Here is a 56,306-nt window from a genome sequence, read left to right as displayed (position 1 = left end):
AAGGGTGGCTGCACGGTGATGGCAGAAGGAGGATATAACGCGGTCCTCCGGACCGATGATACCCTCAGCGGCCATCTTGAAGATACCCTCAAAGGCGGGGCGTATCTCAATGACCCGGTATTGGCTGAGGTTCTTGTCAATGAAGCGCCGGATCGTATCAATGACCTCCTCCGCTTCGGTGCTGTCTTTGATGCAGATACCACCTGCACAATTGCTCAGCGCCCGTTTGGTGGCCAGCGGTACCCGAGAACCTGTTATGCAGGTGATCGGACCGGCCATGAGATTGTGATGACCCTCCTCGAACGACTCCGTTCATCCGATGTCGTCATACGAAATGAGGTCGCTGCCCTTGAGCTTGCAAAGGATGGCGATCATGTATCCGGAGCGATCACATCCACGAGGGATGGCGAGATCGGTGCCATTGCAGCCGATGCGGTTATTCTGGCAACCGGTGGTGCCGGACAGATATACGACATCTCCACAAACTCGACCGCCGGGACCGGGGACGGATATGCACTCGGTTATCGTGCCGGTGCTGAGCTGATCGATATGGAGATGGTCCAGTTTCATCCGACAGGTGCGGTCCATCCCTATGATGCACGCGGCCGGCTCATCACCGAGGCGGTGAGGGGAGAAGGGGGCATCCTGAAAAATGCCCTTGGAGAGCGGTTCATGGCACGCTATGATCCCGAAAGGATGGAACTCTCGACACGGGATGTCGTTGCCCGATCCATCGCAACCGAAGTCCTCGAAGGCAGGGGGACTGAACGGGGGGGTGTCTGGCTCGATGTGACACACCTTCCGGCAGAACAGATTGAAGAGCGCCTCCCCCTCATGCTTGAGCAGTTCCTTAAGTTCGGGGTTGATATCCGGACCAGGCCGATGGAGGTTGCACCAACCGCCCACCATATGATGGGTGGCCTCCGGATCAGACCTGATTGCCGGACGACCCTCCCGGGCCTCTTCGCATGCGGTGAGGTTGCCGGTGGGGTGCATGGAGCCAATCGGCTTGGAGGCAATGCCCTTGCCGAGACGCAGGTCTTCGGGCGGCGTGCCGGAGAGGCGGCAGGCCGATCAGAGAAGGAGAGCCGACGGATTGATCCTGATCAGATCGAAGCTGTCGAAGGGCGGATTGCGGCGTACGCAGAGGGGAGTCTTCGCCCCTCAGAGGCGGTGGCGAGGCTGAAGCGGGTGATGTGGGATGGTGCCGGGATCTACCGGGATGCCGCCTCCCTGACAACAACCCGTGAGGTGGTCCTTGATCTCCTCTCCACACCCCTCTTTGCCGCGTCCGGTCCGGAGATCCTGGATGCCTGGACGGCAGGAAACATGATGCTTGTTGCCGGGATGATCCTGGACGGTGCACTGCTGCGGGAGGAGTCGAGGGGTGCGCATGTCAGGAGAGATTGTGCAGTCCGCTGGGAGGTATCTGCCTCCCCGTACGGCCATACCTTCATCTCCCCGTCAAGTCGGGGAATTGAGGTTCTCCGGAGGTTCCCATGAAAGAGATGACGTTTACAATCCAGAGGTTCGATCCAGCGAAGGAATCCGCACCACATCGTGAGAGTTATACGGTCAGCGTCAATGATGGTGCCCGTGTTCTCGATGCACTAGAGGTGGTCCGGCGTGACCATGACCCCTCACTTGCGATCCGGTCATGCTGCCGGGCAGGGCAGTGCGGCTCATGCGCCGTCCGGATGAACGGCAGCCCGGTCCTCGCCTGCATGGAGGAGGCGGCCGATGGTATGATCATCGAACCCCTTGAACTACCGGTGATCCGGGATCTCGTCACCGATATCGCCCCGGTTCTACAACGGCTGGCGACCATCCTCCCCTCAGAGGTGGCAGCTGGTCTTTCGCGTGAAGAGGTCGAGCTGATCAAGCCGCTCCGTGAATGTATCGAATGTCTCAGCTGTGTCTCAGTCTGCCCGGCACTGAAGGTCACCGACTTTGCAGGACCGACCGCTATGCGTCAGGAGATGCGGTGTGCCCTGGATCCCCGGGATACACAGGATCGGATCACGGAGGCGATTGAAAAGGGCCTCTTTGCATGCACGACCTGCCACCGTTGTGTCGAGGTCTGTCCAAAAGAGATTGAGATCCCGGGAAAGGCCATCGAGAAACTCCGGGAGCGGGCAAACCGGGCCGGACTCACCCTCCCCCGCCATCGTGCGGTTGCAGAGCTGATCGAGCGGACCGGGAGGAGTGTGGAGCGATCCGCCGCAACCTTCCTCGAGCAGGTTCCTGAGGTGATTGAACCGGACGGTCCAGTGAAGATGACGATCGGTTTCTTTGTGGGCTGCATGTTCAACGGCAGGGTCACAAAGCCGGCGCTCGATGCGATGGAAGTGATGAAGCGTAACGGTATCCGAGTCGTCATCCCGCATGAGCAGGTCTGCTGCGGCTCCCCCCTCATCAGGACGGGACAGACTGCAATCGTCTCAGAACTAAAGAGGAAGAATATCGAGGCATTCACCTCACGCGGGATTGATACCGTCATGACGATCTGTGCCGGATGCGGTGCGACCCTGAAGAAGGATTATGATACCCCGTTTACCGTGATGGATATCACCGAGATCCTGTTGAAGGCAGGCTATGAACTCCCGGCGAAGCTTCCGATCACAGCGACCTATCATGACCCCTGTCATCTCCTCAGGGGACAGGGGATCGCTGATCCCCCACGAAAAATTCTTGAGCAGGTGGTGGAACGTTATATCCCGATGCCCGCCCAGTGCTGCGGTGCCGGTGGCGGTGTCCGTTCCGGCCAGCCTGAGGAGGCGGCAGCTCTCGGAAAGCTCAGGGGGGAGGCGATAGCCGCGACAGGAGCCGATATCGTCGTCACCATCTGTCCGTTCTGTGAGTTCCATATCCAGGAGCAGACCGATAAGCCGGTGAAGAATCTCGCATCGCTGATGCTTGAGGGGTATAAGAAGAAGGATCAGGCGAAGGGCGGGGATTGATCCCGGCTCTCAGGCACTGGGATCTCCCGATGCCGATCAGGGTACGTACTCATGCGTACGATACTTTGGAGTGTACTATTCTGGATTGTGGTGAGGAAACGTCAGGAGATTTCTCCGGTTGAGAGAGGAGAAAGGCCTGATCTCATTCTACACTGTATGGATCTTCTCTTCCCATAAGAGTGTATACCCGATGATCTCCCCGGCAATCCTGAGCAGCCTGCTCTCTTCCATCATCCATAACGATGGATCTGCCGGATTATGAACTTCAATAAATCCGCTGATGCCGGCGGGTGACCTGATCGGGAAGGCGATGAGCGATCGTGCCCCCACCTTCTCAAGATGCGCCCGTTCACCCGATGCATTCTCTGGGAGGAGATGGATATCCGGGATCGTCACAATCCGTCCGGAGGAGATCTGGCTCTTCCACCAGGGGAAGGTGGCGAGCAGAAGGTTATTCTCAGTTGTCGGAAGCGGAGGGATACCGGGTGATTCCCAGTCATGGAGGCGGCGCATCCTCCCATCATCTGTGATGAGGACGAGGCTGACACGCTTCGCTTCCATCATGGTTCCGATGAGGGAGAGGACGTCATCGGCAACCGGTGAGAATGATCCGGATCCCATAATCCGATCGGTTATCGTCGTCAGGATCCTCTCTGCCCTGAGATGGTGGCGGAGATGTTCCTCAAGCTGGCGTTCAGAGGTTCGGTCGATGATGATGAAGACGACTTCATCCTCTCCTGATGCAGCCCCGTGCGCTTCAAAGTACCTCTCCTCGCCGTGAATCTTCAGGGTGTATGAGAATTCTGCATTCTCTCCCCGGCGTGCTGCGCCGATCGCCGCCATCGTTGCTTCAGCGATCTGTGGTGGAAAGAGATCACGGATATGTTTGCGGAGGGCAAACTCCGGGGGGAAGACCAGCTCTCCGGATTCGGGGGGATGCATCTCGCAGAACCTTCCTTTTGCATCGAGGACGAAGATGTATCCGGGAAGGGCATGGATGAGTGCGTTATATCGCTGGCTGATCCTGTCAGGATTTGCCATCGAATTGCCATCAACAACGAGGAGCTCCCCTTCGACCCCTCCGGCAACCTGCTGAAAGAGGTATCGCAGATGATGCCGTCTTCCTTCCGCGTTCTTGATAGTACAGCCGATCCTCCCCGGCATTCCGAGAAAAGCCATATTAATGGCATACCGGCAGCGATCCCGATCATCAGGGATCATAAACTCTGACAGGACTCTCCCCTGCAGTTCATTCTCCGGCATATCGAGGAGACGGGTGAGGAGTGCCCCGGTCCGGAGGATCTGACCCTGCCCATTGAGGTGTACACTATCGTAGGCTATTGCGTCTCCTCTCGGGATATCTCCGTCTCCTGCCATAATCGTGTTGTATATAGAACTGTATGGATATAGTATTCGCTTTGTAATCTGGGCGGACCTACTCCGTTGCCATCAGGTAGTCATGGGCTTCGAGAGCCGCTTTTGCTCCTTCCCCTGCGGCAATGATGATCTGTTTTCCTTTGATAGCGGTTACATCTCCTGCAGCAAAGATCCCGGGAACATTTGTATGACAGTTTGGATCGACGATGATCTCACCCTGATCATTCATCTCAAGGAATCCATTTAAAAACCCGGTATTTGGAATAAGACCGATCTCAATGAAGACTCCGTCTGCAGGGAGCGTCTTCTCCTCCCCACTCTCCCTGTTTTTAATCACAATTGAGCGGACGAATTTGTCACCGCCGATTCTGGCGACGTCATAACCGGTATGGATACTGAGATTCTTCAGATCATCAAGCTGGCGTTCAAAGACCTCATCGGCGCGAATACTGCTCCTGACGATGAGATGGACGTCCCTGGCAATCTTTGCCATCTCGATGGTGGTCTGGACGGCAGAGTTGCCGCCGCCGACGATCACAACCGTCTTATTCCGGTACAGGGGCCCGTCACATGTCGAACATATCGAGAGCCCTTTTCCAAGGAATTTCTCTTCTCCTTCGACTCCAAGCATCCGGGGATGCTTCCCGGATGCGATGATGACACTCCGGGCGGTAAAGGCCTGATCAGACGCGGTTTTGATATGAAACCTCCCGTCATCCATTGTTTCAATGCGTGAAACACGATCAAGTTCAAGATTGACATTCTGGGTATGGACCTGCTCTTCAAACTTTGCCATCAGATCCGATCCGGTGATCATCAGGTACCCCATATAGTTCTCAATCGCCCAGCTCTCGTTCGACTGGCCACCGATATTCTCCGAGATGACGAGGGTTGAGAGGAGCTTCCGGGCTGCATAGACCGCCGCAGTTAATCCCGCCGGCCCTGCACCGATGATGATCAGATCATATGCTCCGCCCGACTCTTCAATCCCGAAGATCTCATTGAACCGTGCAGTGTCAAAGCCGATGATCACCTCCCCGTCAATGACGGTTACGGGGACTCCCCGCTGGCCGGAGATCCTGATCATCTCCTTTGCATCCTCAATATTCTCCGGCTTCCCGACATCAATGACGGTATAGGAGATATCCTTCTTATTGAGATACGCCTTCACCATCGCACAGTACGGGCAACGCTCGGTGGAATAGACGGTTATATCGCTCATATCTCTGAATGGATATGAGATTATATTATGCTTTGGGAGCCTCGGATTGGCTTGTTGCAGCATGGAGCTCATTGATGACGATCTGATATCCTCCGATTATCAGGGAAAGAAGGAGTGGACCGAGAATGAATCCGATGATCCCCATCACAGCCATACCCCCGAAGAACCCGATGAAGATGACGACCGGATTGATCTCCACCCGCTTGCCCATCAGTACCGGCCTGAGATAGAGGTCGGTTGCGATACTGAGCACCGGATAGCCGATGAAGAGGATGAGGAGGAGTGCCCGGATATCTCCCATGGAGAGGGCATAGAGTGCCAGGAATGCAAGGATGACGAACGGACCGAGGAATGGCACCAGGGCAAATAGTGCACAGAGAACCGAATAAAAGATAATATGGTCATATCCGAGGAGCCAGAAGAAGGGGAGGGCAAGGAAGAAGGTTATGACTGCTATTGAGAAATGAACGATATATATCGAGTAGAGGGTGTCGCTCACTCTCTTCCAGATGATGGTGATATTGTTGCGGGAGCGTCCATACAGGCCTTTACTGATATCATCACCGATCTTCTGCCCTTTACATACGAAGAGATAGAGAGAGCCGATGAAGAGGATCAGCTCCACACCAATGCCTGGAACTGACATGAGATAGGAAAAAATTGTATCCCGTATGGTTGTGAGGAGTGTATTTGTCATCTCTTCAAATCCGAGATCCGGAATGGAGAGGAAGAGATCTGACTCAAAAGCTCCCTTAAAGCCTTCGATCATGCTTGATATGATGGATATGAGGTACTCCATATTCTGATACAATACTGTTCCGGTGAGAATAACCGTCACAAGCAGGGTAAAGACGACTCCGACTGTTATAAGAATTGCAGAGAGGGCAGGGGAGATCCGCCTCGCGAGCCGCTCCTGGTACGGAATCAGGACGATCGCCAGTGAGAGGGCGAGGACAATGACCCGCATCAGGGGAAAAAATGCAATAAAGGTGATTAACGCAATCAGCCCTACGATTCCTAACGAAAGACGGTCAACAGACTCCCACTGGTATCTCACAGGTATACTTTCCTCATAAAATTACATGAAGGTTTGCTCGTTCTCCTGAACCTGAGGGAAAAAAAGAAGGATTTATTCAACAGTGAGGAAGCCCGCCCCGGGGACTCCACAGATCGGGCACTTCTCAGGTACGTCTCCAAGAGCAATATTTCCACAGACCGGGCAGAGTCTGACATCCTTGACGACGAGATCGTCACCCTTTGTGACCGCTTCGAGGGCATCCTTATACAGTCCTGCATGAACCTCCTCAGCTTTCATCGCATGGGTGAAGGTGATTTCGGCATCCTTTCTTCCCTCTTCACCGGCACGCTTGATGAACTCCGGGTACATCGTCGTAAATTCATGCGTCTCCCCTTCGATCCCTCCACTCAGGTTATCAGCTGTTGATTTGATCAAACCAGCAACCCTCAGGAGGCGGCGGGCATGGATCTCCTCGGCCTGGGAGGCTGCACGGAAGAGGCGGGCAACATTTGCATAGCCGTCTTCCTTAGCTTTCTCGGCAAAGATTGCGTACTTCCTGTTTGCCTGCGATTCGCCAGCAAATGCCTCCATAATATCCTGTTCTGTTGCCATACATCTTCAATTGCCCTGGAACTGGAAAAATGTTTTGGTGGTGGCGAACGACATCCTTAAACGGAGCAGGCAAGAAATAAAGATACAATGAAGATCCGGACGGAAATACGTCATATCCGGGAGACCCCGGCGATCGATCGCCCCAGAGAGAGGATACTGTCACGGGGCCCTTCTGCCCTCTCTGATGATGAACTGGTGGCTGCGATCATCGGCAGAGGGATTCGGGGCCATGACGTCACCACCCTCTCAGGGAAGATCAGCGCCTGTCTCCGCGAGAAACAGGATGCAGTCTCGTGTGAGGATCTTCTGAAGATTCCGGGTGTCGGAGAGGCGAAGGCCTGCCAGATACTTGCTTCAATCGAGCTGACACGACGATTTCTGGATACAACATTCCGGCCGAGGATTACACAACCGGAGGATGCCCTTCCCTATGCAGAGTCTATCAGGCGTGAGAGGCAGGAGCATGTCATCTGTATCACCCTCAATGGAGCCCATGAGCTGATTCGGAGCAGGGTCATCACGAAAGGGATACTAAACCAGAGCCAGATCCATCCGAGGGAGGTCTATGCGGATGCGATCACTGATCGTGCCGCCTCGATCATCCTGATGCATAACCATCCCTCCGGGAGTCTGACACCAAGCAGTGATGATATTGCGGTCACAAAGAAGCTCGCCGAGGCCGGGGAGGTCCTTGGGATCCGCCTCATCGATCACATCATCGTCTCTGAGAAGGGGTTCTGTTCACTCCATGGAGAGGGCTACTTCTGATGTTGCTTTTTGAATCTCCTCACCAAGGGCATATCCCTTCTCATATGCTTCTTTCAGGATATCAGGCCGGGTTGTGATATCCCTGACATTGTCCATATCAGGCAGGAGAACCTTCTCCCAGAGCGGGCAGTCGGTGATCTCACCAAAGGCATGCATCGTCTGGAGAAGCCCGGCGAAGAGATTTGGTATATTCATCCCTGCAATCGAGAGGAGGAGCATTTTGCGGATCTTTCGCTCTTCCGATGTTACAAGGGGCTCACCCCTCTCGTACTTGGCCATGTAGAAGACCTGGAACCGATCAAGGAAGGACTTCAGCGCACCCGGGACCCCCATCGTCATGACCGGGGTGGCGACGATCAGCCCGTCTGCATCCCGTATCTTCGTGTAGTACGTCCCCATTTCGTCTTTAATTGCGCATTCGGCTTTGGTTTTGCAGGCAAAGATCTCCATACAGGGCCTGATCTGAAGTTCGGGGACATGGATTACCTCAACCGTACAGCCGGCTTCTTCTGCTCCCCGGACAGCTTCTTTGAGAAGCCTTGCAGTATTTCCCTCCTTACGGGGGCTACCAAGGAGCGCAACAAGATGACATCCCATGCACCTTTTCTCTACGTCTACGAAGATAAGTCTTTCAGCTGATTAACGGATTAAGGGTCATATTGATTGAATACTTCATCGTATATACAAATCCTCATAGAATAAAATTATATATTCTTAGGTTCTATCCACGTTCTGGTGAAAAACCAATGGGAAATCCAGAAGAACGTTGTGAAATTGTAAAGGCTGGAACGAAGGCAAACCCGGGCAAGTATGTCTGCATTGACTGTGGTTCTGAGATGGTTCTGAGCAAAGTCGAGGAAGATCTCAGAAAATGTCCGACCTGCGAGTGTGCTGAGTACCAGTGCTTCCCGATGACCCATATCAGGCCTGATATCAAGACTGCCGAGGATGTTAACAAACCCCCAAAACGCGGTGGATCAAACATCTGAAGCATCTCAAACAGTTTGTGCAGCAATGCACCGTCAGGCAGGAGAATAATCGAATGAGGTGTTAAAAATGGTCAATGTATCTGAAGAAGGGCAGATCTTCGTCTGCGAGATCTGTGAAAACGTCGTCGAAGTGAAAGAGGTTGGCGGTGGAGAACTGATCTGCTGCGGCCAGCCAATGGCACTGAGGGAGTGAACGGTACTATGGATCAGAAGGCGAAGAATCTTCAGTCCCTTGAGGAGAAGATCGGGAAAGTCCCGGTCTTCTTCCGTGGACTGATGGATAAGGAGCCGGAGATGTTTGAGATGGTCATGAAATTTGACCAGCATATCTGGGCTGACGGAGCACTTGATCGAAAGACCAAGAAGGTGCTTGCCATCGCCATCGCTGCCGCACTCCGGGATGAACATGCTGTTCGTGCCCAGCTTGCCGGTGCAAAGAATCTGGGTGTCACAAAAGAGGAGATCGAGGAAGGTCTTCGTGTGACTTTTATGCTCTCCGGCATGCCTGCTTATGTCTATGGTAAGAGCGCCATGGATGAGATCATGAAGGAGTGATTTGACTGATGTGCGAGGATATGGATATGTACTGTGAATGCCCCCCGGCGATGCCGCGGATCGGAGAGGAAGCTCCCGACTTTGAGGCGGTAACTACTCATGGTGTCATGAAATTATCCGATTACAAGGATAAGAAGTGGGTCGTCCTCTTCTCCCATCCCGCTGATTTCACCCCCGTCTGCACGACCGAATTCATGGCGCTTGCTGCAGCGGATGATGAGTTCCAGGCACTCAATGCCCAGCTTGTCGGCCTCTCGATTGACAGCATCCACTCTCACCTTGCATGGGTGCGAAACATCAAGGAGAAGATGGGGGTGAAGATTCCCTTCCCGGTGATTGCAGATCTGGATATGCATGTCGCATCACTCTTTGGCATGATTCATCCAAACCAGAGCAGCACTGCTGCGGTCCGCGCCGTCTTCTTCATCGACCCCTCGATGATCATCAGGTGCATTCTTTATTACCCGCTCTCAAACGGGAGGAATATCCCCGAGCTTATCCGCCTCCTAAAGGCATTCCAGACGAGCGATACGCACAGTGTTGCAACGCCGGCAAACTGGCAGCCTGGAGACAAGGTTGTGGTTCCCCCGCCAAAGACCGTTGAACAGTCTGAGATCCGGGATACAGAAGGATACGAGTGTAAAGACTGGTATCTCTGCTTTAAAACCATCTAATTTTTTTCATGAGCGGTGCGGATATCGATTGTTCAGGATCTGGTATTGGGTAGGGTGAAAGAGAGGGATGTGCTCCCGCTATACGATCATCGGCACCCGTCTTCTTGCCGAACGGTTCGGTGGTCCTGTACTGTTTCCACGGTATAATTGTGCACCCGGCCAGCACCTCCCGGTGGTGACAGTTGATCTGACGATACAGGAGGCCGTCTTTGGTCTTCGCAGGCGGGATGGGGCGAGACAGATCAATGGACGGTTTGAACGTCTTTTTGAGAGCGCTTCCAAGCGGAGGAGTCGCTGCCTCGTTCCCATGAGTGGGTTTTATGAATGGAAATCTGTTGGATCACGGAGAGAGCCCTGGTACATCTCATCTCCCGATACGCCTCTTCTGTATGCAGCCGGGCTCACCACCGGGGATGCCTTTCTGATCATCACCTGCCCGGCTCTCCCTCCGGTATCGACCGTCCATGACCGGATGCCCCTCCTCCTTTCGGAGGAAGGGGGGGTTGCATACCTCGCAGGTGGAGACCTCCGTCCTGCTGATACCAGCCTTCAGATCATCAGGGTCGGGATGGCGATCAACCATCCGGATGCTCCGGATGATCCCTCCCTCATCAGCCCCCCTGATCTGCATGACTGGTGGTAGCAGACGTATTTATCAACAGGGTGCGCCAAGGAGAAGGTATGGCAATCGACTGGTACAATGAGTTTGTCGATCTCACCTACACACCCGCCAGAGACGATATCATCTGTCTCTTCTCATTTGATCCAGCAGAGGGAATCAGTGAGAAGGAGGCGGCAGGGCGGATCGCCTCAGAGAGCTCAACCGGAACCTGGACCACCCTTCACTCTCTCCCGCCCCGCATGCGGGATCTCCAGGCGACAGCGTTTGATATTGATGATCATTACCTTACAATCGCATACCCGGCCGGTCTCTGGGAAGAGGGAAATCTCGTCCAGCTCTTAAGCGGCATCGCCGGCAACATCTTCGGGATGAAGGCGGTTGATCATCTCCGCCTCATTGATGCGACCCTCCCGGAGGGGTATCTCCGCCATTTCAAAGGCCCTCACTTTGGGATGGAGGGGATCAGGGATATGATGGGGATCCATGGTCGGCCGATGACAGGTGCCGTCCCAAAGCCGAAGATCGGCTTTTCAGCTGCCGAACATGCCGAGATCGGATATGAGACCTGGATCGGTGGGTTCGACTGTGTCAAGGATGATGAAAACCTCACCTCAACCACTTTCAACCGGTTTGAAGACCGGGTTGTTGCCCTTGCTGATATGCGGGAGAAGGCTGAGCGGGAGACGGGAGAGGAGAAGTCGGCATTCATCAATATCACCGCTGATACCGAGACGATGAAGTCGCGTGCGGACTTCCTTGTTGAGAACGGATGGAACTATGCAATGATCGATGTCGTCGTTGCAGGGACTGCCTCGGTGATGACACTCCGTGACTACTGTTCTGACCTCGGGCTTGCGATCCATGCACACAGGGCGATGCATGCCGCCTTCGATCGGGATCCGAGGCATGGCATCTCGATGCAGTTCCTTGCAAAAATCATGCGTCTCATCGGTGTATCCCAGATTCATACGGGGACGGCGGTTGGAAAACTCGTTGGAACGGCGGATGAGGCGAAGATCCTTGCAGATATTCTCAGGGAGAAGAAGGTTACCGGTGTGGGGCATATGTCCCTTGATCAGGACTGGCATGGGATCAAAAGCGCCTTCCCGGTTTCATCAGGCGGGCTTCATCCAGGTCTCGTTCCTGATGTTCTTGATATATATGGTGAAGATCTCGTCCTCCTCGTCTCCGGCGGAATCCATGGGCATCCTGATGGCACGCGGGCTGGTGCCGCAGCAGCGATGCAGGCGATTGAGGCCTGGCAGGACGGCATCACCCTTGAGGAGAAGGCAACGAAGGCGCGAGAGCTTGGGCGGGCACTTGAGAAGTGGGGATCATATAAGCCGATCTGATCCCCCTTCAGATTTTTAAGCGTGGTTTCTTCATCCTTCTCCAGAACGCAATGCCTTCAAGGATGAGATAGCAGCCGAAGAGGATGGAGATTCCGGCGAGGATGAAGATAAGGACGATAATTACTGTATCAGGTGCAAAGAGGGCTGTACCTGCAACCAGAAGGGAGAGGGTGCCGACAAGAAACCTGGGTATCTCCTCTTGGAAACGTTCTTTTCTGTTCCGGAATGAATGCCTAAAAGAGATCCATGCACTTGCAAATGTCCAGGCGGTGACGACGAGGAGGAGAACTCCGGCTGTCCATTCCGGCTCTTCGTAGAATGCTGAAAAGCCGATAAACGCGATACCGGTCCCGAGAATAAGCCTCCCTGCAGACTGAATTCTGAATGGATGAATGTCGATTCCTGATCGTAAAAACGGGATGGATATCCCGATGAGGATGATCGGAACCATAAGCCGGGTTATCGAATCGAATGTGGTGGAGGGCTCAGATGCCATCCATCCGCCAAGGAGGATCAGGAAGAGCCCTGTCAGAATCATCAGCCTCCATGCTTTCTTCTGCTCTTCAAGGATCGATCCGGTGTTTCTGAGTGCATTTCTCGAATCTGTTGCAAGAGCCGCGACGGTATCGACGATCATCAGGACAAGGGGTGCATCATCGATCAGATGCAGGAAGGGATGCTTCTTTGGATCATATCTGTCGAGGTGAACCCGATACTCAGTTGCCGTCTCGTGCAGATGATACTGGCCGTTGCGATAACTGGCGATGGTACCTGGTGTCGGTATATTAATCCTGGATCTGACCCATTGGGAATCCGGGAGCCTTTCGACCTCATCTTTTGGGATGACCACCTCCCAGACACCCTCATGAAGGGGGCCAAGGAGTTTCTCAATACGCTGCATCGATCTCTTCCCTCATCTGTGGGGAAGTCATGTCAAAAAAAGTGGTGGTCAGAATACTTCAGTTACCGTCACGGATGCGGGATCGACCATGAAGTACATAAAAGCAAGTGCTGCGAGGATGAAGAGCAGAATGAACGGGAGGAGTATCGCGATGACAGCCCGCACCGTCGATAGCTGATGATATGCACTGACGCCCATCACCATCAGGACGAATGCCCAGATTCCGGCAAAGAGGCCAATGATGGGTATCCAGGCGATTACCGCCGCAGGTGTCTCGGCGAGCGAGAATGCACGGACAGTGTCGGTATAGTCGCCGGATCCGCCAAGGATCTTAATGCAGATATGCAGGATGGCACCGATGATGAGAAGGGCGATGGTTCCTCCGATGATAATACCTACAAGATAGGTTGCGGCAAGGGCGATATCCCCGGCAGGAGAGAGCGGCATCGGATGGGCATCTCCAAGGAGCCATGTGATCGCTGTTGAGAGGACGGAGAATATCAGGATAAGGATCAGATAATAGATGATCGCATCCCCAAGGGAGGCTGATCTGCTTCTTCTGATCGTCTCTCCAGGGTCGGTGATCATACCTTTCATCGTCTCGATAAAGGGAAGTGACATATCAGAAGAATTGGAATAATGCTATAAAAAGGCTCCCTCATAAAAGGAAAGTCAAGGTGGTACGATCACAAACAGGCTGCACTATCCATCGCAGTGACCTTCATGGCGGGGAGAGGTATGACCGTATGTAGGGTTTATGGATCGCTCCACCGCAGGAGACACATTCTATCTCCCCGACGGCGATGATCTCCGCAGAAAGACTCTCCGGGTCAGGGATTCCAAGCTGCTGCTCCTGTATCATTCTGAAGAAGTCCGATATCTCAAGGTAAGGCCGTGCCTGTGGGGGGACTGCCCTGAAGTCCTCCAGGTCGTCCTTCATCGTCGAATGCCGGGCAATCCGCTCATCCAGGAAGAGATAGATATCGACCCCATATCTCTCAGTGATCTCTTTGAGCATCCCCAATGAGTTTCTCCCTCCGGGGATAATGCCCAGCTCTGCACATTTCTCTTCAATGGTCGTGCCGTTTACCCTGAGGAGGGTACGCCGTGGATCATCGGTCTGGCAGGAATTGTCCATACCTCTATCATGCGTCTGAATGAAATAAAGGATACTTCCGGCCTCAGATGATGAAGACCATGAGGAAGTAGGCGAAGAGGACGATCCCGATGATGAAGATGCCATACCCGGAGGCGTGGTTTCCGGCATTTTCTGAATCGGGATAGGATATCGTAAGCTCTGTGAGAACTCTCTTCTGGCTCTCCTGCGTCGATGCACCCATGATGCCTCCGGCAGTATGGATTATCACCGTCCGGGCCAGTATCTCACCTGCCATCACCGGATTCTTCAGGTACCAGGAAATGCCTGATCCAAGTTGTTCTATCACATTGCCGATACCCTGGGAGACTGCCGGGAGTGTCACTGATGAAAACCTGATGATCCGCTGGCCCCCTGCCCGATAAAGATCCATCATATCCGGGGGAATATACGTCGGCTTTTTGATCATGCTCCTGACCACCCAGAGGTTCAGCAGAACCGCTGTAAAGATGATGAACATCTCGATGATGTGAACCCGGGCGAAGACATCATGGGTCACCGGATAGGGGAGGATCGAGAAGAGGATCCAGGGATAGACGCCATAGATGAGGCAGGCAGCCCCGGTCATCACCATCGCAATAAGCATCGGGGTGGGGGGATCTGTGGTTACAACTCCCGGCTTTTCTTTGATGAAGGCATAGTAATTGAGCTTGATGAAAGAGAGGAAGGTACCGACGGATCCGATTAAGAGGAGGATTTCAAGTGTAAAAAGCCCGCTCTCTGCAGCAGCTGCAACGATCATCTCCTTGCTGATGTATCCGTTGAGTCCCGGGACTCCGGAGATGGCTGCAGACGCGATGAGGCATGCCGCAAATGTGATCGGCATCTGTCTTCCCAGCCCTCCAAGATCGGAGAGGCGATGTTTTCCTGTCTGGTAGATGATGGCGCCAACGACCATGAAGAGGAGAGCCTTATAGAGAATATGGTTGAAGAGATGTGCGATCCCGCCGTTCACCGCGAGGGTGGTGCCGATCCCCATTGCGGCAACCATATATCCGACCTGGCTGATGATGTGATAGGAGAGGAGTTTCCGCATATCATCCTGAAGGATCGCAAGGACCAGTCCAAAGACGACCATGATCCCCCCCAGATACATCATCACCTCGGATCCCGGGAGTGTCCTTGCCATGAGGTATATTGCCCCTTTTGTCGTGAAGACGCAGAGGAAGACCGATCCGGTGATGGTTGCCTTCGGGTAGGAGTCAGGCAGCCATGCATGGATCGGGATCATTCCTGCGTTAAACCCTACTCCAATGATGAAGAGGATCGTTGTAAGGCCTGGTGCGGCAAGGCCGACGAGGAGGGATCCCGTCTCTGCATACTGCATTGAGATTGCTGCAAGGAGGAAGACGCCACCGAGGATATGCATCAGTGCATACCGGTACCCTGGTCCGCGTGCATCAGATCCCCCATACCAGATGAGGGCAAGCGACGAGAGTGCCAGCAGCTCCCAGAAGATGAAGAGGGTGATAAAGTCCCCGGCAAAGACAATACCAATGCCGGCACCTATCTGAAAGAGAATTGCCACCTGGTGGCCGATACGCTCTTCATAACTTGCGTAGATGATAGCAAGCACACTGATTCCGGCAAAGATGTAGCCGACGACCTGGGAGAGGTGATCGACGGAGAGGAGGATGAGTTCAGTTCCCGGGATGAACGGGAGTATCCAGCCATTCACCTCCTGGTCAAGGAGTGAGATGCCAGCAAGTCCGATGATGGAGAGGAAGAGCATCCACTCATGCCTGACCCTGGCAGGCAGGAGGGGGAGGATCAGTGCCCCGATGATATAGATAAGGAATGGCGGGAAGGCTATCATGAATCCGGTCTCGTCCTGATGGGAGGTGTTCGCCATCGCTGATGCAGGCCGCTCACCGTCCTACGTCTACTGTTTGTCATATTCATTGCTATCGATCGTGTCTCTCATGAACGTCTTTCTCTCCCCTGAAATTGAGGGAGTGGTAGTATGAACTCGTGCCTGGTGCCACCCTGAGGCACCCGGCACTATCTATCAGAAAAGAGAGGATGATATGATGATAGATATACGTCTCTTCCGGCGTTATAATCTACCAGTATGATAATCATACTACTACATATCTCTCTGAGAATATAAGCGTTATTAGCAAAATAACGAAGATGCTACGACAAATTCCGATGTTCCCGTGAGCAAAAATGTCTGAAGAGATGGAGCATTTGTTTTTTCATCAGCCCTCACTTCTCCGCTCGTCTTAATGCACCGGCTCTCTTTGAGAACCATAGTTTTGTGGAAGAACTCTTCTCCTCTTATATCTGACCGGAGGCTTGCCGGGACGTTGTTCCCTGTGGCGCAGAAGAATAGAATTAAGGATATGTATGGAAGATCTGTTGTACCATGAAGAATCCCTTCCATATCATGATCATCCCGACGCTTGGCTGCTGTTCAGACTGTGCATACTGCTGGAGTTCGGAAGAGGATTCCCCTATCATGAGCATCCAGACCATTCAAGATACGGTTGCCTGGTTAAAGGAGTACCGTGACGATCCCGTCACCATCACATTCCATGGGGGGGAGCCGCTTCTTGCCGGCCCGGAGTTTTACCGTCAGGCACTCCCCCTCCTCTCGGAGGGGCTTGCCCATCTGACCCCTGAATTTGCCCTCCAGTCCAATCTCTGGAAGATGACCGATGAGATGGCTGAAGCGCTGGTTCCATATCATGTTCCGATCGGATCCAGTATCGATGGCCCCAGGGAGGTGAATGATCCGCAGCGTGGGACTGGATACTATGAGAAGACGATGAGAGGGTATGAGATCGCCCGCTCCCATGGTCTCTCGGTCCGTTTTATCTGTACCTTCACAAACAGGTCTGTACAGCACAGGGAAGAGATCTTTGACTACTTTATGGAAAAGGGATTCCCGATGAAGCTCCATCCGGCCCTTCCGTCACTCCGGGATGACAGCCCTGAGGAATGGGCTCTTCCTCCGGAAGAGTACGGGGAGCTCCTCGTCTATCTCCTTGACAGGTACCTTGAGAACCTTGACCGGTCGGAGATCATGAATATCAATGATCTCGTCCGATGCGTCTTCACCCGGCATGGTACCGTCTGCACCTATGTCGATTGTATGGGGAGCACCTATGCAATCGGGCCTGATGGCGGCATCTATCCATGCTATCGGTTTGTCGGGATGCCGGACTTTCTGATGGGATACGTCAGCGATAATCCGACCATGGAAGAGCTTGCCGAATCGAAGGGATGGAAGCTGATGGAGGAGTATCGATCCTATGTCGATACGGCGTGTGGTGACTGCGCCCATATCACCTACTGCCGGGGAGGATGCCCTTATAATGCAATTGCACGGACCAGCGGGAGAATTGAAGGGGTAGATCCCCATTGTCCGGCATATGCACGAATCTTTGATGAGATCAATGACCGGCTCAACAGGGAGATGTACGAGGAGAACCCGATCTCAGGTCGGAGTTCCCGTTTCCGAAAGAAAAAAGTGAAACCAGGCATCCTCTCCCTGGTTCAGAAGATCATCTCCAATTGATTTTTTTCATCTGATGAGATCGAAGAGGAAGTAGAGGAAGGCGACGATGGCGATGAGAATGATACCATACCCGCCGCCCTGGATGGGCGTCTGCTCATCCGGATAGCTCCTCCGTAATTCCCTTAGAGAATCTTCATATCTCTGTATCGCTGGAGGATCGGAAAATACCCTGACAAATGGGAGGACAGAGGTCTTCCATGCTATATGGCATGCAACAGGTGGATTGGCAGATGCCCTTTGTACCACCGTAATGAGTGAGCCGGTTCTCCTGCTGATCCCTTCGGCCCCATGAGAGAGCGGTTCAGCCGAAATCCAGGTTATCCCCCTTCCCACTGCGATATAAAGGCGATCAATGTCTGTCTCCCACCCCTCACCCGGTCTCCGGAGTGGCCGAAGAAGGAGGATGAGGATGAGGGCTGTGATAAGGATGCCGCCTGACTCAATCAGGTGTGAAACAGCAAACGGGTGGGCCACCGTTCCGCCGGGGAGGAGATCTGTCAGGAGGTTCGGGAAGGCTCCGATTGCGACGGTGATGAGAGCCGCACCCCCCATTGCAACAAGCATCGGCAGGGGTGCATCACCGGATGAGCATTCCCCGGGTGCTACCCGGAAGAAGATGAAATAAAGGAATCTGAAGACGTAGATGGTTGTTATCACGGCCGATATAAGGAGGATCGGGGTGAGGAACGGGACTGCTGAAGCGGCCTCCAGCACCATTCCTTTTGTCGCTCCTCCTGAGAATCCAGGCAGACCTGCGAGGCCAAGCCCTCCAATGATGGCAAAGAGTGCGGTCACCGGCATCGCCTTTGCCAGCCCGCCAAGCTCAGAGAGGCGTCCCCGTCCTGTCCTGTAGATGACTGCTCCCGCTACCATGAAGAGGAGTGATTTGAAGACGATATCACCTGCCATATGGGCGATACCTGCATCCAGGCCCGCAGCCGTTCCTGCTCCGATGGCTGCAATCATATAGCCGCCCTGGCTGATGACCGAATATGAGAGGAGACGCCGGATATCGTCCTGGAGAAGTGCAAAGATGGCACCATAGAGTGCCATCGCAGCTCCGAGGTATGCAACCACAACCCCCCATCCCCCGATCATTGCGAGGAGGAAGACTGCAGCTTTTGTCGTAAAGATGCAGAGAGCGACGGACCCCTCGACCGACGCCACCGGATATGCATCAGGAAGCCAGGTATGAACCGGGATGGCGGCGGCATTGACCCCGATACCGATCAGCATCAGGATGAGTCCTGCCCCGTCTCCGACCGGACCGATGGCAGCCGTCCCGGTGGTAATAATGGTATGGACAATGCCGCCGAGGAGGCATGCCCCGCCGAGGATATGGAAGAGGAGGTAGCGGTACCCGGCACCCCCGGAGCGTATATCATCTGAAGCCCAGATGATGCAGAGCGAGGCAAGGGCAAGGAGTTCCCAGAAGATGAAGACGGTGATGAAGTCGCCGGCGTAGACGATCCCTGTTGCAGCAGCAATGGACGCAAGGATCCCTATCATCTGCACCTTCCTCAGATCCCGGTATGTGGCATAGACGATCGCCATCAGCCCTGCCAGGGAGAAGATGATCCCGGCAAGATGACGGAACGGGTCCATGGTCAGGATGATCGTCTCTATTCCTGGCAGGACCTGGAGGGTGATCCCTCCCGAGGTTTCCGGGATCAGAACGGCAGCCAGAAGACCGAGAGATCCGATGATAAGAGCCCAGAGATTTCCTAATCTCCCTTTCAGGATTGGGATGATAAGGAGTCCTCCAAGATAGATGAAGGCAGGGGGTATCTCGATCATGGTATCATTCCTCCGGTGATCTCAGCGACGGCGATCCCGATGAGATCGAGGAACGGCATCGTCGGGAAGAAGAAGATAAGCAGGGATATCGTTGCGGTGAGGATTATTGGAACGAGCATCGTCAGTGGGGGTTCTGATACATCATGGAGGGCATCTTCTTTCTCCGGCTTCTCCACGATCATCGTGTAGATAATCGGAAAGAAATAGGAAGCGTTTAAGACGGCACTGACGATGATAACGATAAGCAGAATCGGCACCCCGCCTTCCACCGCCCCGATTGCCAGGTAGATCTTGCTGATGATTCCGGCGAGCGGAGGGAGACCGCAGATCCCAATACCGGCTGCAGAAAACATCAGCACTGTCACCGGCATCTTCTGGAAGAGCCCCTTCATATCCGATATCGATTCTTTTCCGGCGGATACGATGATCGCACCCGCGACAAAGAAGAGGGTGATCTTGAGGAATGCATGGATTGGGATATGCGCCATCGCTCCGGTCATCCCGGCGATGGAGAGCATCGATACGCCAAGGAGGATGTAGGAGAGCTGGCTCACCGTCGAGTAGGCAAGCCTCCGCTTGAGGTTATCCTCAGTGAGGGCGAAGAGGGATGCGACGATGATGGTAAAGGATGCGATCACAGCAAGGAGCGTTCCAAGGCCGAGTGCCGCCATGAGGTCCATCCCATAGACCCAGCCGGCGATTCTGACGATACCAAAGACTCCCGCCGTCACGACCGCGACGGCATGAAGAAATGCCGAGACCGGCGTGGGGGCGATCATCGCCGCCGGGAGCCATGCATGGAGTGGCATCCATGCTGCCTTTACAAATCCGACCATGAAGAGGAGGAAGAGGATCTGCAGGACAACCGGGGATCCGGTACCCTCGAGGAATCCGCCTGGAACAAAGGCCGTTGTTCCGGTGAGCAGGTACGTCAGGATGACGGCTGCAAGGAGGAATATCCCTCCGACAAGGAGATATGCAAGATATTTTCTGCCTGCCCTCATCGCCTCGGGTGTCTCGATATGGACGACGAGCGGATAGGTGATGATGGTCAGGATCTCATAGAATACGAAGAGGGTCAGCAGGTTGGCGGAGAATGCAATCCCTATCGCAGCAGCGATTGCAACTGCCATGCAGAAGAAGAATCTCGTCTGTGCATGCTCCTTGAGCCCTCTCATATAGCCGATGGCATACAACGAATTTAAGAGCCAGAGGACTGCTCCCGTCAGGGCAAAGACCATCCCGAAGGCATCGACCTTCAGGGCGAAGTCCCCGCCCGGAACCATCGGTATGATCAGAAGGGTGATCCGGTTCCCCTGGAGGACTGATGGGAGCATCGCAAGGACTGTTCCGAGCATAGCGACAGCTGCCACGATCGTGACACTCTCCCTGAGATTTTCATATCGTCCGGTGATCAGGATCAGAACTGATGCAAGGAGTGGAATTGCGATCGTCACTGCCGGAAGGATGCCGGGGATATCTCCCATCTCAGATACCTCCAAGGAGGATCATTGCAGCAGGGCCGATGATCTCCATCGGCATCTCCACAAAGATGCCGAGGATGAGACAGAGGAGTGCAAGACAGACCATCGGGGCGATCATCGAGATCGGCCCTTCAGGTGTTGTTGTCTGGTCTCCCTTGTGATGATGATCCCCAAAGTACGCGATCTCGATGAACCGCCAGATATACCCGGCAGCAAGCAGGCTCCCGATTAACAGGACTGCTGCATAGAGCCAGTAGCCTGCTTCAAATGCACCGAGGACAAGGTAGTATTTGCTCATGAAGCCGATCGTCGGTGGAATCCCGATCATCGAGGCACCTGCAAGGGCAAATGCCGCACATGATATCGGCATCGTCCCTGCAACCCCCCGCAACTCGAGCATATTCGATGTCCCCATCCGATAGATGATCAGTCCGGCGACCATGAAGAGGCATCCCTTCATCATCGCATGGCCGAGGATATGAAGGAGACCTCCTTCGAGTGCGATCTGGTTGGCGACACCGACGGCGAACATGATGTAGCCGATCTGGCTGATGCTTGAGTATGCGAGCATCCGTTTGAGATCATTCTGTGCAATTGCGAGGATGGCCCCGGCAACGATTGCAATCGTTGCGATCAGGAGGATGAACTCAGTTACCGGGAAACTCTCGATGATGTAGGCTGTTGTGAAGATCGTAAAGAGGATCCGGATCATCGCATAGACACTCACCTTCGCCATCACGGTTGAGATGATCACCGTTACTGCGGATGGTGATTCGGTATATGCATCAGGGAGCCAGAGATGGAGCGGGAAGAAGGCTGCCTTGATGGAGAACCCGATCATCAGGAAGAGAAATGCCGCATGGACCGTTGAGAGTTCATAGGATGCAGGAAGGAGCATCGCAATCTCTGCCATATTCAGCGTTCCGGTCGCGACATAGAGATAGCCAATGCCGAGCAGGATGAATCCTGCCGCGATCGATCCCATGATGAGATAGTTGAAGCCAGCGACATATGATCGCGGGCTTCGTGTCCCTGCGATCAGGGTATATGTCGCAATTGAGGAGATCTCAAGGAAGACATAAAGGTTAAAGACATCCCCGGTGATCGTCATCCCGACGAGGCCGATGATGAGGAGCTGGACCAGCACGTAGAATGATACAATTTTCTCTGCCGGAACCTCTGCCTCCACACTTCTTCGTGCATAGACGATCGCAAGCAGGGCGAGGAGCATGATGGTGGAGAGAATAAAGCCGCTGAAGCTGTCGATGACAAGCTCAATACCAAGCGGCGGAGCCCAGCCCCCAAGATAGTACCGGATGGTTCCGTCCTGTATCACCTGCAGGAGCAGAACGAGTGATGCGATGAACTGGCCGGTGATCGAGAGGAGCATAACCGGATAACAGAGCCGGCGGTCATGCCATCCGGCTGCCAGGATGATGAGTGCGGCGATGATCGGGCCGATGATCAGAAGAACCGGGAGTTGTTCCATGATGCTCATCGCTCCCTCACCACCTTCATCAGCTCATCTTCATCCATGACACCATATTCTTCATAGATTCGTACGATAAGCGAGAGGGCAACGGCGGTGATACTTACGCCGACGACGATGGCGGTCAGGATCAGGACATGGGGGAGTGGATTGACATAGAGTGCCTCGGCCCCCTCCGGCAGGTAGACTGGCGCGGTTCCTCCGGTAACCTCTGCAAAAGAGATATAAAAGAGGAATATTGCCGTCTGGAAGATATTCAGCCCGATGATCTTCTTGACCAGGTTCTGTTTTGCTATTAACGCATAGAGTCCGATGAGCATCAGGATAATAGCCATCCAGTAGTTGTAATGTGAAGTGAAGAGATCAAAGATGACTTCGATCACGCCGACTCACCTCCTGTATCTGCCATATCATAAATGATCGAGATCATGATCGCCATGACGGTGATTCCGATACCTGCTTCTGCAATATCGATCAAAATTCCATGAAGGTGGGGTATCCCGAGTGCCGCCTCGATCACATTCAGCTGGAGGAAGTTGCCTGCATAGAGGATGGAGAGAAGCCCGACGGCAGCATAGAGGGCAATTCCGAAGATCGAGAAGATCATGATCCCCCTGTTATTGATCCTCTTTCTGACATCCGCGATCCCAAAGGCGATGATCATCAGGATGAAGGCCGCGGCAAAGGCCACTCCTCCCTGAAACCCCCCACCCGGTCCCGATGCCCCATGGGCGATGACATAGAGGCCGAAGAGCTGGATGAACGGAACCGCAAGACGGCTCACCGTCCTGATAACGACATTCTCCCTCATAATCTGCCTCCACGACGGAGCAGGAGGGCAACAGAGATGCCGGCTGTGAAGATGACTATGACCTCTCCAAGTGTATCAAATCCACGATAACTGACGAGAATCGCAGTGACGATGTTTGCAATTCCGGTATCCTTCTGCGCCTCCTGGATGAACATCTCCCCGGTATACCTGGTTGCAGGGGAGTCAGGGTCTCCAAATGCCGGCATATCCTCAACTGCCCAGAAGAGGATGATGCCGATGAAGATGACTGCAACTAAGGCCTTGGTCCTCAATCTGATGAACTCCTTCTGGTTCGTGATATTGCCGCGATAAAGAGTACAGTCGTGATTCCGGCTCCGACGGCTGCTTCGGTGAATGCAACGTCAACAGCATTCATCTCTGCCCAGAGGACAGTCATGATCAGCGAGTATGCAGCGAGGATGATGGTTGCATGGAGGAGATCCCGGACGGTGATCGCCGCAATGGCGCAGCAGATCATGAAGAGGAGAAGGGCAAAATCAAGCTCCCAGATCATCGCCGCTCCTCCCCTTTTGTCCATGGCCTGATCCCGCGTGCATGTGCGGCGTTGACGAGGGCATGCACCGCCGTTGGTGAAGAGATGAAGATGAAGATTGCCAGGAGCAGCAGTTTCACTGCGATCAGCGTCATTCCCTCGTAGAGAATAAATCCAATCAGCATCATCCCTTCTCCGAGGGTATCGCACTTACCGCTTGCATGGGCACGGGTATAGAAGTCAGGGAGTCTGATCAGGCCCACGGCACCAACGACCATGAAGAAGAGGCCGATGAAGATGAAGATGAGGGCTACCGTGTTTAACATATACATCCCCTCCTGAGATATTTTGCGATAGCAAGTGCTGCAATGAAGTTAATCATCGCATAGATGATCGAGATATCAATGAATAACGGGCGGTCGTAGATGAATCCGATGATCACAAGGAGGATGATCGTCTTTGTTCCGACGGTATTGACCGCGATCAGCCGGTTCTCCACCCCTGGTCCTGCAATGACACGATAGAGGCAGAGGAAGATTGTCAGGATCAGGATGATTGCGCTTGCATGGAAGATGTCGATCATGACCTTTCACCGAATATCCTCGCCAGATTCTTCTGAATATTGCGTTCCTCCAGCAGATCTCTCTCTGATACATCCCTGACGATGGCATGTACCAGAAATGTCCCCCCGGTGACGTCTATGGTGACTGTTCCCGGTGTGAGGGTCATTGAATTGGCGAATGCAGTTCTGAGTACATCACCTGTAAATGGTGTATCGACCGTGATGAACCCCGGGTCGATCGGCATCGCAGGATGGAGGATCCGGTATGCAACATCGATATTGGCATAGAGGATGGCAACCATCAGCCGGGGGATATACAGAAGGAATCGAAGAAATCTCCCGGCAGATCTGATGAGGTGAACGTCGGATCTGAAGAAGAGATCTCCTGAGATGAGCGTCACGATCCCACAACAGATGATTCCTGCTGTGATATGGAAGAGATCGAGGTATCCTGAGAGGATGAGCCAGAAGATCATCAGTATCACGAATGTCAGTGCCTGTCCGGTTCGTGATGGTCTTCCCGTATCTGTTGCTATTATGAACCCTCCGCTATCTCTTTGTTTCTAAATTGGAGGGTTTCATTTATAAATCTGTGTCTCCAGAGTATCATCCGGAGATTACCATGAGTACAGTTTCCACATTGACCGGAGTTCCGGGGATGCTCCGTCCCTTTAAGGAGTATCTTGCGGGAAAACAGCTTCCAGAAGGCTCTCAGATCGTCTATTATGGGTGTTCTGGAACATGTACGCCATTTGTTGAACTACTTTCATATGCCACGCGGGATCTTGGCCTGAAAAATGTCTTTGTCCCGCTCCTCAATGAGGCCGAAGCCCACAGTCTTCACCCTGTGTCCGGCATTGGTATGCAGGTTGGAGAGAAGACAGAGGTCGATCCCGCAATCATCATCATGATGGGGGGTCTTGCCATGCCTGGTGTTCCGGTGACTGCAGAAGAGGCGGCCGCTGTCATATCCCGGCATGACGTACCTGCTGGAGGTGTCTGTTTCATGAGCATGTTTGAGAAGTCGGGATGGCTCGATCAGATAGACTTTGAGCTTCTCATCGATGCCACCATCAATCCGGTAACGATTACAAAAAATGTATAGATATTGTCGGAAATGGTGAGGGGGTTTCCCCTCATCAGGCATATCCGGGTGGTGCACACTCATCTCTTTTGACTGAAAAACGACTTTCAAAGGCGGCAATCTCATCAGCGTACCGTGCGATGAGGTTGGGATCGATAGCATCCGCCGGGAGCTTTCTTGCCTCACCTACCAGGATCATCGTCAATTGAAAGAGCGACTCCGGGGTCATCTTCAGATGTGCGGTCTTTCCGTTATACTGGCTGAGAAAGAGGTCGATCATCCAGTAATGCTCGCCCTCCCGCCGGTAGGTATTGATATCTGCGGTGAACCAGTCCTCGTCAAGTGTTCCGACAGAGAGGGCATATGCCTCCTGCACACGGTTTCCATAGAGGGCGGTCAGGTGCTGAAGGACAGAGACTGCTGCCCGTTCATCCTCATCGTCTCCGATATGTTTGAGGATATCCTCAAAAAATGGTGCGGCATTGATATGGCAGGCTGTTGCAACAACCATCGTCGAACTGTGTCCAAGCACCATCGTCATGGCATTGACGATCCGTGCGAACATCCGCCGGTCAGTCTGATCAACGAGATGGTACTCAAGGACATCGCGAATCTGATCAACAACCGCCGGGTTCTTTCGTATCGTCTCTCCAAATACTTTCAGATCGCGGATGAAGGCATCAGGTACCGTTGGGTGTCTACTCTCGTCGGATGCCTCCCCGTTCCCGGCAGAATCTTCTGTATCTGCATCTTCGCTCACGTCAGGCGCAGGTGGGATATCCAGGGATGGTTCCCCGGTGAGAAGAGGCTCTTCTTCGATTATATCATCTGCCATCCTTGATATGTGGATGGAGTAAGTTTATACCCCTTTTCGTCTGTTCCCGGGATCAGACCCGGAGGGTATCTGCAATGGTGCTGAAAAAAAAGATTAGATGTATGGGTTCCGAAGTGCCTTTCCAACACCGTACTCAGTTGCACGGGATTCAAGGTACTTCTGGTTCTTTGTGATCTTGTCGGTTGCAAGCTTTGTGACAAGGTCGATTCCGGGTTTTACGGATTCGATCGGCTTTGTCTCAAATGCACCGGCTGCGATCGCCTTTGCCCAGATGTCGTCACCCTTTGCGGACCGCACAAAGATCGTTGACCAGCCGTCAGGCGTTCCGACCGATCCCGTTGAGATGTCGGCAAGGTTTGCGACATAGTCGAGGCAGACGTGGCAGCCTGGCTGCTCGTATTTGTGGGTGATCTTCAGTGGGAGATCGACGGTTGCGCCGCGCTCGGTGTGGATCCAGAACTTGCCCTTTCCAATGTCAAGCTTCCTGACGTTGTCGATCTTGGTTGCGCCGTGATCTTCAACGAGCTGGAGGATACCCTGGTAGGGGAAGTTCTCCATGCAGAAGATACCGATTGCAAGTGCGATCTTGTCAGGGACATCACGAAGGCCGACAGGATAGAGCTGGCCCTTTCTGATTGCCTGCATCTGGCATGGGGTTCCGACGATACCAACTTTGTCAAGTCCGTAGCTTCGGGTCACTTCCTTGATCAACTCCATGTTCGGAGAGATCGAGTACCGGGTGCCGCGGGATGCCATAAGCTCCTCACGGGTGGTTGCGACCATCGGCTCGGGCTTGAAAGGTTCGTCACTTGGCCCGGCAACGATCGCACCGTCGATGATACCCGCATCAAGCGCGTATGCAAAGAGCTGGGTGACGATACCGCCGTCCTGTGACCCACGAAGGATCTCGGGGTCTGTGCTGCGTGCTGCAACGACCTGTTTGTAGTTTCCAAGTACCATTTCTTCTCCCTCCTCAGGGCTGCATAGCACCATCTATCGCGTCCATGATCGCCTCATACTGGTTGACCACATCGAAGCTGAAGAAGCTCCGTGGGCACTGGGCATAGCATGCACCGCATTTGATACAGAGGTCGCGCTCGATCTGGGGCTTGCCATACTCCATGCTGATTGCACGGACCGGGCAGGCTGCTGCACATGAACCACAGCCCATGCAAAGACCCTGGTTGATGACCTGGGTCATGATGTCACAGCCACAGGCTTCTGTGCCTGCCTTTGCAAGGTTCATGAGCGGGGTCAGGTATGCACCTGCAAGCGCTTTCTGTTCATCATTTCCTTTCAGCAGCAGGTATGCCATAACACAGACATTTCTGATCTGCTGTGGTGTCGGTGCACATCCCGGGATATAGACATCCACATCGATGAGATCGCCGATCGGCAGGTACGACTCATGCTGAGGCTGGTTCTGCTGGCCGCCACGGCAGAATCTGGTGATGTTGCCATAGCAGGCGCAGGCACCGAGTGCGACGACGATCTTCGCGTTCTTTCTCGTCTCGATGATCTCCTCGACTGCGAGGTGGTCCTGGATACAGACCGACCCCTCAACGAGGGCGACATCCATCTCTGGGATATGCCGGACATCTGCTAATGTGAGACAATAGACGAGGTCCGCATATTTGTCAAGAATTGTTAACAATCCTTCATAGTTATCTGCAAAGGACACCAGACACCCGGTGCATCCACTCATGTGTACGTGTCCTACAGTAATCTTCTCAGCCACTGGCTTCTCCTCCTTAGGTTCTTGTATAATTGACGCCTTCTTTTCGACAATTACGTCAGCCGGTTTCTCTGCCACATGCACAGGTTCTGTCTTCTGTGCGGCAGGTTCAGGCTTTTCATCCTTCTTCCCCTCACTGACGTCGTGTTTACCGAATAACAGGGTCTTAAGGGATTCAAGAATTCCCATTGTTCACCCCTATCTCCTTCAATACAACCTGAATCGTCCGGGGTATGGCTTCCTCGACCTCCTTTGAGATACTGAGTTCAAAGTCGGCGGAAGGTACATTCTTCGGCTGACACCCGATGACCATGATATCAACTTTATCTTTCAGGCGGGTGAGTGGTTCCGTGAGATCCCATGAATGGGCATCACGGTAGGTACCTGGGGGCAGGTCCTCAACCCGGAGCTTTGTGAGCGTTCCGGGCTCTGCGCCGAAGTCAACGATATCGAGGATTATCAGCTTCTTTGTCACTCCGTTGTCGAGCATCGTAAAGCAGAAGTGAGGGCCGCCAAGGCCAACATCGACTGCCTTTACATTGTCGGGCAGATCATATGCCTTCAATCGCTCCACAACCTCAGGACCGAAGCCGTCATCGCCAAAGAGCATGTTGCCACAGCCGGCGATGACTATCTCGGGGTACAGCTCATCCATGAATGCACTCACTCGAAGAGCTTCTCTGCTACGAGCCTCTTGTCTTCATCGACAACGATCATGTGGGTTGCACAGGAGACACAGGGGTCATAGGCACGGACGATTATCTCAGCAAGCTGCCATGGGGCTCCTTCGAGGGCCCGGCTGCAGGTCGGGAAGTTCCAGGTCGTCGGGACGAGCATTGAGAACCACTCGACTTTGCCGTTCCTGACTTTTGCCAGGTGCACATCACAGCCTCGTGGGGCTTCATTTGCCGCCCATCCGATTGAGCCGTCGCCCTGTGGGATAACGTCCGGAAGGACTGCACCTGAACAGTTCAGTGCGTCGGCAGCCTCGATCATCTTGTAGACTGCATCCATGTATTCCATCTCACGGGCGATGTTTAAGCCCATGGCACCTCTCTCATCATAGTTCTTGAACTCAACAAGACGGGCACGTGGACCGACCTCAACAGGCTGTCCATCGTAGAGTGGGACACCGGTGCAGGCCTCCATCTGTGGCCATGCCTTGGTGCCTGCCTTGGTTGTGCCGCCGACCGGATAGGATGGATCTTCGAGGGTGATCTCTTCTTCGCCCATGTACCAGTCCCATGGCCGGACTTCAGTCCAGCGCTCAGGGAACCAGCGTGGGTTCTCATCGAGGGAGGTGCAGCCGTAGACCGGGTCTGCTGCCATGTATCCCTGGTTATGGTATCCGAATCTGTCCGGAATTGGGATCTCTTTCCCTGCGACTTCTGCCCAGTCACGCTTCTGCCAGTTCCTGAAGACTGCGATCATAAACTCCATCTGCTCACGGGCGAGTGGGAGTGCCATCTTGGCAAGGTCATAGACTTTTGCCCTTGCCCTCGGGGTGATGTTTTTATACATACCGCCGACACGTGGGTTTGATGGGTGTACGGCTTCTCCACCGACGATCTCGCCGATCGTCTGGCCGACCATACGGAGGGTCTGAATACGCTTTGCAACGCTTCTGACCGGCTCCTCTGGGGAGAAGGGGTTGATCTTGGTGTCTGTTCCTGGAAGATACATATCAGGTAATGCCAGGATGTCATGCAGTGCATGGCTGTGAAGCCTGTTTGCACACTGGAGAATCAGTCTGAGAAGATATGCATCTTCTGTGATCTCACAACCGATTGATGCCTCCATCGCTTCTGTTGCAGCGAGGGTGTGGGCAATCGGACATATTCCACAGACACGGGACGCAATCTTTGGGACCTGCTCCATCGTCTTGCCGATGGCAAGCTTTTCAATACCCCTGACAGGAGTAATGGAGAGCCAGTCCCCTCGCTCGATGATGCCGTCATCATTGACTTTCAACACGAGCTTGGAATGGCCTTCATGCCTTGTGGTTGGGGAAACTTCTACTACTTTCGACAATGTTATCGCCTCATCCAAATGTGGTGGTCGAAATGCTGTACGATATATATTCCTGTGCGGTTATGACACGTACCAAGGTACGCTGAGAAGAATTGGATCGATATCGTTAATTATAGTTTTTGATGTTCATCAGTCTTGGATCGCCACTATTTGTATAAATGTATTACTTGGTGTTATAAAAAAGATGTAATTTTAAAAAACACCTTATTTTCGCCATTAATCCATATACTTTCCCGTATTGGGTGAAAAAAGGGGTGTGCGCTCTCGTTTAAGATAATTTTAAATTATATATTAAAAATTATAATATTTGGAGGGGATCTTTCACCTGATTTTGATCAGGAAACACGATCCCCGAAAGGGGGTGCTGCGATGATGCAGCACCTCAGAAGGAATGACGGTGCTCTTCAATCACCGTTCAGCTCAGAATACAGCTCAGCGAGGGTTGCATGACGCTCTGCATAGGCATCATGCTGATGAATACTCTCTTCATTCGTCTGTTTTATCGTGATGTAGGCATCTCCTGGCAGGTGGCCGAACGTTGATACGACCTTCTTTGCCATCTCCCTGACACAGTCTTCGACGAATCTCGGATTTTTATGTGCTTCCATCACAACGTAACTCTCGTCACCCCGTTTGAGGAGCTCGTAGATCTTCCCGCTCATCGACTCTTTGAGTACATCAATGACATCTTCAAGAGGAACATGCTGATCATCATCGGTCTCAATGCAGAGGAAACCCTTTCCACGCTGGTTATGGGTCGCCATGGGTACTTCCTCGAAGAACTTTTCCATCGTCTCTGCATCAACACCCAGGTTCTCAAGAACGACCATGGCATGATCCTTCATGATATTCTGGGCACATGGGCAGGCGGTCATACCTGTCACCTCTGCACCGATGCTTTTTCTGATGATCGGCTCCCTGCTTGTTCGCTGGGCAATGGCCCTGGCATGGACTGTCACGACTTCATGGCACTGGGTTCCTGTGACAGGGGTCTCCCTCTTCACCATGAATTCGCTCTTCATCCTGACCTCGGTTCGTTCGGCATACTCATGCCGGTCGAGGAGTTTCCGTGCAACAGTGCTGCAGACCTCCTCGATCTCCTTTACCTCTCCACCGATTGCCTTATCCATAACATCGTCGATGACCTCAAAGTTCCTCGACAGGTTTGCACCTTTGAGGGAACCCGGGAGATCGACGAAGATATCAAACTTTGATATGAAGATTGCCGGCCGTTTTCCAACCCGTGCAACTTCAATGAGTTTTCTTACGTTACGTACGCCCACCCGGCTCAGATTGATCCGGATATCGGGGATAGTGGACTGAATATCTGACAGTTCCATGCGAAAAGACCTCTATGTCGTATCTTCTTGAGAGAAGACTCGGATGATAAAAGTACAGTCAGGTATGAGTCGGAGTATAATATATTTATGTAGGCTCGAGCCGCATATACTCTGGAATACCTATGGTTCAGAAGTACTATGACGCAGACGCCGATCTTTCGTACCTCAAAGGGAAGAAGATCGCCGTCATCGGCTACGGCTCACAGGGCCGCGGCCAGGCATTGAACCTCCGCGACAGCGGACTTGATGTCATCATCGGCCTCCGCCCCGGCAAGAGCTGGGAAGAGGCAGAAAAGGATAACTTTGAGGTCTTTTCGGTTTCAGATGCTGTCAAGAAGGCCGATCTTGTCCAGATTCTTCTCCCTGATGAGACGCAGGGTCCGGTTTTCCGCTCAGAAATCGGCCCGTTTCTCCGTGATGGAGCATCCCTTGTCTTCTCCCATGGTTTCAACATTCACTACGGTCAGATTGTTGCGCCTGAGGGCGTGAATGTCTTCATGGTCGCTCCAAAAGGGCCCGGCTTCATGGTCAGACGAACCTATACCGAGGGGAAGGGTGTTCCGGCCCTCATTGCAGTCTATCAGGATATCTCAGGAGACGCCCGGAATCTCGCCCTTGCATATGCAAAAGGGATCGGATCAACCCGCGCGATGGTACTTGAGACGACGTTCCGTGAAGAGACTGAGACCGACCTCTTCGGAGAACAGGCAGTCCTCTGCGGGGGCATCACCTCGCTCATCAGGGAGGGATTTGAGACCCTTGTTGATGCAGGGTACAGTCCTGAGATGGCATATCTTGAGGTGCTCCATGAGACGAAACTCATCGTTGATCTCATCTACGAAGGTGGCTTCACGAAGATGCGGCGCTATATCAGCAACACCGCCCAGTATGGCGACCTGACCCGGGGTCCCCGTGTCATCGGACCGGAGAGCAGGATGGCGATGGAGGAGATCCTTGCCGAGATCCAGAACGGAACCTTTGCAAAAGAGTGGATCCTCGAGAATATGGTTAACCGCCCCGTCTTTAACGCGCTCACGCGTGCTGATGAAGAGCATGAAATTGAGGCTGTCGGGGCAGAACTCCGAAAGGATATGCCACAATTTAAGAACTTATAAAAAATCCATCATTTTTTTTAAAAAATATTTATTGCCTATAAGAAAAATATACGGCGCTATGCGCTCCATCTGCGTCTATCACAGTGAGACCGGTAATACTCATGCGGTGATGGAAGAGATCATCCGGTCCATCGCTTCCGAATCTCTCAGGGTCCGTGATATGGCAGGGTACGGAAAGGCGACGATGTATCTTCTTGGTGCTCCACGTGCGCTTTTTGGTAATTCTGCCGAGATTGAGCCCTCGTCTATCGATCTGAGAGGATATGATCTTGTCATTATCGGATCACCTGTCTGGGCATCCCGGCCGACACCGGCGGTCAACGCGATCTTTTCTGCATTAAAGAATGCATCCGGCAAAAAAACGGTTCTTGTCTGTACATCCGGTGGCTCTCCGGGGGATACCCTGAAGATTATGAGCGATCGAGCACAATCACTCGGAATGGAGGTTCTCGGCAGGTATCACATCCCCCATTCAATAAAGGGGAGGCGGGATGATGAGGAGCTAAATGCCCTCAAAGGATTCCTCTGGGATATTGCCAGATCCTAATCGATCCTCATCAGATCCCTGATCGTCTGGCCAGATGCTGCCATATCCTCGTCTGTCAGCCGTATTGTTTCATCACCGGCGAGTATAGTGAGAGCATCTCCACCGACCGTTCCAAGGATGGTATGGGGGAGATCCCTGAGGATTGTTCTGTCATGAACGGCCACAAGGAATCGTGCATATGACTCTGAGAAGAGGACCTCGATTGGATCTCCCCGGATCTCAATGCTGCATCGCGGGGCGATCTTTGTTAGTGCGGTGAGGAGCCCGCCACGGGAGAGATCGGTCACTGCTGCAAAGCTGCCTGACTGAACCATATTCCTGATTGAGACGACGATTGCGGGATCGCCGGTCTCCGGGGCGTTGCCGCCGCACCCGGTGATGCAGTCGAGGATTGAGCCGCCAAACTCCGGCCTCGTCGTCCCGATGAGGGCGAGGATCGCTCCCTCTTCCGGAGGTGATCGTCTGATCACCTCGCCTTTTCCGATCATCCCCAGCATCGGTGTCGGCTTGATCTGGGTCTCAAACTCATCACTCTCATTATACAATGAGACGTTGCCTCCGACGATCGGGGCATCAAGATGCCGGCACATCTCCCCCATCCCTGCGATCGACTCTGCAATCTGCCAGTTAATCTCAGGGTGTACAGGACTTGCGAAATTGAGGCAGTCAACGGCGCAGATCGGCAGAGCCCCATAGCAGGCAAGGTTAGAGACGTTCTCAAGGACTGCATTTGCCGTCCCGTCACGGGGGCGAAGGTGGATATGGCGTGGATTGCATCCGCAAGTGAGGTAAAGTCCATTTCCATCGAGCCGGATACATGCTGCATCCGGGCCGAGTGAGACGGTTCTGAGCTGGACATCATGATCATACTGGGAGAATACCCAGTCCTTTGCAGCACACTCAGGGTGAGCAAGTACTTTCAGGCAGAGGGTCCGGATATCCTCATCCGGACGGGAAAATGGCTTTTCGAGGGTGTATGGCAGCATCTCGCGTTCACAGGATGGCGCGCCGCCAACGAGGAGATCGATCGGGAGATCGCAGACGACCGTACCTTTGAACTCGACGATATACCTTGGCTCGGCTATTACCTCTCCGACATCTGCCCAGGCGAGATCATACTTCTCTGCAATCGATCCAATCAGTTCGACATCCTCAGGCGCGACCTCGGCAAGCATCCGTTCCTGGGATTCTGCGAGCATGATCTCCACCTCGTTCATCCCTGACTCGCGAAGTGGAACATTGTCCGCAATAATGCGTGCGCCCCAGGTGCTTGCCATCTCACTTGATGCACCGGCAAACCCTGCGGCCCCCAGATCTCTGCAGGCGCGTATCTTTCCGGTGCTGCACATTGCCATGGTTGCATCGATGAGGAGCTTCTCAATGTAGGGGTCGCCGACCTGGACGCTGGGTCGGTCTTCTGCCTCGGCATCCTCCGAGAGATCACGGGACGCAAATGATGCGCCGCCAAGGCCATCTCTGCCTGTCCTTGATCCATAGAGGATCAACCGGTTTCCAGGAGTCTTGACACGACCGGTTATGATATTCTCAGGATCAAGCATTCCTACGGCGACGACGTTGACGAGGGGATTGCCCCGATAGCTCTCATCGAAGATGAGATCTCCCCTGACAACAGGAACACCGATACAGTTGCCGTAATCTCCGATACCGGATACAACATGCTCAAAGAGATTCTTCGTCTTCTCTGAATCGAGGGTGCCAAAACAGAGGGGATCCATCAGGGCGATCGGTTTTGCACCCATTGAGATGATATCCCGGACGATCCCGCCGACACCGGTGGCGGCACCATCGTATGGATCAACGTAGCTTGGATGATTATGGCTCTCCATCCCTATTGCAAGTGCGACTTTATCTGAGAAGGAGACGATCGCCGCATCATCGCCAGGCCCGATGATGACATTCTTTCCATCGGTCGGGAGGGTTCTGAGCAGGGCTTTCGTGGATCGGTAACTACAGTGTTCACTCCAGAGATTCTCAAAGGCAGCAGCCTCAAGAGGTGTTATATCCCTGCCAAGTTGTGAGCAGATGGCCATGTGGTCTTCGGAGGATAGCATTACCAAGAGAGGTCAACCCGTAAGAAGAAAAAGCATCTCACACCCGATCCGATACCATCCTTTTTACTGCCTGCCTCCCATATAGTGAGCATGGTCGATTCGTACGAGGAATTATTAAAGAGGGCGTACACCGACATCACCGAACCGACGGAGACGGGGGAGCGGTTCGTCGTGCCGCCGGTGAAGTCGTACCTTGAGGGTAAAACGACGGTTCTTGAAAACTTTTCAGAGATTGTAGGAACGCTCAGCAGGGATCCCGATCATCTGATGAAGTTCATGCTGGGGGAACTCGGGACTGCCGGGAAGATCGATGGTAGCCGGGCGATCTTCAATGGGAAATTTGAGACAGATGTGCTCGCAGCGATCGTGAAGAACTACATCGATGACTTCGTTATCTGTACTGAATGCGGCAGGCCTGATACCCGGCTGGTCAAGGATGATCGGATCATGATGCTCAGATGCGATGCCTGCGGGAGCCATAGGCCGGTGAGGAAGCGCAGGGCACGGACCGAGGTGAAAGGGACGAGCCTTGAAGAGGGTCAGGAGCTTGAGGTTGACATCGAGTCGGTCAGTCGGCGTGGAGACGGAGTTGCCAAGCATGGAAAATACATCCTCTATGTGACTGGTGGAAAACCCGGCCAGAAGCTGAAGGTCAAGATAACCAAGATATCAGGGCAGGTCGCATTTACGCAGCGACTCTGAATAATCTTTTTTTGCAGCTTTAGATCTGCATCATACGCTTTCCTTTTTTGATACAGGTACTTTTACGTTATAGCCTGGTGCCATGCATTGTCCGGAGTATCGACATACTCCTGACTCGAAAAAAGATATGGGATTTTTTTTGTAATTCAGACTGAGCTGACCTGTGTGATGAGTTCATCACACGATCTGCTGATCCGATTGCAGGCTTCTCTGATGGCAGTGATCGGATCTTTGCTTCCATCGGTGGTTACCAGAAGCTCCGGGTCGGAGAACTGATACTCAATAAGGTATTTTGCAACATTGACTGCCGGATCCTTGAGGATCTCGTCAGCAAGAAGGTTCATGAAGGTGTGATTCTCTCTAACGAGCACCATTTTGACTTTATTTTTTTCAAGCTCCAGTATCTTCAGGTGCATGGTATAGATCATTTGGTATGGAAAGTATATAGGTATTGGTGGGATCAGAAGGTGAAGACCTCCATATCCGATCCGGTATGGGGCATATCCCAGGGGATCATATGGCTCATATGGACACACCGGAATGCCTTTGGATTCAGCTCTCCTGCGAGTTCAATCGCATCATCGTAGTTCAGATGTTTGTCAATAGCGATCTCGGGGGGGGCAAGGGCGTCAAGGAGGAGGAGATCTGCCCCCTCCATGCAGGTGAGGCTTTCAGCGGGGATATCCCGGTTGGTATCGGATGAGTGGACAAAGACTCCGGTTTCTGATTCTATCCTGAGTCCATAGGTTGGGGCACCGGGGTGAGAGACCGGAAAGAGTGTAATCTCCAACCCGAAGAGGGAGAACGGGGTATATGGTATCACCTCATGGCGTGGTGAAGGGAGAAAAGAGAATATATTCCCGCAATACTCCAGGACTTCTGGTGCCGCATACATCGGAGGGGGGCGCTGTATCCGGTAAAAATCCCCGAATCCCATGAAATGATCATAATGTCCATGCGTCCAGATACCTGCATCGATATGGGGTGATCCGGATTTGAGAAGCTGTACCCGCATATCCGGCGATGTATCGATGATCAGGTGTTTCCCATCGTTTTCGATAAGAATGGATGTTCTGAGTCGTTCCTTCCCCTCGTTCCATGCTTCAATGCAGGTTTTGCAGGTGCACCCGATCTTCGGTGTGCCGATTGCATCCCCTGTTCCAAGGAGGGTGATCTTCATGGAACAACCATACCGCCTTTCCGCAGCGCATTTCTCCGGTCAACAAGGAGCATCCCCTGCTCGATATCCATCCCGGTGATCGCCTCACGTCCATCGATCAGGGCTGCCATCACTGCTTCTTTTACCATCAGCCTGAGATCCGCACCTGAGAACCCTTCCGTTCTGAGTGCCAGGGTTGGGAGATCCATGGATACTTCAATATTTCTTGTGATAGCATTCAGAATCCTCTCTCTCATCCCCGCATCCGGGAGAGAGAATGGAAGTACCTCATCAAATCGTCTCCATACCGCCTCATCGAGAATTCCCGGGTGATTTGTTGCCCCGATAAAGAGGACTCCCGATCGGATGAGGCTGACATGATCGATACTCATCAGCAGGGTATTGACTGCCCGCTTCATCGCCCCGTGATCATCCGAATCCCTGGTTCGTGCCACGTAATCGAACTCATCAATGAAGAGGATGCAGGGGGTGAGCTTCTTTGCTATCTCAAATATTCGATCGATATTCTTTGAGGTCTCCCCCAGGTACTGAGAGGTGATCATGGAGAGCCGAACCTCAAGGATCGGCATATGGAGAACTTTTGCAAGGGAGAGGGCAAAAGAAGTCTTGCCAGTGCCGGGGGGTCCGAGGAAGAGAAGCCTTCCTATCTGGTAAATCTGATGTTTTCGGAGGTACTCCCTGTTCCTGAGGGCGACCTGGATCTTTCCGATCACCTCAAGCTGCTCAGGTGTTGCAACAAAGAACTCAAGGGACTCCTCGATCTCCTCGGGCGCGCGGAGTGTCACCAGACCGAGCGCCTCTTTCATCTCTTCTGATTCCGCGGCGATGGGTGCAATCCGTCTCTCCAGGAAGGCCCGGCTGTCCTCATACAGCGGGTTATTCTCACGAGCATCATCATAGGCGATCCCCTCGATCCCCGCCTTCTCGTAATAGTAGGCAAGGGCCGGATTTGCTTCTGCCATGGGTCTTCCACCTCTGTCGAGGAACCATCGGGCGGCCCCGTCAAGTGCGGTGATCGAAAGGCGCTGGCCGAAGTCATCGAAACCGACGAACGGATGTGTACGCACAAGCTGATGCGCATCTTCGACTCCCAGCACCCGTTTGACGGTTGTGTTACTGATGACGAAGGGCCGGTTCAGTTCAGAACCATTCTTACCAACGCCGAATGCCTCCCGGTGTTCAGGGGTGAGATCCGGGATGCCAAGTGATATCTCATGGTTGACGATCTCCGCTGTGAGAAGGAGCTCCATAAGCCGGAGGGTGGTGTGGTCTGCCATCTCCATAATTAACCTTAAATATTGTTTCTGATCTTGAATAAGGGTATCTCAGCGGGTTGTAACAATACACCCGTCTTCGGTAACGATGATCGTATGTTCAGCCTGGGAGACGAGAGAGCCGGGAATATCCTGGAGAACCGGATATGGCCTGATGATACCCTGCCGGATAAGCGTGGTGAGAGCCAGATCAGCACGGCTTGTTTTTAGCCATCGTCTGGCGAATGGAAGCCCGCGCCGATCTTTGATCTCTTCAAGGATACGCCGTGCAGCCGGAGGACGGACAGGCTTTATGGCGATCTGTGAGAAGATCTCACATCTGTTTCCTTCACTCACCCGTCCGGTTCCGGTTGATGCAAACGGTTCAATTGCGATGACCATTCCCTCTTTGAGCAGAGGTCCCCCGGATGATCCGATATTTGGAATTGACGGGGCTGCATGAAGAGAGAAACGGTCCAGACCATGACCCGTCAGGTTGGCGACCGGCTGGTATCCGCGCATGGTGATCGTCTCCTGAACTGCTGCTCCTATCGCTCCGGCCGTAGCACCCGGCCGTGCAAGGGAAATTGCCGTATCCAGAGCGGCACGCGACGCCTCGATCAGTTTTCCGTGATCTCCAAGATCAATGGAGACAGCTGTATCTGCGATATATCCATCAATATGGATGCCAATATCGAGTTTAACGAGATCCCCTTCCTGAAAGATTCGTTCATCGCCCGGTCCGGCTGTATCATGTGCCGCTGCTTCGTTGATGGAGATATTCGGGGGAAAGGCGATGCCCGCCCCGGCGTCTGTTACCATTGAACAGATCGAGTCTGCAATATCTGAGATGAGTACTCCGGGGGTGATTCGTGCTGCTCCATCGGCAAGTATTCTCTTTGCAAGGCGTCCTGCCTCACGGTACTGCTCAATTATCTCGTCATTCATATGCAAAAGATCTCCGGAAAATTCGTAAAACGGTCAAATCCATCCTTTGTGACTGCTCCCAGATCCTCGATACGGACCCCGCCGATTCCGGGGTAATATAATCCCGGCTCGATTGTGATGATGTTGCCGGCCACAAGCGGGCTGCCACGCATATTCAGGCCAGGAGATTCATGCACCTCAAGACCGACGCCATGTCCGAGGCTATGGACAAACCCGTTTGGTTCCGTCTCATATCCTGCATCACGGAAGTGGGAGGCGACCGCCTGATAGATGGCTGATCCGTCTGCTCCGTCACGAATGAGAGAGAAGGCGAGGATCTGGGCATCTGAGACTGTTGCATGCATCTCCCGTATCTCGGGGGCGGCTTCGCCCCGGACAACGGTCCGTGTCATATCAGCAAAGTACCCTGTCTCTTCGTCCTGGGGAAAGATATCAATGATGATAGGTGCATCCGCGGTTATTGGCCCGCTCCCTCGCAGATGGACATCAGCTGTCTCCTCTCCCGAGGCGACGATTGTATCCATTCCACGGCAGCCATGCCTGAGTAGTGCTGAGTGAATTTCATATCTGACCATCTCTGATGTGAGAGCCTCCCCCTCCGGCGTTACCAGATGATCATGGACCGGCTCTGATCTCTGAATCATTGAGATTGCTCTGTTCATCGCATCTTCGGTAGCATGCTGGACCCGCCTGATCTGGTCCATCTCCTGCCTGCTCTTGACTGCCCGGAGTGTCGTAAGTGCATCCTTTTCAACTGATACGGGCCTGAGAGACATAATCTCCATTGCAAGCCCGAATGGAAATTCCGGAGGGAGCAGAATATCACCATCAGCAAGATCTGCAATAACCCTAGCGGTCGCTTTCAGAGGATCAGGCTCTTCCTTCAGAATGGTGAAGAATCCTGCATCAGCCCTGCTCATCACGGAGCAGGGGGACTCAATACCTGCCCTGTGTACCTCCATGGCAGGAACAATAATTGTACCCTGCTCCCCAATTCGCTTCAGATAGATGATCGGATCGCTCGTCCGAAAAGAGGTGAGGTATCTGAGCGTGGCATCCTCCGAGGTGCCATAGGCGACGAACGCCTCTGCTCCGGCCTTCTGCAGGGCATCATCGAGTGCATCCATTCTTTATTATTTGATACGGGAGGTGATGTATCTTCGGAAAAGGGATCAGGTGTGGTGTGCTTCTGCCCGGGCGAATGCAGCATCTGCCCTGCTGATTGCGGAGGCTGCATCTTGTGAGAGGGTGTTTCCGCTCTCAAGGTATGCGATCGCCTCCCTGCTCTCCCCCCTGCCTGCCTCGACCTCCTCGATATACCGGGTCAGGGAAGAGAGGCGGCCGATGAATGCGTTCTGGGCATTCCACATCTCCTGATCATACAGACGGAGATCCCAGGCGATTGCAGTTGCTGCCTCTCCGTCTCTTCCATCAAGGCTGTTTGCGGCCTCAGAAAACAGGGTGACATCAGATGAGAGGAGGAGGTGTTTTCCGGCAACATCCATGAGGAAGGTCTCTTCACGCATAATCTGGGTTCTGAGGATTCGGGTATTCGGGGTGTCAGAGTCGAGCTCGATATTCCAGAGATCGATTCCGATCGTATAGACGAGGAGATAATTATTCAGGCTGCTCCGGTGCGATTCCTTGGATGCACGGACTTCGTCCCATTCAGAATCAAGGCCACTGTTTTCAACACATCCCGAAGTAATCAGAAAAAAAAGGAGGACGAGGGTTATCCCTGTCATCAGCCAGAAGAAACGACTCGCCTGCATTGTTCAACAGTAGAGTGTGAAGTGATCAAATATAATTATATCTTTTATTGATGTTCGAATTATGAGAGCCTATATCATTTCTGGTCTTCCATGGGGGTCCTCAGAAACCATCGGCTGGACTGGCCCCCTATGATCGTGCATGCTATCTATTGGCAGGGCATATAGGTATCTATGGATGAGTCGGCCAGGGAACTCTTCAAGTTTAAGTACATTAAGCTGGTTATGATGCTTAATGTCCTCATCTTCTCTATTGCAGCAGCTGTTGTTATTTTCTTCCTTATTCCACCGGAATATATGCTCAGGATACCTGTTGTTGCCGCTCTTGTTATCATCGCGGTGGTCACTGGCGTTCTGACACGGAAGAATTATATTGAAACAAAGAAGTGGCTGGATATTCATGGCAAGTCCGGATAAAGGGGTATATGGGGGTGATGCCGGGTGCTTGAGAAGATCGGTGATGAGATTGACCTGATCCGGCGGCATCTGATGGTTGCCCGTGCTGTGGTGGCACATGAGCCGATCGGGATCATCAAGCTCTCCGAGGTCCTCGGAGAGCCCCAGCACCGGGTGCGGTACTCACTTCGTGTCCTTGAACAGATGGGGTATATCCGCGCCTCCCCCCTTGGGGCGTATGCGACCCCGCAGGCGAAGCAGATGCTTGCCAACCTCTCAGAAGAACTGGATCTGCTGATTGGCACGCTTGAGGCGATGAAGCGGGATGGTATTGGGAATGTTTAAATGTCTTGAGAGGCAATTATTTTAGGCAACTCTGTGCCGCCATAACTCAGTTGGTAGAGTGGCTGGCTGTTAACCAGCATGTCACAGGTTCGAGTCCTGTTGGCGGCGTACGCGGGATCATCATTGATCCATCTATTTTTCTCTCTATTATCCTACCCTTTCCTTGATCATTACGAAAAACCGCTCCCTTATTACTCCTCCACTACCTCCCCATCCTTCAGCCGGATCACGCGGTCAAAGTACTGCTGGTGCCAGTCTTCATGGGATATCATCAGCACCGTCTGGTTGCTCTCCTGATTGATCTCCCTGATGAGGTCGAGGACAGCCTTCGAGTTCGTTGAGTCCAGATTTGCGCACGGCTCATCGGCCAGCAGGATATCCGGATCATTGACAAGTGCCCGTGCGATCGCGACACGCTGCTGTTCGCCGCCTGAGAGCTCCTTTGGGAGGTGCTTCCCCCTCTCCTGAAGGCCGACTGACGCAAGCATCTCGCTCACCCGATCCGAAATCCGCTCATCGGTTTCGCCACGTGCCATCATCGGGAGTGCGATATTCTCAAAAGCATCCAGCTCATGGACGAGGGCATACTCCTGGAAGACAAAGCCGAGGCGTTCAAGCCGGAATATCGTCTTCTCCTGATCGGAGAGGGCGATGACATCCAGGCCGGAGATGGAAATGCCCCCGCTCGTCGGGCGGTCGAGGAGACCGATCATATGGAGGAGTGTTGATTTCCCACTCCCGGAGGCTCCGCTGATCCCGACAAATTCCCCCTCTTTGATGGAGACACTCACACCATTGAGGGCATGGACTGCGACATTTCCCATCTGATATGTTTTATACAGGTCGGTTGTGGTGATCATCGTCATCCCCTCATTGATGTCAGCGTATTCTCACGGACAATTCTCCATGCAGGAACGTACCCGGCAATCGCTGATGCGACTGCGAGCATCCCTGCATTTTCAAGCATTGTTATCAGTTCAAATGCCGGGATGACATCCCCGTCAGGGAACTCCAGGGGATGTGCGGTGAAGTAGATCATAATCAGGTTCAGCAGGATCATCCCGAGTATCGTTCCAAAGATCCAGATGAAGAGGACCTGTGCAACATAACTCCCGATGATCGCGTTCTGATCGATTCCTATTGCCTTGAGAACCCCGATCTGCCTCTGCTGATTGATCGTCTTGATCGTAAAAACGATCCCGATCACCACAACTGCAATGATGAGGCTCACGGCAACCGAGATTCTATTGATGATCGCAAATGTCTCAAGAGAATCAGCAACAACCTTGGTGATAGCCTCCTCCCAGGTCTCGACCCGCTCCTGCACCCCGAATTCAAGAAGCCGGGTCTTCACGGTGGCAGGATCTTCTCCTGGAATGACCCTGACAAGTATCTGGGTGGACTCGGTATTCTCTCTGCCAAGGACAGTATCCATCTCCTCCCATGAGATAAACGCCATATAATCTGCCTGATATGACTTCGTTGAGAAGAGTCCTTTGACACGGTATTCCTTCTGATACCCGTTAGCATACATCACCTCAACCGGGTCACCGACCCTGACACCCCCGAGTGACTCGAAGAAATCCATACTCTGATCCTCATATCCTGCAACGAAGAAGCCAAGGAGGATTCCGTCATCGCCAGGTGAGAGAAAATCCCCTTCAATGATCTCCTGGTGGATCTTTGTCACCTTCACCTCGTCCCGGGGATTGAAGGCGGTTATCGGGATGCTTACCGACTCACTCTTATGATTCAGAGTCGCCCCAAGGGCATAGCGTGCCGATGCCCGGCTCACCCCCGGCACCCGGTTGACTTTCTCAAGGAGATCATTGGTCTGGAAGATCGTCCTCTCATCCTCACCCGGCTTGATGATGATGTCGGAGGTGACATAATCGATCGTCTGCTCATGAAAGAGGTTGACCGCTCCGGTCATAATGGCGGAGAGGAGGATCATATTCGTAAAGACCATCGCGATGATGAGGATGTTCAGTAGTGTTCCCACTTTCCCTCCCCGCCTGATGGCACGCCAGGCAAGGAAAAGTGAGACCCGTATCCATGAGTACACGCCTGGTCACTCCGTTCTCCTCTTTCTGAGGAGATAATATCCGGATGCTGCGATGATGATCAGTATAAGAATAGCAGCAGCGATGGGAAGAGCAAATCCTTTACTCTGTACCACCTGAATGAGCTCTTCCCTGCTCTCATGCTCACCATAATCATCAGAAAACCGGACGGTGAGCGTATAGGGGATATCTCCGCTCTCACCAGCAGTCAGGCGGAAGACGGCTGGTGCATCATTTCCCGGGCGGATCGTTCCGATGAAGGCTTCACGGCTCCCGCTCATCGGGATATCAATATCTGCCGAGACGCTGGTGGCTTTCCCCGTCCCGGTGTTTTCAAGCCTGATGATGAGATCGAACTGCTCTCCTGAGGTGAAACTGATGGGTTCGGTCCTTACCGAGGAGATGGCAACTGCTGAAGATCCCCGTACATCAACCGAATATGACGCCGTCTCCTGGAGGAGCGTTCCATCGGCCCGGTGATACCGGATAATAACCGGAAGCGAGTAGATTCCGGGTTCGATCTCCCTGCTGACACGAAATATAAGCGGTATGATCAGATCGTTTCCTGGTGAGAGTATGGAGGAAGAGGATGCCCTTGCTCCGATCGGAGCGATCATCGTCTCACCATTCCCGATGGAGATGATAATATCATGGGCCGGACTCTGTCCGATATTTTCTATGGTAATTTTTGTCTCGAATGTCTCTCCCGGCTGTACAAACGGGAGATCCGGCTGTGATACCTGGATATCGGGGATTTTGATATGGGAGATCGGCATATTGACATTTACCGGTATGGGATAGATGGTGCTCTCCCCGCCTCTCACCCGAACCCTCAGGCGTGGAAAATACACCCCCTCCTTCTCCGGGGCTTTCACCAGGAACGTGAGATCAATGGACTGGCCTGGCCCGATGACGCCTGTGAAGGCCGCATTTCCATCCAGCACAGTAATATCGCCACGCCCGTCAAGAAAGACGCTCTCGATGATCAATGGCACATCTGTACTCTCCGAGGATGTGACTGTCTGAACTGCAGTGAGTATCGTTGCATCCGTCTTCTGTGATGTTGTTGCGGTATTCATGAGAGTTACCCTGATGAGCCCCTCCTCGCCCGGCATCAGGATCGCCGGGGTGACGGTATGATCGGTGACGATGACGGCCGGCCCGGTTGCCCCGACTCCCCCGATGAAGAGTGTACAGAAGATGATCATCAGCAGGACACGGCTGTGAAGAGCAGAAATGTGGTACATTGGACTTCTCCGGAATAGTAGGAAAACTATCATGGATGTATATAAACCAATCGGATTATCCTGAGGAGAGAGTACTCCGGATATGATTCCCCTTCCATGCCACTTTTCTCTCCTCATGACCAATACGTACGTGTGAAACAGCACTGTGGAGAGCTTTTATCTGAGGTTCGTAAGGAACGGCCTCTCGTACATCATATCACCAACACCGTCACCATCAACGACTGCGCAAACATCACCCTCGCCGCCGGTGCCGCTCCGGTGATGGCGGGCGCCGCAGAAGAAGCTGTGGAGATGGCAGGAATTGCCTCCTCACTCGTTCTGAACATCGGAACCCTCTGGCCTGGCCAGGTTGACGTGATGATCATCGCCGGAAAGGCTGCAAATGAGCGTGGGATTCCGGTCATCCTCGATCCGGTCGGTGTCGGGGCGACGACGCTCAGGACCGAAAGTGCACTTCGTATCCTCAGGGAGTGCAACGTGACAATTCTGAAGGGGAATGAAGGCGAGATCGGTGTCCTTGCCGGAAGCGGCGGGACTGTCCGGGGTGTCGATTCATATGGCTGTTCCGGGGATCCGGTCGATGTCGCCCGCCGGTGCGCAGAGGTGACAGGAACGGTCGTCGCCATGACCGGAGAGATCGATGTCGTCACCGGCGATGGTGAGGTGTACCTCATCCGAAACGGCCATCCGATGATGGATCGCCTCTCAGGAACGGGGTGCATGGCAGCATCCCTCGTCGGGGCATTTGCTGCTGTTGCTTCATCCCCGTCGAAGGCTGCGGTTGCAGCTCTTGCAGCATTCGGCAGGGCCGGTGAGATCGCTGCGCCCGGAGCTGCAGGCCCGTATTCATTCCGGACAGGACTCTTTGATGCCCTCTATTCCCTCTCACCTGAGGATCTCAGAGATGGAACACAGGTGGAGATCCGGCGTGGCATTTGATCTCTATATCGTTACTGATGAGGCGGTCGGCCTCGGCAGATCCCACATCGATCTCGCACGGATGGCGCTCCAGGGAGGTGCGGATGTGATCCAGCTCCGCGACAAAAAGATGCCCTCTCGGCAGCTCTATCAGGTGGCATCCGGGATCAGGGCGCTCACCCTTGATGCAGGGGCACTTTTCATCGTCAATGATCGTGTGGATATTGCCCTTGCCTCAATGGCAGATGGTGTTCACCTCGGCCAGCAGGATCTGGCCGTTGCCGAGGCACGCCGGATAGCCCCCCCCGGCTTCATTATCGGATGCTCGGTTGGAACTCCACAAGAAGCAGTACTGGCCGAGACGGCCGGTGCCGATTACATCGCTTTAAGCCCGATCTTTCCGACCACCTCAAAGGATGATGCCGGAAACGGACATGGACTTGCCACACTCAGATCGATCAGATCGGTCTCCTCACTTCCGCTTGTGGCGATCGGGGGAATAAATAAAGGCAATGTCGCCCCGGTCATCGCTGCGGGTGCAGATGGTGTTGCTGTTATATCAGCCGTCCTCGGAACCGAGGATGTCGCCTCGGCAGCTGCGGATCTCAGGGAGGCGATATGTATGGCAAAGAGAGACCAGTATCCGGAGTGTTGATGGCAGAGACGGTCATCGGTATCATCGGGGGTGGGCCGGCAGGCCTCTTCTCAGCCATCCATATAGCAACGGAGGGCCGGCGGATCATCGTCTTTGAGAAGAAGGCTCACCCCGGGCGCAAGCTCCTCATCACCGGGTCCGGCCGGTGCAATATTACGCATGGTAGTGGTATAGCTGACTTCTTCCCGCATTACGGGGATAATGGGGCTTTTCTCAAAGCGAGCCTCCGGGGATATACCAACCGGGATCTCATCTCCTTCTTTGAAGAGCATGGCTGCCCGGTCATCACCGATGATAACAACAAGATCTTTCCTGCATCGGGAAAGGCTGCCGATATCCTCTCCATCCTGACCAATGCATGCCGGGAGCGGGGCGTTGAAATACGTACCGCAACCCCGGTCACTGCGGTATCCCGAACCGGGGATCGGTTTGTCATCAGGACGGAAGGCGGCGATGTTGAGACTGATATCCTCATCATCGCAACCGGTGGGGCATCCTACCCCTCCACGGGATCGACCGGGGACGGCTATCATTTCGCAGAATCACTCGGCCACCGGATTGAAGAGATCGGCCCTGCTCTCTCACCGGTCTATCCTGAGGAGTACCCGCTCTCTGATCTCGCAGGCATCTCCTTTGATGATATCACCGTATCAATCCAGCGGGATGGGAAGACCATCAGGAAGGTCTCCGGGGATCTCCTCCTCACCCATGAAGGCCTCTCCGGCCCGGTGATCCTTCATGTGTCACGGTTCATCAGGAAGGGTGACATACTACGGGTTGCCTTCATGCCTGAGAAGAGCCAGAGCGATATCAACAGGCTCCTCACCGAAGGACAGGCATCCGGCGGAAAACGCCTTGTCAGGACGATCCTTGCTCAGTACCCGATCCCGGTACGGTTCATCCAGCAGCTCATCGTTACGGCGGGGGGTGCAGATGACTGCACCATCGCCCATCTCAGGCGGGAGGATCGTCTCGCCATCGTCTCGCTCCTCACCGCATGGCCGTTTCAGGTCAGAAGAGTTGGCGGGTTTGAAGAGGCGATGGTGACCCGTGGTGGTGTCGCTCTTGATGAGATATTCCCAAAGACGATGGAGTCGCGTCTGGTGAAGAACCTCTATTTCATCGGGGAGGTCCTCGATATCGATGGCGATACCGGGGGATACAATCTTCAGGCTGCATTCTCAACCGCCATTGCTGCTGCCAGGGCTATCAATAAAAAGGCGTCCTTACTGCATATTTGAGAACCGCTGCCTGACCTCCTCCGGATCAAGGTGACGAGCCTTCATCAGGGCTGAGATGATGGCATCAGAGAAGACGAGTGCGACCATCTCAAAGGCAGCTCCCCGGCCGATCGGAACGGATGCCGAGCGGTACTGCCCGGTGATCTGGCGAATCTCATACTCCTGTGGGGATATCCGGTGATCACCGGATGATTCTCCGAGATCGATTGCGATATCTGCATCCTGAAAGGTTGCGGACTGCTCGTTTGCTGTAATAAGGCAGATGATCCCTCCCAGCTCCCTGACCTTCTCACAGGTGTTCACCACAGACTTCGTCTCCCCGGATCCTGAGACGGCGATCAGCACATCCCCGGACTCAAATGCAGGTGTGATCGTCTCACCGATGACATAACAGGTGAAGCCAAGGTGCATCAGCCGCATCGCAAAGGCTTTTGCTACAAGTCCCGATCGCCCGGCACCAGCGACATAGATCCTCTTCCCAGAGAGTATCAGGGATATAAGCTCCTGTACTTTCTCTTCTCTCACTCTCCGGGCCACACGGGTCACTGTCGTAGCTGTTTCAAGCATCGAGGTGGCTATCTCATCATCATTCTGCATTTATGGTGAGCATATGCGATCATTCTCTATCAGGGTATCGATCAGCCTGCCAGCAGATCCATTGTCAGGATGAGGAGTGTTATAATCAGCACTACAGGGATGACATACCTGCATATCTGGAGGATGAAATGGGGGATCGGCCCCTTCATGCCACCTTTCTCCCGCAGGAGGGCCGGATCAAGGAACCAGGCAAAAGCGATTGCTGTTGCGAGTGCCGTAAACGGGAGGCCGAATGTCCCGGCGGTCTCATCAAGGAGATCAAGAAAAGGGATTCCTCCAACAGAGAGATTCATCGCCGAGTAACTGAGTGCCGAGGGGAGGCCGATCAGGAGTACCCCTCCGGTCAGTGCGAGACTTGCTCTCTTCCTCGAGACTCCTCTTCGTGCGATAAATGATGCAATCGGCATCTCGATCATCGAGACGGTCGCCGTCAGTGCGGATACAAAGAGGAGGAGGAAGAAGGCAAATCCAACGTACGCACCATAGGGGATCATCTCAAATGCCTGTGGGAGGATGACGAAGGTCAGTTCAACCCCCATCGCAGGAGATAATCCATATGTGAAGACGATCGGAAAGATGATCAATCCCGAGAGGATAGCTGCCGCGAGGTCGGCCAGGGTGATATAGACGGCAGAACGGGCGATCGGAACAGATCGCCGCAGATATGATCCATAGGTAAGGAGAATGCCTGTACCGACGGAGAGCGAGAAGAATGCCTGGCCGAAGGCGGATCCCCAGAGCATGGGATCAGAGAGAACCGAGAAGTCAGGGGTGAGGAAGAATCCGATTCCTTTCCAGTACCCTGAAAGCGTGATGACATAGATCGCAAGACCGATGAGGATGAAGAAGCTGAGTGGGATAAACCAGCGGACAACCCGTTCGATCCCATCCTTAACCCCAAGAGCGACCACACCGCCTGTCAGAAGTGCTGAGATGATGAAGAAGGCGACCGGAGCATAGCTCCCGGTGAATGTATCAAAGCAACCTTCAATGGCAAACAACGAGTAAAAGACAAAGGCGAGGGTCCACCCGGTGATGACAAGATAGTAGCTGAGAATAACAAAACCGACTGCAATAAAGAGCCAGCCAACTTTATCGAAATGATGATGCACCTTCTCAAAAGCGGTGACGACATCGGCGGCGAGCGCACGCCCGGCCTTGATCTCAAGGATCATCAAGGGGAGGGCGATAAGAAAGACGGCGAGGAGGAATGGGAGAAGAAATGCCCCTCCCCCGTTTTCACCGACATGCGTCGAGAATCGCCAGATATTTCCGATACCGACGGCAGCACCGATCGATGCAAGGACAAATCCAAATCCTGAAGACCAGTGTTCCTTCTCTGTCTCAGGTATCATGGGGAGATGTGTTTTCTCCCCTCAACTAAGTAGTTACTGGTACTCAATTGGTTGTGACTGCTTTGGAAGACCACCCTTGAAATGCTGCTGAATTCGTTTATAGTACTCGACCAGCCGTTCATTCATTGTGGGGTGGATCTTCTCAAATGCCGCCTCGAAGTGCCTGATAGCAACCCTGGATACACCCTCACGCATCGCAAGCATTCCTGCCTCGCGGCAGAGCCCTTCAAGATCAGATCCAACGTATCCTTCAGTCTGCTGTGCAATCTTTGTGATGAGATCATTACGGGCGGGATCTGAATACTGTTGTTTGAATCCTGAGATACATTCGAAGATGAGCTTCCTGATCTCCGATCGCTTCAGTTGTCTCTCGTCTTTTCGTGGGAGATCCTCTGCTGCGGACCGGATCGCATCTGTGGTAATCTCCGATCCGGTTCCGATCGACTCAAATGCCGAAACGATACAGCTATACTCAAGGTTTTCGAGGAGATCAACCCATTCTTCGATGAGATCGCCCTGGACCGGCATACTCCTGAGATGGATCCTGATGATCATCTCACGGTCCTTCGTGTCCGGCTCCCCGATATAGACGAGCCTGTCAAATCTTCCGGGGCGGAGGAGGGCAGGATCGACGATATCCGGCCTGTTCGTCGCCCCCATTACAACGACATCCCGCATCTCCTCGATCCCGTCGATCTCGGTGAGGATCTGGTTGAGGACGCTCTCAATGGTGTGGGATGCCTCCCCTGAAACTCCCCTGGCCGGTGTCAGGGAATCCATCTCATCGAAGAAGATGATCGATGGCGCGACCTGCCTCCCCTTTTTGAAGATCTCCCTGACCGCCCGCTCACTCTCACCAACCCATTTTGAGAGGAGCTGCGGACCCTTGACCGGAATAAAGTTTGCACCCGACTCGGTTGCTACCGCCTTTGCGATCAGCGTCTTGCCAGTTCCGGGGGGTCCATAGAGGAGGACACCTTTAGGTGGCTGAATTCCAAGCTCCTCAAACCTCTCCCTCTCGGTGAGGGGGAGCTCGACCGCCTCGCGGATCTCCTGCCGTGCCGATACAAGGCCCCCGATATCGGACCAGCGGATATTCGTTCCTTCAAGCATCACCTCACGCATGGCAGACGGGGATACCTCCCGCTGTGCCTCCCGGAAGTCATTTCCGGTCACTTTCAGTGCGTCAAGGATCTCCTGAGGGATTGACTCCTGTTCAAGATCGATCATCGGCAGATGACGGCGGAGCGATCGAATCGCTGCCTCCCTGGCGAGGGCTGCGAGATCTGCCCCAACAAATCCATGTGTCTGTGTGGCAATCAGATCGATTCGGACCGTTTCGTCAAGCGGCATCCCGCGTGTATGGATATTAAGGATCTCCTCCCGGTCAACCGTCGGGGGTACCCCGATCTCGATCTCACGATCGAACCGTCCTGGCCGTCGGAGTGCGGGATCGATGGCATCGAGACGGTTCGTCGCTCCGATGACGACGACCTGGCCCCGCTCCTCAAGACCGTCCATCATCGTCAGGAGCTGTGCCACGACACGGCGCTCAACCTCGCCTGTCACATCCTCCCGCTTGGGGGCAATCGAGTCGAGTTCATCGATGAAGATGATCGATGGTGCGTTCTCGTTTGCCTCCTCAAAGACTTCCCGGAGGCGCTGTTCGGACTCGCCATAGTACTTTGAGATCACCTCCGGCCCGGCGATTGAGATGAAATGTGCACCCGACTCATTGGCGACCGCACGGGCTATGAGGGTCTTGCCTGTCCCCGGGGGTCCATAGAGGAGGACACCCTTTGGAGGCTCGATACCCAGGGTCTTGAAGAGTTCGGGGTGGCGTATGGGGAGTTCTATCGTCTCACGGAGCCGCTGGAGCTCATCCTTCAGCCCCCCGATATCTTCATAGCTGATCCGCTTGAGTCCCTCAAACCCGGCAGCAGGCTTGTCAGATATCATTATCTGCGTGTTTCTGGAGATGATCATCGCATCTTCGGGCTCAATACTGATGACTTTGAACTCGACGAGCTGTGGTACCATCATCGCTCTGATAGGGACGACATCGCCGATTGAGACTGGGAAGTTGATCAGACCTTGTGCCGCATGTTCCATGCTGATCGGGAGATTCGGGGGAAGATTCTCCGGCGGTGCAATCACCACCTCCTTTGCCTCGATGACCGCTTCAATCTTCTTTATCCTGACCCGATCACCGATGGCAACAGCCGCATTCTCACGGGTGAACTTATCGATCCGGATCTTCTGCTGATCCCAGTCCTTTGCCATCGCTCTCCAGACCTTCGCGATTGTCTGTTTCTTTCCTTCGATGGTTACAAGGTCTCCAGGAGATACACGGAGAGCCAGCATCGTCTCTGGATCGAGCCGTGCCTTCCCTCCACCCAGATCTTCGGGATATGCAGAATCGACTTTCAGAAAAACTTCAGGCATTACTTTATTGTCAACGGTATCCGGACATATAAGTAGTGTTTAACGATGCGGACAATCCTCTTTGATCCCGCGAATGGTGCTGCCGGGGATATGATTATCGGTGCCCTCCTTGATGCCGGAGCAGACGAACCGCTCGTCACCAGAGCGATGGCATCGGTTGTTGGAGAGCCGGTGATCACAAAGGTGAAGCGGCGGGGGATCACTGCCACCTATATTCAGACCCGTGCCGGAGTAGGCACACGAACCCTGAAAGAGGTGCTTGATTGTGTATCCATGGCTGAAGCGCCGGATAAAGCAAAAGAAATGGCAGAACGGGTCTTTCACAGGATTCATGATGCTGAGGCGCGTGTCCATGGTGACCACCCTCACTTCCATGAGGTCGGAGCAGACGATGCGATCGCTGATGTGGTGGGTGCATGTACTGCACTCCTCTCCCTCTCCCCTGATCGCATCTCCGTCCTCCCGGTCCCGCTCGGTATGGGAACGATCAATTCCGCGCACGGCAAAATGCCTGTTCCTGCTCCTGCGACGGCATATATCCTTCAGGATTCCGGACTGACTGTCCGTCCTTCCCTGGAGGAGACCGGTGAGCTGACCACCCCGACAGGTGCCGCACTCCTTGCCGAGTTCCTCTCCTCTTTTGGTGAGGAGGCTCCGGCTGATGGGACGATTACATCAATCGGCTATGGTGCGGGCACCAGGGATCCACCGGATCGGCCCAATATTCTCCGGGTGATGATGCTTGAGAGCGGGGGTCCCGGGGTGTGGGTCGATATTCTTGAGACGAATATCGATGATGCGGATGGCGAGGTGATTGCAGCAACAATCGCCCGTCTGCACCGGGAAGGTGCCAGGGACGCCTCAGCAAGTCCGCTTATTATGAAGAAAGGGCGGCCGGGCCACCTCATCAGGGTTATCTGCCGTCAGGAGGATTCTGAACGGCTCGCCCTGATTCTTGCAGAAGAGCTTGGAACACTCGGTGTCCGGTGCATCCCCTCGGTTCACCGCTTCATTGCAGATCGCCGGTTTATCAGAGTCAGGCTCTCTGAGGGGGATGAGATAGGTGTCAAGATCGGGTCATGGAAGGGGAAGATCCTTACCGTCAAGGCAGAGTTTGATGCCGTTGTGGCAGCAGCTGTGAGGCAGGGGCGGCCGATCCGTGAAGTGAAGTGGGAGGCAGAAGAAGCCGCACGGAAGGAGTTGACGAGGTGGAGTTAAACCGGATAAGCACCGGAAACCCTGACCTTGATCGGATCCTCGGCGGCGGCCTTGAACGGAGGATGATCACCCAGATTTATGGAGAGCCGGGGAGCGGAAAGAGCACCCTCGCCCTGATGGCTGCGGTGGCAACTCTCAGAGAGGGTGAGGGTGTCATCTTCTTCGATACCGAAGGTTTCTCTCCGGATCGCTTCACCCAGATTGCCGGAGGAGATGATCCCGCAGCAGATCTCGCAACCCGTCTCTTCCTCTACGAACCGATCGACTTTGCTGAGCAGGGTTTGATGATCCTTGATGCAGGGAAGATCTTTCAAAAGAAGAAGATCGGGCTCATTGTTCTGGACTCTGCCACAGCCCTCTACCGATCTGAGATGGAGCGGCGGGGTGACGCGCTTAAAGTACTTGGAAGGCAGATGATCGATCTCCTCTCTCTCACACGGAAGCATGAGATCCCTGCACTCATCACCAATCAGGTGTATATGGATGTCACCACAAACCGGTTCTCTGGTCTTGGAGGCACCTCGCTCTCCCATATCTCAAAGGCGATCATCAGGATCGAACGAAGGGAAGAGAAGAGGCGTGCAATTGTGGTGAAACACCGTTCACGGCCGGAAGGAGAGTATTTCGATTTTATCATCACCGGAGACGGCATCCGGATCTGCTGAAGACCCTCGCAACGTGATGGCAAAACAGCCGAGAAAAAAACCGATAACCGGAAAATTCTTCCGGCTCTCATTTTTTTACCTATTATCTGACGTTTTCAGAGCTGGATCATGCCGATGTAGACCGACTCTGCAGGTCCGGTCATCGTTACCGTCTCGCCAAAAGAGATCCTGAGTGGGCCACCCTTCGTCTCGACAAGGACGTCGTTGCCGACATAGCCGAGTTTTCGGCCGACTGCCGCTGATGCCGTGGCACCGGTTCCGCAGGACATCGTCTCACTCTCGACACCACGTTCAAATGTCCGGATCCGAAGGGTATTGTCTGCAACCTTCTCGACAAAGTTGACATTGGCACCTTTTGGGAATGTCTGATGATTCCTGATAACAGGGCCGATCTGTTCCGGATCGATGGCACCTATCTCACTGACGAAGACGACCGCATGAGGGACTCCCGTATTGGCCGCATAGACCTGGTAGGTTGCAATTTCCTCTGTATAGTCGGCATCCGAATCTCCGGTCGCCGGAATCTCACTTCTGGCAAATGCGGGGGTTGGCATCGTAATTGTTGCGAAGAAGTCGCCCTCCGCGGTATATCCGAGTTTCACCGGTATGATGCCTGCCATCGTCTCGACCGTACACTCCTCTTTGACATACTCCCGGTCAGAAGCGTACCTGACGAGGCAGCGGATTCCGTTTCCGCACATCTCTGCCTCTGATTCATCAGGCTGAAGCAGGCGCATTCTGATATCCGCAGTTTCTGATTTGGAGATGAAGAGGATGCCATCCCCACCTATTCCGAATCTGCGGTCACAGAATAACATCGCAAACTTCGGCTTCATCTCCTCCGGAATGATCTCTCCCTTCATCTCGTCGATGAGGATGAAATCATTTCCATTTCCTTGTAGTTTTACAAATTCAATACCCATGAAAAATCTCCTCATTCATCTTGCATGGTGGGGAGAAAAAAGGATATCCCTTCTTCTCAGGTGCCAAAAAGATGGCTGTCAAGATCCGACACCCGCCATCCGAGATGTTCCCTGATGATTAGCGGGGCATATTCGGGTGGAATTACCCCCTCTTCGGTGACGATGAGATCGATATAGGTACCGGGTGTCCTGTCAAAGACCGGATTGCGCACTCTGACAAATGGATATTTCTGCGCGATCTCATCGGCAAGCACCTCCGATCCCGGCCGCTCTTCAACCGGTATCTCAAGTCCGATACTGGATAAGGGTGCGAACTTGTAGGTCTCAGCGGCGATGATCATCTTCGTCCGTGCCTCATGAGCTGCAAGGGCTATCTGTGAGGTTCCAATCTTATTGATGACTGATCCATCGGCAGAGATGGCGTCGGCACCCGCGATGGCGAGATCGACATCATTAATGAAGGATCGGACTGCTGAATCGACGATGAAATGAGTCGGGATCTCATGGTGGTTGAGCACCTCGATGGTCAGTCTCCCCTGGTTCCATGGCCTCACCTCGGTGGCAAAGACCTCTATCTCCTTCCCCTGTTTCTTCGCCTCGATGATACAGGCGAGTGCAGCCTCCGAGTTACAGTGGGTCAGAATGGTATCGCCGTCTCTGATCTGGTTGGCTCCGATCATGCCGATCGTCCTGACTGCTGCCTCCGATGACCTGATGAACGCCTCGGCGTTTCTGATAATCCCGTTGCGCGCATCTGTTGCATCTGTTGCCGTCCTGAGATCCCGCATGACGATATGAATGGCGTTTGGCAGCGAGACGGCTGTTGGCCGGGTTGAGCGGAGGAGATCAGCTGCCTGATACATTCCGTCTCTGAAACCTGTGAAATTATCAGTGGAGATCATCTCTGCATGGTCTCGGAGCGCACCTGCTGCTGCACGTGCTATTCGTCCTGCACCACGGATTTCCATTGACCTGATTGCTTCGGCTGTTGTAGTGAGAGGCATATATGAACCCTCGTTGATAATATTAATTAAAGGTGGTATCTCTTTCCGATGACCATTGCAGTAGTCTTTGATAGTGCCGGAACCCTCCTCCGGACGTACCGGGCCGCAAAGGATGTCTTTGCAGGCACACTCCTAGGCGATGTCGAGAGTACAACGCTCACCTTCGATGATGCCGACAGGATTCTTGTCCTTCTCAATGTCCATTCCGAGAATGTGATGCAGGGGGATAGCGATCAGCTTCTCTCAGCGTTTCTGAAA

62 protein-coding genes, 1 tRNA gene and 1 pseudogene (1 of these 64 running past the window's edge) are annotated in these 56,306 nt (G+C 53.6%); 23 read left to right on the top strand and 41 right to left on the bottom strand.

Annotated features, from left to right (window positions below; translation table 11 throughout):
* Together tfrA and tfrB are read left to right on the top strand one after the other, a co-directional pair.
* On the top strand, positions 1-1,503 hold the 3' portion of the coding sequence (tfrA, locus tag RJ53_RS05995) for a fumarate reductase (CoM/CoB) subunit TfrA (RefSeq protein ID WP_211530712.1). 126 nt of this gene lie to the left of the window's left edge; the window shows 1,503 of its 1,629 coding nt (coding positions 127-1,629); the start codon falls outside the window, past its left edge; its stop codon occupies positions 1,501-1,503.
* The gene (gene tfrB / locus RJ53_RS05990) at positions 1,500-2,960 is read left to right on the top strand and encodes a fumarate reductase (CoM/CoB) subunit TfrB (protein WP_211530711.1); all 1,461 of its coding nucleotides are present in this window, start codon (positions 1,500-1,502) and stop codon (positions 2,958-2,960) included. The genes tfrA and tfrB overlap by 4 nt, the downstream gene beginning before the upstream one ends.
* A 147-nt stretch (positions 2,961-3,107) precedes the next feature.
* Here the strand turns inward: tfrB and RJ53_RS05985 are convergent, their stop codons facing one another.
* From RJ53_RS05985 to RJ53_RS05970, 4 genes are all read right to left on the bottom strand, one after another.
* The gene (locus RJ53_RS05985) at positions 3,108-4,337 is read right to left on the bottom strand and encodes a GAF domain-containing protein (protein ID WP_211530710.1); all 1,230 of its coding nucleotides are present in this window, start codon (positions 4,335-4,337) and stop codon (positions 3,108-3,110) included.
* A 58-nt stretch (positions 4,338-4,395) separates the two neighbouring features.
* A complete protein-coding gene (locus RJ53_RS05980) occupies positions 4,396-5,559 on the bottom strand; it encodes an FAD-dependent oxidoreductase (protein WP_211530709.1) in 1,164 nt (387 codons plus the stop codon).
* A 25-nt stretch (positions 5,560-5,584) separates the two neighbouring features.
* Positions 5,585-6,616: an AI-2E family transporter gene (locus RJ53_RS05975; RefSeq protein WP_211530708.1), complete on the bottom strand. Its 1,032-nt coding sequence runs from the start codon at positions 6,614-6,616 to the stop codon at positions 5,585-5,587.
* A 72-nt stretch (positions 6,617-6,688) separates the two neighbouring features.
* A complete protein-coding gene (locus RJ53_RS05970) occupies positions 6,689-7,189 on the bottom strand; it encodes a rubrerythrin family protein (RefSeq protein ID WP_211530707.1) in 501 nt (166 codons plus the stop codon).
* Positions 7,190-7,276: 87 nt separating this feature from the next.
* On the opposite strand from RJ53_RS05970, the gene radC reads away from it, so the two are divergent.
* A complete protein-coding gene (gene radC / locus RJ53_RS05965; protein WP_211530706.1) occupies positions 7,277-7,957 on the top strand; it encodes a RadC family protein in 681 nt (226 codons plus the stop codon).
* Here radC and RJ53_RS05960 read toward each other — a convergent pair.
* Positions 7,931-8,554 (bottom strand): flavodoxin family protein, encoded by a 624-nt coding sequence (locus RJ53_RS05960; protein ID WP_211530705.1) that lies wholly within the window; start codon positions 8,552-8,554, stop codon positions 7,931-7,933. The genes radC and RJ53_RS05960 overlap by 27 nt on opposite strands.
* 149 nt (positions 8,555-8,703) lie before the next feature.
* On the opposite strand from RJ53_RS05960, the gene RJ53_RS05955 reads away from it, so the two are divergent.
* From RJ53_RS05955 to rbcL, 6 genes are all read left to right on the top strand, one after another.
* Positions 8,704-8,946 carry a zinc ribbon-containing protein gene (locus RJ53_RS05955; protein ID WP_211530704.1) on the top strand — a complete coding sequence of 81 codons (243 nt, stop codon included), beginning with the start codon at positions 8,704-8,706 and terminating at the stop codon, positions 8,944-8,946.
* A gap of 67 nt (positions 8,947-9,013) precedes the next feature.
* The gene (locus tag RJ53_RS05950; protein ID WP_211530703.1) at positions 9,014-9,139 is read left to right on the top strand and encodes a desulfoferrodoxin FeS4 iron-binding domain-containing protein; all 126 of its coding nucleotides are present in this window, start codon (positions 9,014-9,016) and stop codon (positions 9,137-9,139) included.
* Between the two features lie 8 nt (positions 9,140-9,147).
* Positions 9,148-9,501: a carboxymuconolactone decarboxylase family protein gene (locus tag RJ53_RS05945; RefSeq protein WP_211530702.1), complete on the top strand. Its 354-nt coding sequence runs from the start codon at positions 9,148-9,150 to the stop codon at positions 9,499-9,501.
* A gap of 26 nt (positions 9,502-9,527) precedes the next feature.
* Positions 9,528-10,175, top strand: a complete 648-nt coding sequence (locus tag RJ53_RS05940; RefSeq protein ID WP_246496012.1) for a peroxiredoxin — start codon at positions 9,528-9,530, stop codon at positions 10,173-10,175.
* A 67-nt stretch (positions 10,176-10,242) separates the two neighbouring features.
* The gene (locus RJ53_RS05935; RefSeq protein ID WP_211530700.1) at positions 10,243-10,818 is read left to right on the top strand and encodes an SOS response-associated peptidase; all 576 of its coding nucleotides are present in this window, start codon (positions 10,243-10,245) and stop codon (positions 10,816-10,818) included.
* Positions 10,819-10,856: 38 nt separating this feature from the next.
* Positions 10,857-12,149 (top strand): type III ribulose-bisphosphate carboxylase, encoded by a 1,293-nt coding sequence (gene rbcL, locus RJ53_RS05930; RefSeq protein WP_211530699.1) that lies wholly within the window; start codon positions 10,857-10,859, stop codon positions 12,147-12,149.
* A 7-nt stretch (positions 12,150-12,156) separates the two neighbouring features.
* On the opposite strand, the gene RJ53_RS05925 is transcribed toward rbcL, so the two are convergent.
* The 5 genes from RJ53_RS05925 to RJ53_RS05905 all read right to left on the bottom strand — a co-directional run bounded on the left by RJ53_RS05925 (position 12,157) and on the right by RJ53_RS05905 (position 16,592).
* On the bottom strand, positions 12,157-13,050 hold the full coding sequence (locus RJ53_RS05925; RefSeq protein ID WP_211530698.1) for a hypothetical protein: 894 nt from the start codon (positions 13,048-13,050) through the stop codon (positions 12,157-12,159).
* Between the two features lie 48 nt (positions 13,051-13,098).
* Entirely contained in the window at positions 13,099-13,671 is a 573-nt protein-coding gene (locus RJ53_RS05920; RefSeq protein WP_211530697.1) for a YIP1 family protein, read from the bottom strand.
* 100 nt (positions 13,672-13,771) lie between these two features.
* A complete protein-coding gene (locus RJ53_RS05915; protein ID WP_211530696.1) occupies positions 13,772-14,188 on the bottom strand; it encodes a hypothetical protein in 417 nt (138 codons plus the stop codon).
* Between the two features lie 43 nt (positions 14,189-14,231).
* Positions 14,232-16,058, bottom strand: a complete 1,827-nt coding sequence (locus RJ53_RS05910; protein WP_211530695.1) for a Na(+)/H(+) antiporter subunit D — start codon at positions 16,056-16,058, stop codon at positions 14,232-14,234.
* A gap of 264 nt (positions 16,059-16,322) precedes the next feature.
* Complete coding sequence (locus RJ53_RS05905; RefSeq protein WP_211530694.1) at positions 16,323-16,592, bottom strand: hypothetical protein; 270 nt, start codon at positions 16,590-16,592, stop codon at positions 16,323-16,325.
* Here RJ53_RS05905 and RJ53_RS05900 point away from each other — a divergent pair.
* Entirely contained in the window at positions 16,575-17,729 is a 1,155-nt protein-coding gene (locus RJ53_RS05900; protein ID WP_211530693.1) for a TIGR04083 family peptide-modifying radical SAM enzyme, read from the top strand. The genes RJ53_RS05905 and RJ53_RS05900 overlap by 18 nt on opposite strands.
* Positions 17,730-17,735: 6 nt before the next feature.
* Here RJ53_RS05900 and RJ53_RS05895 read toward each other — a convergent pair whose 3' ends face one another.
* The 10 genes from RJ53_RS05895 to RJ53_RS05850 are packed head-to-tail and all read right to left on the bottom strand — an operon-like array spanning position 17,736 to position 24,841.
* Entirely contained in the window at positions 17,736-19,526 is a 1,791-nt protein-coding gene (locus RJ53_RS05895) for a proton-conducting transporter transmembrane domain-containing protein (RefSeq protein ID WP_211530692.1), read from the bottom strand.
* On the bottom strand, positions 19,523-21,013 hold the full coding sequence (locus tag RJ53_RS05890) for a proton-conducting transporter transmembrane domain-containing protein (protein WP_211530691.1): 1,491 nt from the start codon (positions 21,011-21,013) through the stop codon (positions 19,523-19,525). Before RJ53_RS05890 ends, RJ53_RS05895 begins: the two co-directional genes overlap by 4 nt.
* 1 nt (position 21,014) lies before the next feature.
* Positions 21,015-22,508 (bottom strand): monovalent cation/H+ antiporter subunit D family protein, encoded by a 1,494-nt coding sequence (locus tag RJ53_RS05885; RefSeq protein WP_211530690.1) that lies wholly within the window; start codon positions 22,506-22,508, stop codon positions 21,015-21,017.
* Positions 22,505-22,882 carry a cation:proton antiporter subunit C gene (locus RJ53_RS05880; RefSeq protein ID WP_211530689.1) on the bottom strand — a complete coding sequence of 126 codons (378 nt, stop codon included), beginning with the start codon at positions 22,880-22,882 and terminating at the stop codon, positions 22,505-22,507. The genes RJ53_RS05885 and RJ53_RS05880 overlap by 4 nt, the downstream gene beginning before the upstream one ends.
* Entirely contained in the window at positions 22,879-23,310 is a 432-nt protein-coding gene (locus tag RJ53_RS05875; protein WP_211530688.1) for an MnhB domain-containing protein, read from the bottom strand. The genes RJ53_RS05880 and RJ53_RS05875 overlap by 4 nt, the downstream gene beginning before the upstream one ends.
* Positions 23,307-23,582, bottom strand: coding sequence for a hydrogen gas-evolving membrane-bound hydrogenase subunit E (mbhE, locus tag RJ53_RS05870; protein ID WP_211530687.1), 276 nt, complete (start codon positions 23,580-23,582; stop codon positions 23,307-23,309). Before mbhE ends, RJ53_RS05875 begins: the two co-directional genes overlap by 4 nt.
* On the bottom strand, positions 23,579-23,824 hold the full coding sequence (locus RJ53_RS05865) for a hydrogenase subunit MbhD domain-containing protein (RefSeq protein ID WP_211530686.1): 246 nt from the start codon (positions 23,822-23,824) through the stop codon (positions 23,579-23,581). The genes mbhE and RJ53_RS05865 overlap by 4 nt, the downstream gene beginning before the upstream one ends.
* Complete coding sequence (gene mnhG / locus RJ53_RS05860; RefSeq protein ID WP_211530685.1) at positions 23,821-24,129, bottom strand: monovalent cation/H(+) antiporter subunit G; 309 nt, start codon at positions 24,127-24,129, stop codon at positions 23,821-23,823. The genes RJ53_RS05865 and mnhG overlap by 4 nt, the downstream gene beginning before the upstream one ends.
* Positions 24,123-24,386 (bottom strand): monovalent cation/H+ antiporter complex subunit F, encoded by a 264-nt coding sequence (locus RJ53_RS05855; RefSeq protein WP_211530684.1) that lies wholly within the window; start codon positions 24,384-24,386, stop codon positions 24,123-24,125. Before RJ53_RS05855 ends, mnhG begins: the two co-directional genes overlap by 7 nt.
* Positions 24,383-24,841 carry a Na+/H+ antiporter subunit E gene (locus RJ53_RS05850; RefSeq protein WP_246496016.1) on the bottom strand — a complete coding sequence of 153 codons (459 nt, stop codon included), beginning with the start codon at positions 24,839-24,841 and terminating at the stop codon, positions 24,383-24,385. The genes RJ53_RS05855 and RJ53_RS05850 overlap by 4 nt, the downstream gene beginning before the upstream one ends.
* A gap of 146 nt (positions 24,842-24,987) precedes the next feature.
* On the opposite strand from RJ53_RS05850, the gene RJ53_RS05845 reads away from it, so the two are divergent.
* A complete protein-coding gene (locus RJ53_RS05845) occupies positions 24,988-25,470 on the top strand; it encodes a DUF2124 family protein (RefSeq protein ID WP_211530682.1) in 483 nt (160 codons plus the stop codon).
* Positions 25,471-25,504: 34 nt separating this feature from the next.
* Here RJ53_RS05845 and RJ53_RS05840 read toward each other — a convergent pair whose 3' ends face one another.
* The 6 genes from RJ53_RS05840 to mptA form a co-directional block, all read right to left on the bottom strand.
* Positions 25,505-26,284: a hypothetical protein gene (locus RJ53_RS05840; RefSeq protein WP_211530681.1), complete on the bottom strand. Its 780-nt coding sequence runs from the start codon at positions 26,282-26,284 to the stop codon at positions 25,505-25,507.
* Positions 26,285-26,377: 93 nt separating this feature from the next.
* Positions 26,378-27,244 (bottom strand): coenzyme F420 hydrogenase subunit beta, encoded by an 867-nt coding sequence (frhB, locus tag RJ53_RS05835; RefSeq protein WP_211530680.1) that lies wholly within the window; start codon positions 27,242-27,244, stop codon positions 26,378-26,380.
* A gap of 13 nt (positions 27,245-27,257) precedes the next feature.
* The gene (frhG, locus tag RJ53_RS05830) at positions 27,258-28,022 is read right to left on the bottom strand and encodes a coenzyme F420 hydrogenase subunit gamma (protein ID WP_211530739.1); all 765 of its coding nucleotides are present in this window, start codon (positions 28,020-28,022) and stop codon (positions 27,258-27,260) included.
* Positions 28,023-28,194: 172 nt separating this feature from the next.
* Positions 28,195-28,674 carry a coenzyme F420-reducing hydrogenase, FrhD protein gene (gene frhD, locus RJ53_RS05825; RefSeq protein ID WP_211530679.1) on the bottom strand — a complete coding sequence of 160 codons (480 nt, stop codon included), beginning with the start codon at positions 28,672-28,674 and terminating at the stop codon, positions 28,195-28,197.
* 8 nt (positions 28,675-28,682) lie between these two features.
* Complete coding sequence (frhA, locus tag RJ53_RS05820) at positions 28,683-30,050, bottom strand: coenzyme F420 hydrogenase subunit alpha (RefSeq protein ID WP_211530678.1); 1,368 nt, start codon at positions 30,048-30,050, stop codon at positions 28,683-28,685.
* A gap of 404 nt (positions 30,051-30,454) precedes the next feature.
* The gene (mptA, locus tag RJ53_RS05815; RefSeq protein ID WP_211530677.1) at positions 30,455-31,390 is read right to left on the bottom strand and encodes a GTP cyclohydrolase MptA; all 936 of its coding nucleotides are present in this window, start codon (positions 31,388-31,390) and stop codon (positions 30,455-30,457) included.
* 122 nt (positions 31,391-31,512) lie between these two features.
* Here mptA and ilvC point away from each other — a divergent pair, with 122 nt between their 5' ends.
* Complete coding sequence (gene ilvC / locus RJ53_RS05810) at positions 31,513-32,505, top strand: ketol-acid reductoisomerase (RefSeq protein ID WP_211530676.1); 993 nt, start codon at positions 31,513-31,515, stop codon at positions 32,503-32,505.
* Positions 32,506-32,563: 58 nt separating this feature from the next.
* Complete coding sequence (locus RJ53_RS05805) at positions 32,564-33,052, top strand: flavodoxin family protein (protein WP_211530675.1); 489 nt, start codon at positions 32,564-32,566, stop codon at positions 33,050-33,052.
* On the opposite strand, the gene purL is transcribed toward RJ53_RS05805, so the two are convergent.
* Positions 33,049-35,124, bottom strand: coding sequence for a phosphoribosylformylglycinamidine synthase subunit PurL (purL, locus tag RJ53_RS05800; protein ID WP_211530674.1), 2,076 nt, complete (start codon positions 35,122-35,124; stop codon positions 33,049-33,051). The genes RJ53_RS05805 and purL overlap by 4 nt on opposite strands.
* A 90-nt stretch (positions 35,125-35,214) precedes the next feature.
* On the opposite strand from purL, the gene RJ53_RS05795 reads away from it, so the two are divergent.
* A complete protein-coding gene (locus tag RJ53_RS05795) occupies positions 35,215-35,826 on the top strand; it encodes a translation initiation factor IF-2 subunit beta (protein WP_211530673.1) in 612 nt (203 codons plus the stop codon).
* 146 nt (positions 35,827-35,972) lie between these two features.
* Here the strand turns inward: RJ53_RS05795 and RJ53_RS05790 are convergent, their stop codons facing one another.
* Genes RJ53_RS05790 through RJ53_RS05765 form a run of 6 tightly spaced genes read right to left on the bottom strand, consistent with a single transcriptional unit; the run spans position 35,973 to position 40,979 of the window.
* Complete coding sequence (locus RJ53_RS05790; RefSeq protein WP_211530672.1) at positions 35,973-36,242, bottom strand: DNA-directed RNA polymerase subunit L; 270 nt, start codon at positions 36,240-36,242, stop codon at positions 35,973-35,975.
* A 44-nt stretch (positions 36,243-36,286) separates the two neighbouring features.
* Complete coding sequence (locus tag RJ53_RS05785) at positions 36,287-37,006, bottom strand: MBL fold metallo-hydrolase (protein WP_211530671.1); 720 nt, start codon at positions 37,004-37,006, stop codon at positions 36,287-36,289.
* On the bottom strand, positions 37,003-38,289 hold the full coding sequence (locus RJ53_RS05780) for an ATP-binding protein (RefSeq protein WP_246496010.1): 1,287 nt from the start codon (positions 38,287-38,289) through the stop codon (positions 37,003-37,005). The genes RJ53_RS05785 and RJ53_RS05780 overlap by 4 nt, the downstream gene beginning before the upstream one ends.
* A 42-nt stretch (positions 38,290-38,331) precedes the next feature.
* Positions 38,332-39,207, bottom strand: a complete 876-nt coding sequence (map, locus tag RJ53_RS05775; RefSeq protein ID WP_211530670.1) for a type II methionyl aminopeptidase — start codon at positions 39,205-39,207, stop codon at positions 38,332-38,334.
* On the bottom strand, positions 39,204-40,334 hold the full coding sequence (locus tag RJ53_RS05770; RefSeq protein ID WP_211530669.1) for a M24 family metallopeptidase: 1,131 nt from the start codon (positions 40,332-40,334) through the stop codon (positions 39,204-39,206). The genes map and RJ53_RS05770 overlap by 4 nt, the downstream gene beginning before the upstream one ends.
* Before the next feature lie 45 nt (positions 40,335-40,379).
* Complete coding sequence (locus RJ53_RS05765) at positions 40,380-40,979, bottom strand: hypothetical protein (protein ID WP_211530668.1); 600 nt, start codon at positions 40,977-40,979, stop codon at positions 40,380-40,382.
* A 222-nt stretch (positions 40,980-41,201) separates the two neighbouring features.
* Between RJ53_RS05765 and RJ53_RS05760 the strand changes: the two genes are divergently transcribed.
* The 3 genes from RJ53_RS05760 to RJ53_RS05750 all read left to right on the top strand — a co-directional run bounded on the left by RJ53_RS05760 (position 41,202) and on the right by RJ53_RS05750 (position 41,825).
* Entirely contained in the window at positions 41,202-41,393 is a 192-nt protein-coding gene (locus RJ53_RS05760) for a hypothetical protein (RefSeq protein WP_211530667.1), read from the top strand.
* Positions 41,394-41,417: 24 nt separating this feature from the next.
* Positions 41,418-41,717, top strand: coding sequence for a hypothetical protein (locus tag RJ53_RS05755; RefSeq protein WP_211530666.1), 300 nt, complete (start codon positions 41,418-41,420; stop codon positions 41,715-41,717).
* A 35-nt stretch (positions 41,718-41,752) separates the two neighbouring features.
* Positions 41,753-41,825 (top strand) — tRNA-Asn (locus RJ53_RS05750).
* 83 nt (positions 41,826-41,908) lie between these two features.
* Here RJ53_RS05750 and RJ53_RS05745 read toward each other — a convergent pair.
* Genes RJ53_RS05745 through RJ53_RS05735 form a run of 3 tightly spaced genes read right to left on the bottom strand, consistent with a single transcriptional unit; the run spans position 41,909 to position 45,027 of the window.
* Positions 41,909-42,577, bottom strand: a complete 669-nt coding sequence (locus RJ53_RS05745) for an ABC transporter ATP-binding protein (protein ID WP_211530665.1) — start codon at positions 42,575-42,577, stop codon at positions 41,909-41,911.
* A 2-nt stretch (positions 42,578-42,579) separates the two neighbouring features.
* The gene (locus RJ53_RS05740) at positions 42,580-43,782 is read right to left on the bottom strand and encodes an ABC transporter permease (protein ID WP_211530664.1); all 1,203 of its coding nucleotides are present in this window, start codon (positions 43,780-43,782) and stop codon (positions 42,580-42,582) included.
* A 6-nt stretch (positions 43,783-43,788) separates the two neighbouring features.
* Entirely contained in the window at positions 43,789-45,027 is a 1,239-nt protein-coding gene (locus RJ53_RS05735; protein WP_211530663.1) for a COG1361 S-layer family protein, read from the bottom strand.
* A gap of 132 nt (positions 45,028-45,159) precedes the next feature.
* On the opposite strand from RJ53_RS05735, the gene thiM reads away from it, so the two are divergent.
* The 3 genes from thiM to RJ53_RS05720 are packed head-to-tail and all read left to right on the top strand — an operon-like array spanning position 45,160 to position 47,841.
* Entirely contained in the window at positions 45,160-45,966 is an 807-nt protein-coding gene (gene thiM / locus RJ53_RS05730) for a hydroxyethylthiazole kinase (protein WP_394357505.1), read from the top strand.
* Entirely contained in the window at positions 45,956-46,600 is a 645-nt protein-coding gene (gene thiE / locus RJ53_RS05725) for a thiamine phosphate synthase (RefSeq protein ID WP_211530661.1), read from the top strand. Before thiM ends, thiE begins: the two co-directional genes overlap by 11 nt.
* Positions 46,600-47,841 carry a BaiN/RdsA family NAD(P)/FAD-dependent oxidoreductase gene (locus RJ53_RS05720; protein WP_211530660.1) on the top strand — a complete coding sequence of 414 codons (1,242 nt, stop codon included), beginning with the start codon at positions 46,600-46,602 and terminating at the stop codon, positions 47,839-47,841. The genes thiE and RJ53_RS05720 overlap by 1 nt, the downstream gene beginning before the upstream one ends.
* Here the strand turns inward: RJ53_RS05720 and hxlB are convergent.
* From hxlB to RJ53_RS05705, 3 genes are read right to left on the bottom strand one after another with little or no spacing between them, the layout of a single operon-like run.
* A complete protein-coding gene (gene hxlB, locus RJ53_RS05715) occupies positions 47,827-48,438 on the bottom strand; it encodes a 6-phospho-3-hexuloisomerase (RefSeq protein WP_211530659.1) in 612 nt (203 codons plus the stop codon). The genes RJ53_RS05720 and hxlB overlap by 15 nt on opposite strands.
* Positions 48,439-48,479: 41 nt before the next feature.
* Entirely contained in the window at positions 48,480-49,793 is a 1,314-nt protein-coding gene (locus RJ53_RS05710) for a sodium-dependent transporter (protein ID WP_211530658.1), read from the bottom strand.
* Positions 49,794-49,826: 33 nt separating this feature from the next.
* Entirely contained in the window at positions 49,827-52,238 is a 2,412-nt protein-coding gene (locus tag RJ53_RS05705; protein ID WP_211530657.1) for a CDC48 family AAA ATPase, read from the bottom strand.
* 45 nt (positions 52,239-52,283) lie between these two features.
* Between RJ53_RS05705 and larC the strand changes: the two genes are divergently transcribed.
* Positions 52,284-53,456, top strand: a complete 1,173-nt coding sequence (gene larC / locus RJ53_RS05700) for a nickel pincer cofactor biosynthesis protein LarC (RefSeq protein ID WP_211530656.1) — start codon at positions 52,284-52,286, stop codon at positions 53,454-53,456.
* Entirely contained in the window at positions 53,447-54,121 is a 675-nt protein-coding gene (gene radB, locus RJ53_RS05695) for a DNA repair and recombination protein RadB (protein WP_211530655.1), read from the top strand. The genes larC and radB overlap by 10 nt, the downstream gene beginning before the upstream one ends.
* Positions 54,122-54,216: 95 nt before the next feature.
* Here radB and dapF read toward each other — a convergent pair whose 3' ends face one another.
* Positions 54,217-55,044, bottom strand: a complete 828-nt coding sequence (gene dapF / locus RJ53_RS05690) for a diaminopimelate epimerase (RefSeq protein ID WP_211530654.1) — start codon at positions 55,042-55,044, stop codon at positions 54,217-54,219.
* A 56-nt stretch (positions 55,045-55,100) separates the two neighbouring features.
* A complete protein-coding gene (locus RJ53_RS05685; protein WP_211530653.1) occupies positions 55,101-56,048 on the bottom strand; it encodes a ribose 1,5-bisphosphate isomerase in 948 nt (315 codons plus the stop codon).
* Between the two features lie 48 nt (positions 56,049-56,096).
* Between RJ53_RS05685 and RJ53_RS05680 the strand changes: the two are divergent.
* Positions 56,097-56,306 (top strand): annotated as a pseudogene (locus tag RJ53_RS05680) (haloacid dehalogenase); the annotation flags it as partial.

Origin of the sequence: Methanocalculus chunghsingensis, assembly GCF_018132105.1 — an archaeon.
Classification (GTDB): Archaea; Halobacteriota; Methanomicrobia; order Methanomicrobiales; family Methanocorpusculaceae; genus Methanocalculus; species Methanocalculus chunghsingensis.
The sequence above is the reverse complement of the archived record's forward strand: the minus strand, read 5'-3'. Positions and strand labels throughout refer to the sequence as shown.

Bases quoted from the DNA above. Each gene is read 5' to 3' on its own strand.
- RJ53_RS05985 (WP_211530710.1), bottom strand. From the start codon at position 4,337: ATGGCAGGAGACGGAGATATCCCGAGAGGAGACGCAATAGCCTACGAT.
- RJ53_RS05795 (WP_211530673.1), top strand. From the start codon at position 35,215: ATGGTCGATTCGTACGAGGAATTATTAAAGAGGGCGTACACCGACATC.
- RJ53_RS05855 (WP_211530684.1), bottom strand. From the start codon at position 24,386: ATGATCGACATCTTCCATGCAAGCGCAATCATCCTGATCCTGACAATC.
- RJ53_RS05895 (WP_211530692.1), bottom strand. From the start codon at position 19,526: ATGATCGAGATACCCCCTGCCTTCATCTATCTTGGAGGACTCCTTATC.
- hxlB (WP_211530659.1), bottom strand. From the start codon at position 48,438: ATGCAGAATGATGATGAGATAGCCACCTCGATGCTTGAAACAGCTACG.
- RJ53_RS05685 (WP_211530653.1), bottom strand. From the start codon at position 56,048: ATGCCTCTCACTACAACAGCCGAAGCAATCAGGTCAATGGAAATCCGT.
- RJ53_RS05760 (WP_211530667.1), top strand. From the start codon at position 41,202: ATGATGCTTAATGTCCTCATCTTCTCTATTGCAGCAGCTGTTGTTATT.
- ilvC (WP_211530676.1), top strand. From the start codon at position 31,513: ATGGTTCAGAAGTACTATGACGCAGACGCCGATCTTTCGTACCTCAAA.
- RJ53_RS05745 (WP_211530665.1), bottom strand. From the start codon at position 42,577: ATGATCACCACAACCGACCTGTATAAAACATATCAGATGGGAAATGTC.
- RJ53_RS05710 (WP_211530658.1), bottom strand. From the start codon at position 49,793: ATGATACCTGAGACAGAGAAGGAACACTGGTCTTCAGGATTTGGATTT.
- mptA (WP_211530677.1), bottom strand. From the start codon at position 31,390: ATGGAACTGTCAGATATTCAGTCCACTATCCCCGATATCCGGATCAAT.
- RJ53_RS05735 (WP_211530663.1), bottom strand. From the start codon at position 45,027: ATGTACCACATTTCTGCTCTTCACAGCCGTGTCCTGCTGATGATCATC.
- RJ53_RS05720 (WP_211530660.1), top strand. From the start codon at position 46,600: ATGGCAGAGACGGTCATCGGTATCATCGGGGGTGGGCCGGCAGGCCTC.
- RJ53_RS05705 (WP_211530657.1), bottom strand. From the start codon at position 52,238: ATGCCTGAAGTTTTTCTGAAAGTCGATTCTGCATATCCCGAAGATCTG.
- rbcL (WP_211530699.1), top strand. From the start codon at position 10,857: ATGGCAATCGACTGGTACAATGAGTTTGTCGATCTCACCTACACACCC.
- RJ53_RS05945 (WP_211530702.1), top strand. From the start codon at position 9,148: ATGGATCAGAAGGCGAAGAATCTTCAGTCCCTTGAGGAGAAGATCGGG.
- purL (WP_211530674.1), bottom strand. From the start codon at position 35,124: ATGCTATCCTCCGAAGACCACATGGCCATCTGCTCACAACTTGGCAGG.
- mnhG (WP_211530685.1), bottom strand. From the start codon at position 24,129: ATGTTAAACACGGTAGCCCTCATCTTCATCTTCATCGGCCTCTTCTTC.
- RJ53_RS05875 (WP_211530688.1), bottom strand. From the start codon at position 23,310: ATGAGGGAGAATGTCGTTATCAGGACGGTGAGCCGTCTTGCGGTTCCG.
- RJ53_RS05890 (WP_211530691.1), bottom strand. From the start codon at position 21,013: ATGGGAGATATCCCCGGCATCCTTCCGGCAGTGACGATCGCAATTCCA.
- RJ53_RS05805 (WP_211530675.1), top strand. From the start codon at position 32,564: ATGCGCTCCATCTGCGTCTATCACAGTGAGACCGGTAATACTCATGCG.
- tfrB (WP_211530711.1), top strand. From the start codon at position 1,500: ATGAAAGAGATGACGTTTACAATCCAGAGGTTCGATCCAGCGAAGGAA.
- RJ53_RS05845 (WP_211530682.1), top strand. From the start codon at position 24,988: ATGAGTACAGTTTCCACATTGACCGGAGTTCCGGGGATGCTCCGTCCC.
- RJ53_RS05885 (WP_211530690.1), bottom strand. From the start codon at position 22,508: ATGAGCATCATGGAACAACTCCCGGTTCTTCTGATCATCGGCCCGATC.
- dapF (WP_211530654.1), bottom strand. From the start codon at position 55,044: ATGGGTATTGAATTTGTAAAACTACAAGGAAATGGAAATGATTTCATC.
- RJ53_RS05915 (WP_211530696.1), bottom strand. From the start codon at position 14,188: ATGGACAATTCCTGCCAGACCGATGATCCACGGCGTACCCTCCTCAGG.
- RJ53_RS05925 (WP_211530698.1), bottom strand. From the start codon at position 13,050: ATGCAGCGTATTGAGAAACTCCTTGGCCCCCTTCATGAGGGTGTCTGG.
- RJ53_RS05840 (WP_211530681.1), bottom strand. From the start codon at position 26,284: ATGGCAGATGATATAATCGAAGAAGAGCCTCTTCTCACCGGGGAACCA.
- RJ53_RS05850 (WP_246496016.1), bottom strand. From the start codon at position 24,841: ATGATCTTCTGGCTCATCCTCTCAGGATACCTCGATCTCTTCCATATC.
- RJ53_RS05790 (WP_211530672.1), bottom strand. From the start codon at position 36,242: ATGCACCTGAAGATACTGGAGCTTGAAAAAAATAAAGTCAAAATGGTG.
- RJ53_RS05970 (WP_211530707.1), bottom strand. From the start codon at position 7,189: ATGGCAACAGAACAGGATATTATGGAGGCATTTGCTGGCGAATCGCAG.
- RJ53_RS05980 (WP_211530709.1), bottom strand. From the start codon at position 5,559: ATGAGCGATATAACCGTCTATTCCACCGAGCGTTGCCCGTACTGTGCG.
- RJ53_RS05960 (WP_211530705.1), bottom strand. From the start codon at position 8,554: ATGGGATGTCATCTTGTTGCGCTCCTTGGTAGCCCCCGTAAGGAGGGA.
- RJ53_RS05950 (WP_211530703.1), top strand. From the start codon at position 9,014: ATGGTCAATGTATCTGAAGAAGGGCAGATCTTCGTCTGCGAGATCTGT.
- RJ53_RS05920 (WP_211530697.1), bottom strand. From the start codon at position 13,671: ATGTCACTTCCCTTTATCGAGACGATGAAAGGTATGATCACCGACCCT.
- RJ53_RS05770 (WP_211530669.1), bottom strand. From the start codon at position 40,334: ATGGATGCACTCGATGATGCCCTGCAGAAGGCCGGAGCAGAGGCGTTC.
- RJ53_RS05780 (WP_246496010.1), bottom strand. From the start codon at position 38,289: ATGGAGATGGCAGACCACACCACCCTCCGGCTTATGGAGCTCCTTCTC.
- RJ53_RS05935 (WP_211530700.1), top strand. From the start codon at position 10,243: ATGTGCTCCCGCTATACGATCATCGGCACCCGTCTTCTTGCCGAACGG.
- frhB (WP_211530680.1), bottom strand. From the start codon at position 27,244: ATGGTACTTGGAAACTACAAACAGGTCGTTGCAGCACGCAGCACAGAC.
- radC (WP_211530706.1), top strand. From the start codon at position 7,277: ATGAAGATCCGGACGGAAATACGTCATATCCGGGAGACCCCGGCGATC.
- RJ53_RS05865 (WP_211530686.1), bottom strand. From the start codon at position 23,824: ATGATCTGGGAGCTTGATTTTGCCCTTCTCCTCTTCATGATCTGCTGC.
- RJ53_RS05900 (WP_211530693.1), top strand. From the start codon at position 16,575: ATGAAGAATCCCTTCCATATCATGATCATCCCGACGCTTGGCTGCTGT.
- RJ53_RS05785 (WP_211530671.1), bottom strand. From the start codon at position 37,006: ATGAAGATCACCCTCCTTGGAACAGGGGATGCAATCGGCACACCGAAG.
- map (WP_211530670.1), bottom strand. From the start codon at position 39,207: ATGAATGACGAGATAATTGAGCAGTACCGTGAGGCAGGACGCCTTGCA.
- frhD (WP_211530679.1), bottom strand. From the start codon at position 28,674: ATGGATGAGCTGTACCCCGAGATAGTCATCGCCGGCTGTGGCAACATG.
- RJ53_RS05955 (WP_211530704.1), top strand. From the start codon at position 8,704: ATGGGAAATCCAGAAGAACGTTGTGAAATTGTAAAGGCTGGAACGAAG.
- larC (WP_211530656.1), top strand. From the start codon at position 52,284: ATGCGGACAATCCTCTTTGATCCCGCGAATGGTGCTGCCGGGGATATG.
- RJ53_RS05765 (WP_211530668.1), bottom strand. From the start codon at position 40,979: ATGCAGGCGAGTCGTTTCTTCTGGCTGATGACAGGGATAACCCTCGTC.
- RJ53_RS05910 (WP_211530695.1), bottom strand. From the start codon at position 16,058: ATGGCGAACACCTCCCATCAGGACGAGACCGGATTCATGATAGCCTTC.
- RJ53_RS05905 (WP_211530694.1), bottom strand. From the start codon at position 16,592: ATGGAAGGGATTCTTCATGGTACAACAGATCTTCCATACATATCCTTA.
- RJ53_RS05940 (WP_246496012.1), top strand. From the start codon at position 9,528: ATGTACTGTGAATGCCCCCCGGCGATGCCGCGGATCGGAGAGGAAGCT.